Consider the following 56335-nt stretch of genomic DNA (forward strand, 5'->3'; position numbering starts at 1 on the left):
ACCCTCGCGCCGCGGCGGGGGGGGGTTGTTTGTGTTCTCTTTTCCGGGGCTTTGTGTTGTGGGTGGGCCGGCGGGCGCCCCCCCACTTCTGCCGCCCGCCGCAAAAAATGTCGGAACCGCCCTTCGCCATGCGTCCTTGAGAGGCAAGGCGCGTTGCCGGAACCTTGGCGCGCGTGGTCAAAATCCTAAGAGATGGAGATGACGATGATCAGCTTTCCCAACGAATCCGCTGAATACCGCACCGCCCGCGACACCCTTTTGCAGAAGGAAATCGAGCTGCGCCGCGCCATGGAGGATGTAGCCGTCGCCCGCCGCGCGTTGCCCAAGGGCGGGCTGGTGCCGCAGGATTATGTGTTCGACGGGCTTGGCGCCGACGGCAAGCCGGCCAAGGTCAAGCTGTCGGAGCTGTTTGCGCCCGGCAAAGACACGCTGCTCATCTATAACATGATGTTTCCGCGCCATCCGAATGAGACACGCGACGTCGCGACCAGCGGCGGCACGGCGAAGCTTGCGCGGCAGGATCAGCCGTGCCCGTCCTGCACGGCGCTGCTCGATCAGTTCGACGGCGCCATCGGCCATCTCGAAGCCGCCGGATTCAATTTCGCCGTGGTCGGCAAGATGGCGCTGGAAAATCTGCTGACGCTCGGCCGCGACCGTGGCTGGACAAACATGCGGCTGGTCTCCTCGGCCGGCAACAATTTCAAGCGCGATTATCACGCCGAGGACGAAGCCGGCGCTCAACTCCCCGTCCTGTCGGTGTTCCACCGCGATGCCGACGGTATCAGGCATTTCTGGAGCTCCGAGCTGGGTTTCACGCTGCCGGAACCCGGCCAGGACCCGCGCGCCATCGGTACCTGCGAGATCTTGTGGAACCTGATGGATTTCGCGCCGGAGGGCCGGCCGGACTGGGACGAGCAGCTGCAGTATGATTGCTGCCACTGACCTTGGCATTCCCTGTCGGCGTATCGGGAAATCCTGCCGGTGCCGGGCTCTTGTCCCGATGTGATTTGACGCTGCGGCGCGCTGACCTACCCTCTAGTGCCGGAACCGGGGAGACGAGCGATGCAGTCACCTTTCAACCGGAGCGTCACGCTGGCAGCGGCGGTGATCCTTGCTGCCGTCACCGCAGCCTATGCCCATCACGGCTGGTCGTGGACGCAGGACGGGTTTTTCGAACTCAAGGGCAGGATCACGGCCATCTATATCGGCAACCCGCACGCCACGCTGGACGTCGATGCCGAGGGCGAGGCCTGGCGGGTGGAGATGGCGCCGCCGTCCCGCACGATCGCCGCCGGCTTCACCGAGGAGGTCGCCAAGGTCGGCGACGAGGTGACCGCGATCGGCCATCGCTCGCGCGACGAGAGCGAAAAACGCATGAAGGCAGTCCGCGTCATCGTCGGCGGCAAGACCTATGATGTCTATCCCGACCGCGTGCCGCCGGCTTGAATGGACGGGTTTTTCGCCGGCATTGAGCAACTCGCTTTGGTGCGGGGGCTGAAGGCCTCCTTCGTCGCCTACCCAATCGTCAACGCGCTCCACATCATGTCGATCGGCGCGCTGCTGACCAGCGTCTGGCTCATTGACCTCAGGATCCTGGGCGCCTTCCGCTCGCTGCCGCAGGCGGCGTTCGTGGCGCTGCTGCGCCGCACCGCGTTGGGCGCGTTTGGCGGCGCGCTGGTCACGGGGTCGCTGCTCTTTTCAGTCAGGGCGAGCGAGTATGCGGCGATGCCGATCTTCCTCGCCAAGATGACACTCATCCTCCTCGCCGGCGCCAATTTCCTTGTCTTTATGCGCCTCTGCCGCGCAAGAGGCGGTGACGAGCCGGCTGGCGGGACCGTCACAATTCTGGCGGTGCTCTCGCTGGTGCTGTGGACGTCGGTGCTTTTCGCCGGACGGTTTATTGGGTTTCTCGGCTAGGCTGAGCGTCGGCAATGGCCTTCCCCAGGCGAGAGATAAGCTCCCTGCAAATGCAGCCAGAGGGAGTTTGCTATAAATCATTGAGTTGCCGGTGATGTCGGCCAAGGTGCGGGCGCACGGCCTACCGTGTTCAACAGCGGTCCGGGCCAACGGTTATTCATCTCGGCGACGCCGCCGGTGGACATCGTGACGGGCGAGATGGTGCGTGGTGACATCGGGACACAGACCGAGGCATCGCTGATCCCTTGCATTCATTGGAGATAGAAAACTACTTTGGTCCTTCTAGAAGCCTGAACCAATCCTTTACAGTCAATTTCAAACGGTCAATTTCGTCTTCGGCAAGCAAGCCGCAGTGGGCGATAGGCCCCCGAAGGGTATTTAAGGAAAACATTACTCTGCCTAGCGCTTTCTGATTGCTAAGGATCCCACCGAACAGAATCCAATTCGATCGAATTATTTCGCCCAATTGACCGAACGAAACATAATCAAGCTCATTCTCCGAGCGGCTAGTAACAGCCGCTTCTCGCTCTCGTTGCTGGTTAAATTTACACTCTTCTTTTGCGCTACCGGGTGAATATTGATCCCACCAGTTAAGACCGTAAGCTTCAGATAAAGTTTCATCGATTAATTTTCTAATGTCATTTTCGAGCATAAAGAATAACTTGTAGTACCGGGACATAAGGTCGGCATTTGCGCGCACATCACTAGAAAACTGATTGATTGATGCGAAAATTTCCGGTTCTTTTTCAATCGTCCGAGCGCCGACGTCTGCAGGAGAGTTGCCATCGACAGACATCTTTAGAGAGGCGCACTTAAGTATAAATAGCTCTATCTTTTCGGCTTGTCTCATTTCATCAAATTCTCTTTTATGCTCTTAAATATCGCATTAAGAACATTCAGGTCTGATGTTTCTGGTAATACAATATTTATATTGTAAAGCAATCCGATTTCTCGCGACGGGCCATCGCGCACTTCAGGTCGTAAAGGCGCTTTGTTCTCCAAGGGTTCCGTCGCTTCATTGATTTCAGCGGTGGGGGCGTTTAGATCGAGATTTGACGGGACGTAGGATTTGATAACGTTGAATGTGCCGCGGATAGCCATTGCGACAGGATCGTTGGATTTTAGGCCTGTTATTTCGACGATTATGTCTTTGAGTTTCGATTCTTCCGCCGAATGTGCATATTCGCTCCGGCGAAAAATCTCTTGAAACGCGCTTCGCAGACCTTGCCAAGCTGCCATTCCCCGACCGCTATCTGTTCTAAATTTTGCGTACAGCTCGGTCGGCGTACCGTCGCTGCCAAGGAAGTTCATTTTCTTTAGTACTGGTATCGTAGCTCTCGCAGCTCCGCCCGAGAGCTTGAGTACATTCTCAAGAAAATCAACGCTGAATCTTTCTGGGCGTTGGGCTTCGATCAGGCGGTCTAGCGCTTTTTTTAGAGTTCCGCTGGCAGTCAAGTAAGGTAGATTGCCGGGTATTTTTCGTTGCACCGCAGTTTGTTTGTCTCCGCCATTTGCCGCCGGGTCTGGCATTTCAGAAGGTTCTTTGTTCTCATTATCCTCAATTTTCTTCGCCATTTTCTACCCCATTATTTGAAGCGAGCCTGACAGATAAATTGATGCTTATCAATTGTAAGCGTTGTCCTTTTCACGGTGATCCCGTGTTGAGGCACTCCTCCGGCGGAAAGACTCTCGATCTTGTGGGCGAGATGGATCGGCACTTTTCTGCCACGACGGATGGAGGCTTCTGGCTGGCTTGCAACGTTGGCGGGACAGCGCCCCCCTCTGGCCTGCCGGCCATCTCCCCCACAAGGAGGGAGATTGGCTAATTGTCAGGCAAAATATTCCTGCAACGGCCTGACCTCGAGGCTCCCCGCCTTCAGCGCAGCAATCGCCTCCGCCACCGCAGCCGCGCCCGAGAGCGTCGTGTAATACGGCACTTTCTGCATCAGCGTCGCCCTGCGCAGCGATTTGGAGTCCGACACCGCCTTCTGGCCGTCCGTGGTGTTGAAGACGATCTGCACCTGGCGGTTGCGGATGGCGTCCTCGATGTGGGGGCGGCCTTCCAGCACCTTGTTTATTTTCTCGGCGACGACGCCGTTCTCGGCGAGGAAGCGGGCGGTGCCGGAGGTGGCGAGTACTTTAAAGCCCTGGCCGGCGAGACGCTTGACCGCCGGCAATATGCCTTTCTTGTCCTCGTCGCGCACCGAGACAAACAGCGTGCCCGCGCGGGGGAGATCAACACCCGCCCCCAACTGGCTCTTGGCGAAGGCGAGCGCGAAGTCGCGGTCGAGGCCCATGACCTCGCCGGTCGAGCGCATTTCCGGGCCGAGCAATATGTCGACGCCGGGGAACCGGGCGAAGGGGAATACCGCTTCCTTGACGGCGATGTGGCCGGGGTTGCGCGGGTCGGGCATGGCGCCGTAGTGGGCGAAGGCGTCTTCCAAGCTTTCGCCGGCCATGATGCGGGCAGCAATTTTCGCAATCGGCCGCCCGATCGTCTTGGCGACGAAGGGCACGGTGCGCGACGCGCGCGGGTTGACCTCCAGCACATAGACGGTGCCGTCCTTGATCGCATATTGCACGTTCATCAGGCCGCCGACATTGAGCGCGCGGGCAAGCGCTGCCGTCTGGCGCTCCAGCTCATCGACGAGTTCCGAGGAGAGGGAATGCACCGGCAGCGAGCAGGCACTGTCGCCGGAATGGATGCCGGCCTCCTCGATATGCTCCAATATGCCGGAGACGTAAGTCGACCTGCCGTCGCAGAGGCAATCGACGTCGACCTCGATGGCGCCCGACAGATAGGTGTCGAACAAAAGCGGGTTCTTGCCGAGCAGCGTGTTGATCTGGCCGGTCTTGTCGTTGGGGTATTTCTGCTTGATGTCCTCCGGCACCAGGCCGGGCACGGTGTCGAGCAGATAGGATTGCAGCATGCTCTCATCGTGGATGATCTGCATGGCACGGCCGCCGAGCACATAGGACGGGCGCACCACCAGCGGGAAGCCGAGCTCGCCGGCGACGAGGCGGGCCTGCTCGACCGAATAGGCGATGCCGTTCTTCGGCTGGCTGAGGCCAAGCTTGTGCAGCAGCTTCTGGAAGCGGTCGCGGTCCTCGGCCAGATCGATCATGTCGGGCGAGGTGCCGAGGATCGGGATGCCGGCCTTCTCCAGCGCATCCGCCAGCTTCAGCGGCGTCTGGCCGCCGAACTGGACGATGACGCCGACCAGCTCGCCTGATGCCTGTTCGGCGCGCAATATCTCCAGCACATCCTCCGGGGTCAGCGGCTCGAAATAGAGCCGGTCGGAGGTGTCGTAGTCGGTCGACACGGTCTCGGGATTGCAGTTGATCATGATCGCCTCGAAGCCGGCGTCGCGCAGCGCAAAGGCGGCATGGCAGCAGCAGTAGTCGAACTCGATGCCCTGGCCGATGCGGTTGGGGCCGCCGCCGAGAATGACGACCTTTTTCCGCGATGAGACCTGCGCTTCATTAGCGAGCGCGCCGGCAAACGGCACCTCATAGGTCGAATACATGTAGGCGGTGGGCGAAGCAAACTCGGCGGCGCAAGTGTCGATGCGCTTGTAAACCGGATGAACGTCGAGTTTTTCGCGAATCTTCTGGATCTCTTCGACGTCCTTCCTGACCAGGGATGCGAGGCGGGCATCGGAGAAACCCATCGCCTTCAGCATGCGCAGATTGGCGGCGTCCTCGGGGATGCTGTGCTCGCGAATGCGCGCTTCCATGTCGAGAATGCCGGCGATCTGCTCGAGGAACCACGGGTCGATCTTGCACATTGCGTGCACGTCTTCCAGCGAGGTGCCCATGCGGATCGCCTGCGCCACCATGCGCAGCCGGTCCGGCGTCGGCGTGCCCAAGGCGGCGCGGATGGCGTTGCGGTCATCGACATGGCTGGCCGGCGCGTTCCCGTGGCCGATGCCGGGGATCTCGATTTCGTCCAGACCGGTCAGGCCGGTCTCCAGTCCACGCAAGGCCTTCTGCAGCGATTCCTGGAAGGTGCGGCCGATGGCCATGACCTCGCCGACCGACTTCATCGAGGTGGTCAGCACCGGCTCGGCGCCGGGGAATTTCTCGAAGGCAAAGCGCGGGATCTTGGTCACGACATAGTCGATGCTCGGCTCGAACGAGGCCGGCGTCGCGCCGCCGGTGATGTCATTCTCGAGCTCGTCCAGCGTGTAGCCGACGGCGAGTTTTGCCGCGATCTTGGCGATCGGGAAACCGGTCGCCTTGGAAGCCAGCGCCGACGAGCGCGACACACGCGGGTTCATCTCGATCACCACCAGGCGGCCGTCTGCCGGGTTGACGGCGAACTGCACGTTGGAGCCGCCGGTCTCGACGCCGATCTCGCGCAGCACCGCGATCGAGGCGTTGCGCATCATCTGGTATTCTTTGTCGGTGAGCGTCAGGGCAGGGGCGACGGTGATCGAATCGCCGGTATGCACGCCCATCGGGTCGATGTTCTCGATCGAGCAGATGATGATGCAGTTGTCGGCCTTGTCGCGGACAACCTCCATCTCATACTCCTTCCAGCCGAGCACGCTCTCCTCGATCAGCACTTCGGTGGTCGGCGAGGCGTCGAGGCCGGACTGGACGATCTCGAAGAATTCGGCGCGGTTGTAGGCGATGCCGCCGCCGGTGCCGCCCATGGTGAAGGACGGTCGGATGATGGCGGGCAGGCCGACATGGTCGAGCGCCTGCGCGGCGATCGCCATGCCGTGGCTGATGTAGCGCTGCTTGCGGTCGCCCTCACCGAGGTTCCAGCGCGTTTCCAGAGCATCGAGCGCGGCGTCGAGATTTTCGGGCTTTTCCGCCTTCAGCGCGGCGCGCTCGGCCTCGTGCGTCTTGCGGTCGGCATTCTTGACGTCGGTGGCGTTGGCCAGCATCGACTTCGGCGTTTCCAGGCCGATCTTGTTCATCGCCTCGCGAAACAGCGCGCGGTCCTCGGCCTTGTCTATTGCGGTCGCGTCGGCGCCGATCATCTCGACATTGTAGCGGTCGAGAACGCCCATGCGGCGCAGCGACAGAGCGGTGTTGAGCGCGGTCTGGCCGCCCATGGTCGGCAGCAGCGCGTCGGGCCGCTCCTTGGCGATGATCTTGGCCACCACTTCGGGCGTGATCGGCTCGATGTACGTGGCGTCGGCCAGCTCCGGATCGGTCATGATGGTGGCCGGATTGGAGTTGACCAGGATGACGCGAAAACCCTCTTCCTTCAGCGCCTTGCAGGCCTGGGTGCCGGAATAGTCGAACTCGCAGGCCTGGCCGATGACAATGGGGCCGGCCCCGATGATCAGGATCGACTTGATGTCGGTGCGTCTTGGCATGTCGAGGGTCCGTTCGGCGGGCGGCTTGCACAAAAAGCCGGACGGGATGACCCGGCCGGTTGTGCGCGCGATTCTGGTATCAGGCTAGGAGGGCCTTATAGGGAAGAGTTTTGCCGGATGTAAGCCCCTAAAATGCGGGTAGGGCAGTAGGGCAGTAGGGCAGTAGGGCAGTAGGGCAGTAGGGCAGTAGGGCAGTAGGGCAGTAGGGCAGAGGTTCGAGCGCCCTTAAGCATATTGCCCTACTGCCCTACTGCCTTATTCCCCTTACCACTATCCCCCAGCGCAAACTGGTCCGTGATCTCGAAGCGTTCGGAAACGCCGATGCGGACGATGTTGAGGCTGCCCTCGCGGGTGAAGCGGAATTCGCCGGGCCTATTCGAGCCGGCCGGCTTGCCGGCCTGGAAGCTGATGATGCGCGTGCTGCCATCGGGCCATGTCACGGTCACGTCGATCTTGTCGCCGGTGCGCATGACGTCTGCCTTGCAGCTGGTCATCGGCTGGCCGAGATAGCGCGCGCAGGGGATGGCGTTGCCGGCACCGGGTACCGGTGTCCCCGGCGGCTGAAGCCGCGCAACGGTCTGTGCGTCGGCCGGGGGCGCCGCGTTGGCCGCGCCGAAATTCCGGACGGGGTCCGCAGCCACGGGCGGCGATCCATCAACCTGTCCAGTCGAGGGGTTTCCAGCGGCCAGGGCCAAGCGGTAAGCATCCTCGATCGCCACCTTGCCGATTGCGTCAGCGGAGTTCAGCGCCGTTTCGGGAGCGGTCGCGCCGAGGCGCGTTGTCAGATCGGGCAGCGGTTGAGAGGCAGGGCTCTCCGTATCGGCCGCCGCCTGGGGTGTCACTTGCCGGGGATTGATAGGATCGAGGTAGCGTGCGGGAGCCCATCCGCTCAGCTTCGGGTCGTCAATGTCTTGGACTTTGCACCACTTGTAGCCGCTGACGTCGCCGCAGCCGAGATTTTTCACGCTCGAACCACTCGGCAGCCGTGCCTCGACCTTGCCCATGGCCGACGCCGTGGCGCGCACGTTCAGGAGATCATCCGGAGCAAGACCCGTCACAATCGAGATGATGGGCTCCGGCTCCTCGCCGTTGGCCGGCAACTCCGCCAGCATCAGCGGAGCGGCAACCATCGCAAGCAGCGTCGTCGGGAGTGTTACTGTGCGCCTAATCATCTGCCATGGGCGGTAGGTTCAATTGCCGAAGGCGCGGCCAGGCACGAAAGCGCCATCGCACGCCAGCCGGTTTTTATAGGCGACGAGACGGCGCTGTGTAAGCCCGAAAAGGTGCCGCGTGTTGAATCGCGACCAGGCCACTTCCGTGAACTAACAGCCGGCAAAATATTGCACATTTCATGTAAATATGCACTCTCTCAAGTAAGGTTGAGGAGGGCAATATGGTCGACCTTGAAATATTCGCGCAGGTGGAAAACATAGTTCGCCAGCGTATCAAGAAAACGCGCGCCGAGATTGAGGCTTCACTTGGTCACATCGCCAACGGCAATCCGCTGGCCGCCGAACAGACCCTCTCCAGGCGCCTCGACAGGTTGCAGGTAAAGGCGTCGCTCAGCCGCACCGAAGCGGAGATGATATCGGCAGCGATCGACATGAGGTCTGCCGGGGAAAGAAAGGCCGCCGCCAAGCAGCCAGGGCCGGAGGCAATTCTCGGCCCAACGCTCGATTTCATCGGGGTCGCATTCCTCGAGCGTGGGCGCCGTGCTGCCGATGCGGTTGGCCGCGTTGCCTTTCTCAACGGCAATCCACAAGGATCGGGTTTTCTGGTCGGGCCAAGGCTGTTCCTCACAAACAACCATGTGATTTCGTCGCCGGCGGATTCCCGGCGCTTCCAGGTCCAGTTCGATTATGAACAGGACGGTGCGAATGCCGTGCGCACGCCGACGACGTTCCTGTTCGATCCTGAATCCTGTTTCGTGAGCGATAGCATAGAGGGTCTGGACTATACGCTGATCGGGGTCGGCGAGCGGCGTTCCGGCCCAAAGGAACTGGGGGAGTTCGGTTTTATCTCGCTGTCGGATGCGCGCGACAAGCATATGCTCGGCGAAATCGCCAACATCGTTCAGCATCCCGATGGCCGCTTCAAGGAACTGGTGTTGCGTGAAAACCGGCTGGTGGCCCGCGACGAAACGGTGCAAGTGCTGCACTATGTCGCCGATACCGAACAGGGTTCGTCCGGCTCCCCGGTCTTCAACAATGAATGGGAACCTATCGCCCTGCACCATTGGGCCGGCCCGTTCCACGAGGTGACGGGCATAGGTGGCTATGCGCTCGCGCGCGAGATCAACGAAGGCATACGGATCAGCGCCATCGTTGACCATCTGGGTGCTAGAAAGTCCAAGCTGCCGGGCTCCTCGGCATCGGCGGTTTCGCAAGCTCTGGCGATTTGGGCCGGCATGCCGCGCATGATGGACGAGACAGTTCGGCTGAACGCCGATATTCGCGAAGATGTGCCGGACAAGCCGGTGCAGCGGCCGGAACCGGATCGCAATCCGCCGGCGACGAGACACAGTGCCGATGGCTCGGTCACCTGGACTTTTCCCGTCGAGATAAATGTCCGGGCGCCGCTGATCGACCGCGACGGAGGCGATGCGAGACGAAACGACGGCAAAGGCCCGGCAAGCGAACCCGGGAAGGTGGCCATCGCCGAGGCCGCGGGTTGGAAAACAGAGGATTTCGATGATCGTGGAGGGTATGAGCCCGGCTTCATACCGGGCTTTGTCCTGGCAATGCCGACGGTTGCCAATTCACCCTACCGGTTGGCCAAAAACCTTCTTGCCAAACCGGGAGAGGACCCACACGAATTGCGCTACCATCATTTTTCGATCTTGATGAACGCCGATCGCAGGCTTGCCTTCGTCACCGCCTGCAATATCGATGGATCCCGCACCAAGGCGGTCAATCGTGAGGACAAGACGGTCATCGACAACCCGTCGCTTGTCGAATTGGGGGTGGAGTCGATTTCCGGTTCGGAAGCCAGCGATGCTTTCCGGCCCGATCGCCGCATCGACCTTGGCGAGCAGATGAACCAGGAATTCTATTTGAGCCAGAATGTGCCTGGATTTCCCGTCGCAAAATCCAAGGAACGAATCGCTCGAATGTTCCAGAAGGGCCATATTACACTTCGCGGCGACCCCGCATGGGGCGTCGATCAGGAGGCGGTCGCGGCAGAACGCGACACGTTCTTTTATACCAATGCTGCGCCGCAAGTCGGCTTCTTCAATCAAGGAAGCTCGCTTAACCATCCCGGCTCCAAAGGGAAGTTGAGATGGCGCGCGGTAGAAACCTATGTGCTGCGCAACGCCTATACGACGCGGGGCCGTGTCACGGTGTTTGCCGGGCCAGTGTTCGGCGAGGACGATCCTCCCTACCGCTTCGACAGCCATGTTCCGCTGAAGTTCTGGAAGATCGCGCTGTGGTCCGATCAAGCTGGCCTGCGCGCCATCGCGCTGCTGGCGGACCAGAAGCCGGTTTTGGAAGTGATGCCCGAAGCGTTCGGCGAGCGTGCCGAGGCATTCGATGACCCGCTTGAAATTGCCAGGGTATCGGAGTTCCTTTCGACGGTGGCCGAGATTGAAGAGCTGACCGGCCTGAACTTTGGCCAGCAGGTGCGCGACGCCGACATTCGGGCCGGTTCCGAATCCGCCCCAGCACAGACTTTCAACCCAACGCAACTAGCGCCCAAGACGTCACGGCCAAAGCCTTCGGCGACCAAGACTTCGACGTCCAAGACTTCGACGTCCAAGACTTCGGCGGCCAGCGCCCGACGTCCTGCCAAGCGATCGAAGCGATCGGCGTCTGACGACTGAAGATTGGACCGGTCGCGACTTCTGCCGCTCGAAGGCGGTCATCCGTTCAGCTAGGCATGAGCAAGCTCAGCCTGGGATGAGCAAGCTCAACCTGGGATGAGCAAGCTCAGCCCGGCATGAAGCCGGTGCGCAGCGCGTGAGCCCATTCGGGCCGTCCCGCCTGCTCGGCCTGATACGCCGCCGCCTCACGGTCATAGTCGACGGCGATGGATTCGAAACGATCGGGATGCAAGTCGACGATGCCGTAGCGGGCGTGCGGCGAACCCTGTTCGGAGACATGCGCCGGCGGGGTCGAATCGTCATAGGCGGGGCAGCCGATGCTGCCCGGGTTGAAGATGACCGGACCGCCGGGAATGCGGACCAGCTCGCTGCGATGGCTGTGGCCGCAAAGCATGATGCGGCAGGCGGGATCGATCGCGCCGAGGCGCCGCTCGATTGCGACCAGCGGCGCGCGCACCAGCCAGCCGTCGACGATCGCGTCAGTCAGGTATTTTTCGTCGTGGTCGGGCCGGGCATGGAAGGCGATCACGCCGGGCGCGACTTCCAGCGTGAGGGGCAGCGCAAATAGCGCCTCGCGTTGGCCTGCGGTCAGCCGTTCCTGCGCGTAGCGGTCGGACGGCCACATGGTCTCGTCGGCGGTGTCGCGGGCAACGCGGCGGTCGTGGTTGCCGCGCACCGTCGGCAGGTCGAGCGTCTCGAGCCGCTCCATGGTCTCGCGCGGCCAGAGCGGGCCGGAAACGCAATCGCCGAGATTGACGATGAGGTCGGCGCCGCCGCGCTGCCGCAGATCAGTGAGCACGGCGTCGAGCGCCAGGACATTGCCGTGGATGTCGGCGAGGACGGCAATGCGCATGGCAGGCTCCGTTAATTGGAATGGCTGGAGGGCGGGTGAAGCTACTTTGCTCGCCTCGCGAGGCGGGCGAGAGCGGAACCCAGCTTCGGGTCGTTCAGGCGCGGACTTCGATCTCGTGGCCGCCGACCGCCGGCAACGATGCGTCGCCGGCCGCGGCAATAACACTGTCGAGCAGGCCCGGGAAGCGGCGGTCGAGATCGTCACGGCGCAGCGTGATCAGCCGGCTGGTTCCAACCGCCTCGGTGCGGGTGACGCCGGCCTCACGCAGCTTGGCCAAATGGTAGCTCAGATTGGTCTTCGAGCAGAGATCGAGGAACCGGCTGCAATTCAGCGGCACGCCCTCTTTGCTGGCGAGATAGCGCACGATGGCCAGTCGCGTCGGGTCGCCGAGCACGGCAAGCACGTTCGGCAGGCTGATCTGGTCGGCGGTGGGATGGGGCAAGGTCATGCCCAGGAATTAAGCACATTCGGAGCCGATTTCAACGCATCTCCTCTCGTGGCTAATGGACACATAGTTTCGTCCCGTCGCCCCGTCCTGACACCGGGCTGTCAGGATGGTTCGGCTATTTTGCAGCGGCTTTGTTGACATCATGCCCTGTTATGTCCAATTGTTCAATAACCTTTGAACTAAGGAAATTGCCATGGATAAGCGCCTCATCTGGCTTGCGCTCGGATCGTTCACGATTTCGACCGAAGGTTTCGTCATCTCCAGCCTTTTGCCCGACATTGCAAAGGATGCCGCCATCTCCGTTCCGCTCGCCGGCACGCTGATCACCGCGTTTGCGCTCGCCTATGCGATCGGCACGCCGATCCTGGCAACGCTGACCGGCGAATGGGACCGGCGCCGCGTCATCCTGTGGACGCTGGTGTTCTTCGTGTTGGGCAACGTCGCCGCGGCGCTAAGCTCCTCCTTCGAATTGCTGTTGATCGCGCGCATCGTCATGGCGCTGTCGTCAGGCTTGTTCGCGGCGACCGCACAGGGAACGGCCGTTGCGCTTGTCGACGATCATCACCGCGCCCGCGCCATTGCCGTGGTCGTCGGCGGCACTACGGTTGCGGTCGCGGTCGGAGCACCGCTCGGCGCGCTCGTTGCGACGGTTGCCGGCTGGCGCGGCACCTTCTTTGCCATTGCCGGCCTTGGTGCGCTCGCCGGCGCGATCCTGTGGTATCGGCTGCCGCGCGGCATCGTCGGCACCAGGCTGCCGCTCCGGATGCGGCTGGCAGCGGCACTTCGCCCCGGCGTCATGCCTATCCTGGTGACGACCATCCTGGCTCTGATCGGCGCCTTCACCGTCTTTGCCTTTGTCGCGCCGCTGGCGATCGAAGGCGGCGGACTGAACCCGATCGCGCTTCCCGGAATGCTGCTCGCTTTCGGCGTTGGCGCGGTCATCGGCAATATCGGCGGCGGTCAGGCCGCCGACCGTTTCGGCGCGACGCGCACCGTCTGCTGGTCGCTGGCGCTGAGTGCCGCGATGCTGGTCACGTTTTCGCTGATCCCGATGTTCCTGCCGCGCGAGATCGCCGGGCCGGCATTGATGGCCATGATGGTGCCGTGGGGCATCGTCGGCTGGGCATTCCCGCCGGCGCAGGCCAGCCGCATCATCAAGCTGGCGCCCGATGCCGCGCCAATCGTGCTGTCGCTGAACGCTTCGGCGCTCTATCTCGGCGTGGCACTGGGCGCCGTGGTCGGCGCCGCGGTGCTGCGCTATGGCGCACCGGCCGACCTCGGCGTGGTCGCGGCGGCATTCCCGATCGTCGGTCTGGGCGTCGTGCTGGCGGGCCACCTGGCGGCGCGACCGGTGGCGATGCCGGCCGAATAAGGCTGTCAGTGGAGCTTGGCTGCCGGCCGCCGATAGTTCAAGTCGCGGCCGGCGGTGCGTCAAAATCCAGCGCGGCGATTTCGTCCAGCGCCGCTCGCAGGCTTGCCGCCTGCTCTTTGCCAAACATCTCCTCGAAGCGCTGCTGAGCGACTTGCCACAGCTTCAGGGCTTCTTCGAGCTTGGTCCGGCCCTGCGGTGTCAGCCTGACGCGCCTGATGCGGCGGTCGGCAGGGTCGGCGAAGGTCTCGACATAACCGTCGCGGATCAGCGGCTTCAGCGTATGACCGAGGGCCGACAGGTCCATGACGAGGGCCGCGGCAATGGCACCCATCGTCGGTTCGTTGCCGACGTGGATTTGATAAAGCAGGCCCTGCTGCGTGGCCTTCAGACCCGATGGGGCCAGCACATCGTCATAGAACTGGCCGAGTTTCCGCGTCGCGCGGCGCAGCATGGCGTTATTGCAAAGCGCCAGGCCGGGCAGGGTGGTTTGGGACATTGGCGGATTTCCGATGAGGGACCGGAAGGGACCCCTCGATGCAAACCAGAAATAGTCCTTGCTCCCCGGATTGACAAGATGGTGGCATATGCCTACGTTCAAATAGTGGCATATGCCAATAATTCGTGTGCCAGTCGAAGCAGGGTGTGTTGCCGTGCGGCACTGGCATTTGGAATCGAACCAGAAGGAGCAAGACAATGAGCAATCAGGACAAAGGTACAGCGGTCGTCACCGGCGCCTCGTCCGGCATCGGCGCGGTCTATGCCGACCGGCTCGCCGGCCTAGGTTATGATCTGGTGCTGGTGGCGCGGCGCGCCGATCGGTTGGAGGAATTGGCGGAGAGGCTCCGCTACGCGTATGGCATCAAGGTCGGCGTCATCAGCGCCGACCTGGCCGACGACGGCGATCTGCGACGGGTCGAGCAGGCGATATCAACCGACGACAGCGTGACGCTGCTGGTCAACAATGCCGGCCTTGGCGGCGCGCAGATGGTGGCAACGGCCGACGCTGATGTGGCCGAGCGCATGATCAAGGTCAATGTCGTGGCTTTGACTCGTTTGACCCGCGCGGTCCTGCCGGAGCTGCTGGCGCGCAACCGCGGTGCCATCGTTAACATCGCGTCGGTGCTGGCCTTCGACACCTCGTTCGGCGGCATCTACAGCGGCACAAAGGCTTATGTCGTCAACTTCACCGAGGCCTTGCAGCGGGAAGTCGCCGACAGCAAGGTCGCCATACAGGTCGTGCTGCCGGGGGCTACGCGGACCGAGTTCTGGGAAGTTGCCGGAAGCGATATTGCCGACCTGCCGGCAGAGATCGTTATGACTGCCGACGATCTGGTCGATGCAGCGCTTGTCGGCCTGGCCAAGGGCGAAACCGTCACCGCGCCCGGGCTCTCCGATCCGGCTGGGTTGGAATCCTATCTTGGTGCGCGGCAAGGTTTCTTCGGCAGCCTGCTGGCCGGCAAGCCGGCGGCACGCTACGCTGCCTGAAATAACTGATCTTACGCTGTCCGCCACATCGGGATGATCGAGGCGGCCAGCAGCAGGCCAAGCATGATGTTGAGCATGCGCCACTGCCGCTCGGTTCGCAGCAACCGGGCGAGCAGCGTGCCCGCCACGCACCACGCCGCCAGCGATAGGGCCGCTGCAAGGCCGAAGACCGTGCCGAGCAGCAAGGCGAGTTGCAGCGGCCCGTTGGCGAGCGCGGCAAAGGATGCCGCCGCTCCCAGCCCCATGGCCCAGCCCTTTGGGTTCATCCATTGCAGGCCGGCGCCGCCCAAAAAGCTGTTCGGCTTTGCCATGGCCACGTCGAGATTGGGCGGACCACTGCGGCCGATTTTGAGGGCAAGCCACGTCAGATAGAGGGTACCGGCCATTTTCATTGCCAGTTGCAGCGAAGGAGCGGCGGCCAGCAGACCGGCGAGCCCGGCAGCACCTGCCGCAGCCACCGTGGCCAGGCCGGCCGCACTCCCGGCCATCAGCGGGATAGAGCGGCGAAAGCCGAACTGCGCGCCGGACGCCGTCGATAAGGTCGTGGCCATGCCGGGCGTTGAGGTTGAGACCAGCGCGAACAGGACGAGGGGAAGGACGGTTTCAAACATGCTGCTTCCTTTGAAGCCTGCACGGTAGGCTGTTTGGCTCATCAGTAAATGCAATGTTTGCTATGATCTGTATTAGCAAATATAATAGCCGAATGCTCCGCAATCTCGATACTGCCCTGATCCGAACCTTCGTCACCGTTGCCGATAAGGCCAGCATGACGGCGGCGGCCAACGCGCTGCATTTGACGCAAGGTGCCGTCAGCCAGCAGATCAAGCGTTTGGAAGAGGTTCTCGGCTGCAGCCTGTTCGATCGCGATCGGCGCGGATTGCGATTGACCCGCTCCGGCGAGCGATTGTTCGGCAAGGGCAAGCGCCTGCTTTCCCTCAATGACGAGATCCTGGCGGAGATGGCGGGCGATGCGGTTGCCGGTCAGGTGCGGCTCGGGGTGCCGTACGACCTTGTCGGCACCTTGCTTGCGCCGGTGCTGAAGGCCTATGCCGAGGCCTATCCGCAGGTCGAGATCTCGCTTGTCTGTGCTTCGTCGCCAGAGTTGGCCGCAGCCTTGGCGACCGGCACGATAGAGCTCGCGGTGATCGAGGAGCCGATCGGTCGGTCGGCCGGCGAATGCCTTGTTGTCGACCGGCTGGTCTGGGTCGGCGCCAAAGGCGGCGCCGCCCGCGGCAAGCGGCCCTTGCCGGTTTCGATGGTCGCCGAGACCTGTGCGTTCCGCCCGGTGGTGCTGGAGGCGCTTAACGAGCATGGGCTGGAATGGCGCACCGTATTCGAAAACGGCAGCATCGACGCGACGACGGCGACGGTGCGTTCGGACTTGGCCGTCACCACCTGGTTGGCGTCGACCGTGCCTGTCGACCTCGACATTTTGGCCAACGATCCGGAGCTGCCGTCATTGCCGAATTTTTCGATCAATCTGCATTTGCCGAAGCACGACGTCGCGCCGGCTGCACTGGCATTCGCGGGCCACCTCCGCGATGGGTTGGCAGGGCGACGAGAGGCGGCTTAAAAACAGCAAAAAGGACGGCCAGTGTTCAGCCGTCCTTGATCGCCCCGCGGCATCTACTTCCAGTTCTTGCGCCGCTCGATCTCGGCTTCGGACGGCTGCTCCGTGGCAAATGACCCGGTCTTGATCTCGCCGGAGCGTTCATAGCTCGCCATGAGGACGCCGGTGGTCGATGCCTGCGAACGGGTCAGCTTGAAGGCGGCAGGTATCGTGCCGCTGCCGAACAGTTTTTTGCCCTTGCCCAGCACCAGCGGGAAGATCAGCAAGCTGATCTCGTCGATCAGGTCATTGGCGAGCAAGGTCTGGATCAGCTCGCTCGATCCCTGAATGAGCAGGTCGGGGCCGTCCTCCTGCTTCATCCGGCGCAACGTCGCCACGACATCGCTGCCGAGCGGCTGGCTGTTTTGCCAGGACAGCGAATCCGGCCTGTGCGTCGCCACATATTTGGTGACGGCGTTGAAGCTGTCGGCGATCGGATCATTCTTCTGATAAGGCCAGTGGGCGGCGAAGATGTCGTAAGTCTTGCGGCCGAGAAGCAGCGCGAACGGTTTTGAAAACGTCTCGCCCATCGCGGCGCCCATCACATCGTCCCAGTAGTGAAACGTCCAGCCGCCGAATTTGAAGCCGCCGACAGGGTCCTCTTGCGGGCCGCCGGGCGCCTGCATGACGCCGTCGAGGCTGACGAATGTTGCGGCGATGATCTTCCTCATTGGAGCTCCCTTTCCCTGATCCGTGCCGTCATGGCCGGAGTTCGAGCCAAGGACGGGCGAACGGACATTTATCCGACAGCGGCCGGCAAATTTCCAGGGTTGGAAGGGCGGATGACTGCCGACCTGGTTGCGTCGGCTTGGAGAAGAGAAACGCTCAGCCCAGACCGACGACCGTATCGTAGAGCAGCTTGAAGTTGAGCACCAGGATGAGCCCGGCGACCACCCAGGCCAGCACGGCAACAGCGCGGGAAATGGCGAAATTGCCCATCTTGCGCTTGTCCGAGACGAACTGCACCAGCGGTACGACAGCGAAGGGGAGCTGCATCGACAGGATTACCTGGCTGAAGACCAGCAACTGGCCGGTTCCCTTCTCGCCATAGAGCGCGGTGACCACCACCACCGGGATGATGGCGATGCCGCGCGTCAGCAGGCGGCGCGCCCATTGCGGGATGCGCAGCCGCAAGAACCCTTCCATCACGATCTGGCCGGCGAGCGTCGCCGTCACCGTCGAGTTCAGGCCGGAGGCGAGCAGCGCTACGGCAAACAGGATGGAAGCGATGCCGAGGCCAAGCAGCGGCGACAGAAGCTCGAAGGCCTGGCCGATCTCGGCAACGTCATGATGACCGGTGCCGTGGAACGCCACCACCGACACGATCAGGATGGAAGCATTGACGAACAACGCCAGTATCAGCGCGATGGTCGAGTCGGTCGTCGCCCATTTGATGGCGTCGCGCTTACCGCGATCGGTGCGCTCATAGGCGCGGGTCTGCACGATCGAGGAATGCAGATAGAGATTGTGCGGCATCACCGTGGCGCCGATGATGCCGATGGCGATGTAGAGCATGGCCGGATTGGTGACGATCTCGGACGACGGCACGAACATCGCGTGCAGGATGGAGCCGACCGGCGGGGCGGCGGCAAAGATCTGAATGGCGAAGCAGCCGAAGATGATAATCAAAAGCGCTATGATGAAGGCCTCGAGAAAACGGAAGCCCTTGTTCATCAGCAGCAGCAGCAGGAAGGCATCGAGCGCGGTGATAATGGCGCCGCCGATCAGCGGAATCCCGAACAGCAGTTGCAAGGCGATCGCCGTGCCAATGACCTCGGCCAGGTCGCAGGCGATGATGGCCAATTCGCAAGCGACCCAAAGCATGAAATTGACCGGTCGCGGATAATAGGCGCGGCACGCCTGCGCAAGGTCGCGGCCGGTGGCGATGCCGAGCCGGGCGGCGAGTGCCTGCAGCAGGATCGCCATCAGGTTCGACAACATGATGATGAAAAGCAGCGTGTAGCCGAATTGGGCCCCGCCAGCGAGGTCGGTCGCCCAATTGCCCGGATCCATATAGCCGACCGAAACCATGTAGCCCGGCCCCATGAAGGCGAACAGCCGGCGAAGCCAGATCCCCGAGTGCGGCACCGCGATCGTTGCGTTGACTTCGCGAAGGCTGGGCTGCTCGTCGTCCTCCGGGCGGGCAAATCGCCACATGGACCGGGGGGCTGAGGTGGCTTCGGCTTCCGACATGAAATGGCTTTCCACTGGAACGATCGATGTTGTCTCCTTATCTATGCCAAGGCTGAACATTATGCAATATGCTATATTTCATTGTCTGAGCTTTTTCTTGTGGCCGCTTGGCCGTGCGGCCGGAACGGCAGTGAACGCCGGTTGCGCCGGCCACCGAATGGAAATAAACGGCCAGAACCAATAGGGTTCCGTGTTATGACCGCAATGTCGATTCAAACTGCCGGGAGGAGCGCGTATTGGCGCTGAAGAAAAGACCGGTTCCTCGCGAAAAGCCGCTGCCTGACGCAGAAATCCACTCGGAAGGCTTCAGGCAGACGCGTGAAGCGCGCCGCAGCGCGCTGGTCGAGGATTATGTCGAGCTCATCGCCGACCTGATCGAGGATGGCAACGAGGCGCGCCAGGTCGATATCGCGGCACGGCTCGGCGTCGCTCAGCCGACGGTGGCGAAAATGCTGACGCGGCTGTGCGCCGACGGGCTGGTCTCCCGGAAGCCTTATCGCGGCGTGTTCCTGACCGATGCCGGCCGCAAGGTTGCGGAACAGAGCCGCATTCGCCACCAGACGGTCGAGGCCTTCCTGCGCTCGCTCGGGGTCAGCGCCGAGACGGCGCGCATCGACGCCGAGGGCATCGAGCATCATGTCAGCGCCGAGACGCTCGAAGCCTTTCGCAAGGCAATAATCGCCGCCCGCTGAAAAGCACGGCCAGCGTATCTCTTCGCGCGACTCGCTTCCCACGAGCAGGGTGAACGGCACAGACCTTGCGATGTCTCGGCCAGAGCAGGCAAGCGTCAGCAAGCATTGCTTGTTCGCACGAAAAATACTGTGACTTGGCGTAACCGTTGAGATAATTGTTGTCGTGTCCGATCGAACCGGGACACGGCCCGATCGGCCGGAAAATTGCATCACGGGGGTTGCCATGCTCTGGAAGGGCCGTCGTCAGAGTGACAATGTCGAGGACGAGCGCGGCCAGAGCGGCGGGCTTGGCGGCGGGCCGGGGCAGTTTCGCATCCCGATCGGCGGTCGCGCCGGCGGCGGCGGCATGTCGGGCATTATCATCGTAGGATTGATTTTCCTGGCAGGGTGGTATTTCGGCTTCGACCCGAGTCAGATCCTCGATAACAGCGGCTTGCAGCCCGGCGGCGGCCAGATCACCGACAATAGCGGCGAGCAAGGCGGCGGCACCGGTGCGCCGGCATCCGACGAGATGAAGCAGTTCGTGTCGACCGTGCTGGCCGAGACCGAGGATACCTGGACTGGTATTTTCCAGTCCGAGGGCCTGACCTATCAAGATCCAAAACTGGTCCTGTTCAGCGGCCAGATTCGCTCCGCCTGCGGTTCTGCCTCGTCAGCGGCCGGACCATTCTACTGTCCCAACGATCGCAAGGTCTATCTCGATACCACCTTCTTCCAGCAGCTCGATCAGCAGTTCGGTGCCTCGGGCGATTTCGCACAGGCCTATGTGATCGCGCATGAGGTCGGCCATCACGTGCAGAACCTGGTCGGCATCCTGCCCAAATTCAACCAGATGCGGCAGAGCATGGGCGAAGCGGACGCCAACCACATGTCGGTGCAGGTCGAGCTCCAGGCCGACTGCTTTGCCGGCATTTGGGCACATTTCACCGGCCAGAAGGGCATTTTGGAGCAGGGCGACATGGCGGAGGCACTGAACGCCGCCAAGCAGATCGGCGACGACACGCTGCAGAAGAAGATGCAGGGCTACGTCGTGCCGGAAAGCTTCAACCACGGCACGTCGCAGCAGCGGCAGACCTGGCTGGCGCGAGGCTTCCAGAACGGCAAGCTTTCGGACTGCGACACGTTCAACAACCCGATCTGAGCCGCCGGTTTTCTCGTAATCCGAGAGACTGGATCGCAGTCAGGGGATGTCAGGATGAAAGCACTCTGCCCGTTCCCTCATTGTTCCCAGCGATGTGCTCGCCTATAAGGTGTGTTCCCGTTCGCTCGGGCGGCCCGAGGAGATACCATCATGATAGACCCCAAAACCGCCAGGCGGGGCCTTGCGCTTGTTTTCACCACCCTGCTGCTCGACATCATCGGCTTCGGCATCATCATGCCGGTGCTGCCGGCCTATCTCAGGGAATTGACCGGCGTCGGCATCAGTGAGGCGGCTATCGAGGGCGGCTGGCTGTTCTTCGTCTATGCGGCGATGCAGTTCGTTTTCGCACCAGTGATGGGTGGGTTGAGCGACCGGTTCGGACGGCGGCCTATCCTGCTTGCCTCGGTGCTGACGTTCGCTATCGACAATCTGGTCTGCGCTATCGCCTGGTCCTATCCGATGCTGTTCATCGGCCGCGTGCTGGCCGGCATTTCCGGCGCCAGTTATTCCACGACATCGGCGTTCATTGCCGATATCTCGACCGACGAAAATCGTGCGAAGAATTTCGGGCTGCTCGGCATTGCTTTCGGCGTCGGCTTCGTCATAGGGCCGGTTCTGGGCGGGTTGCTCGGCACGTTCGGGCCGCGTGTGCCGTTCTATTTCGCTGCCGGGCTTGCTTTCGCAAACTTTCTGATCGCGCTGTTTCTGTTGCCGGAAACACTTGATAACAAGCACCGTCGCCGCTTCGAGTGGAAACGCGCGAACCCGGTCGGCACGCTCGTCCAGATGCGCAACTACGAAGGTATCGGCTGGATCGGACTTGTCTTCTTTCTGATGACGCTGGGGCACATGATGTATCCTGCGGTCTGGTCGTTCGTCTCCAGTTATCGCTATGGCTGGAGCGAACAACAGATCGGCTTCTCGCTCGGCGCCTTCGGCCTGTGCGGGGCGATCGTCATGGCGACAGTCCTGCCGCGCGTGATCCCTAAGCTTGGCGAGTGGAAGACGGCGGTAATCGGTCTGGCATTTACCGCACTCAGCGCCTTCGGCTACGCCTTCGCGTCACAAGGCTGGATGATCTATGCAGTGATCGTCGTCGGATGTCTCGAGGCGTTGGCCGACCCGCCGCTCAGAAGCCTTGCGGCCGCCAAGGTGCCACCTTCCGCCCAGGGCGAACTCCAGGGCGCAATGACCTCGATCTTCTCGATCACCTCGATCATCACACCGCTGCTTTATACGGCGATCTTTTCCTGGTTCACGGGGCCGAGCGCGCCCGTAGCTTTCGGCGGTGCCCCGTATCTGCTCGGCGCGATTTTCCTCACGCTGGCGCTCGTCGTCTTCGTCACCAGGGTGGCCAAGCCGACGCCGAAGGAAGTCAAACGCATGCACGCGCAGGAAGCGGTGACGGACGGGGCTTGATCGGCGCCGGGAGCCCGGCCGGCGCCGTCAATCAAATCCGTTTTTGCGCATGCGCTAAACACGCTCGGCCAGTGCCGGCTCGCCGCGCTTTTCGCGGATGAGATTGACGAAGCGGCGAAACAGATAGTGCGAATCCTGCGGGCCGGGCGAGGCTTCGGGATGATGCTGGACCGAGAAGACCGGCCTGCCGGTGAGCGCAATGCCGCAATTCGAACCGTCGAACAGCGAGACATGCGTTTCCTCGACGCCGCTCGGCAATGAGTCGGCGTCGACGGCAAAGCCATGGTTCATCGAGACGATCTCGACCTTGCCGGTGGTGTGGTCCTTGACAGGATGATTGGCGCCGTGGTGGCCCTGATGCATTTTTGCGGTCTTGCCGCCCAGCGCCAGCGCCAGCATCTGGTGGCCGAGGCAGATGCCGAAAAGCGGGATTTCGGTCTTCAACAGATCCTGGATGACCGGAACGGCGTAGTCGCCGGTGGCTTCCGGATCGCCGGGGCCGTTGGATAGAAAAATGCCGTCGGGCCGCATCGCCAGGATCTCCTCGGCGCCGGTTTTTGCCGGCACCACAGTGACCTTGGCGCCGAGGCCGGCCAGCAGGCGCAATATGTTGCGCTTGACGCCGTAGTCGACGGCAACGACGTGCATCGACGGATCAGCCTGTTCGCCAAAGCCCTCGTTCCAGACCCAGGGCGTCTCGCGCCAGACCGATGACTGGCCGGAGGTCACCTCCTTGGCGAGATCAAGCCCGATAAGCCCTGACCATGCGGCGGCGCGGCGCTTGAGGTCATCGACGTCGAAGATACCGTCGGGCGCGTGCGCGATGACGGCATTGGGCATGCCCTTTTCGCGGATCAGCGCGGTCAGCGCCCGCGTGTCGATGCCCGAAAGTGCGACGATGCCGCGCTTCTTCAGCCACTGGTCGAGACCGGTTCCGGCGCGGTAATTCGACGGGTTGGTGACATCGGCCTTGAACACGGCGCCGACGGCGCCGGCGCGGGCCAGCGGGTTGAGGTCCTCGATGTCTTCGTCATTGGTGCCGATATTGCCGATATGCGGAAAGGTGAAAGTGACGATCTGGCCGGCATAGGATGGGTCGGTGAGTATCTCCTGGTAGCCGGTCAGCGCGGTGTTGAAGCAGACCTCGGCGACGGCGGAGCCGGTGGCGCCCAGACCGCGGCCCTCTATGACAGTGCCGTCGGCCAGCACCAGCAGGGCTGTCGGTCTCTCGCTGGCCCAAGGGGGGGGCGACGCGGCTGTCATCGTTGCCATGGCGGCACTCCTAAAGGTTGCGCCCTCAGTCGGCGCAACAAAAGGCGCGAAGCGGCGATCTCACAGCCTCGGCGCGCCAAGTTTTCATTTGTGCCTGTCGTTGCCCAAAACCGCTACGCATTTTTGGGCGACGTGCACTAGAATTCAATTCATGCAAGGCCCAGTACATAGGGGAAGGCGCCAAGGCGGTCAATGATGCCGCGCCGTGCGTGCCTGGATTTATTTCGTCGAATAATATCAGCGGTTTGCAGGACGCTATCGAGTTTGCCTTGAGCTATCGGCACGACTATTGTCCGCGGCATTCGAAGGAGAAAGCACCATGCGAGGCAAAATCGCCGAATCCCTGAAGAGTGCGATGAAGGCGCAGGACAAGCGCCGGCTGCCGACATTGCGGCTGATCCAGGCGGCCATTCATGATCGCGACATCGCCAATCGCGGCGCCGGCAAGGAGCCGGCCAGCGACGACGAAATCCTGCAGATCCTGGCCAAGATGGTGAAGCAGCGCGAAGAATCGGCCAAGGCGTTCGATGACGGCAAGCGGCCGGAGCTTGCAGCGCAGGAGCGCGACGAGATGGCCATCATCCGCGACTTCCTGCCGACGCAACTGGGTCAGGCCGAGACGGAAAGCGCCGTCCGTTCCGCCATCGCCGAGACCGGCGCTAGCGGCGTCAAGGATATGGGCAAGGTGATGGCGGCGCTCAAGGAGAAATACGCCGGTCAGATGGATTTTTCCAAGGCGAGCGGCATCGTCAAGAGCCTGCTTCAGTAAGCTGCCGAAGGCCCTTGCCGTCGCGCCCGCAATCCGGCAGCCAAAAGCTCGCGCCCGTGATCGAACTCGTCAAACCGGCGCTTGAACACCTGCCGTCCTACAAGGCGGCCCTCGAGCGCGGCTGGTCGCCGGACAATGTGCGGCTGCTCGACGCGACGCGCGAGCAGCTTGCGGCTATCGAAAAGGATCCAGCGACTTTCCTTGGCGATCTCGACGATTCCGACGGCAAGGGACCGCCGATCACCTTGCCCGACGGTTCGACGGTGCCGCGGCTGCCCGGATTCCGGCGCTGGATCTGGGACGGGGAAGTCGCAGGCTCAATCGGCCTGCGCTGGCAGCACGGCACCGCGGCGCTGCCGTCGCATGTACTCGGCCACATCGGCTATGCGGTGGTGCCGTGGAAACGGGGACGCGGCTATGCGACCGAGGCGCTGCGGCTGATGCTGGTGGAGGCGAGGGCGGTTGGCCTGCCCTTCGTCGAAATCACCTGCAAGCCTCACAATGTGCCCTCGCAGAAGGTCGTTCTGGCCAATGGCGGCCGGCTCGTCGGGCGTTTCTTCGAGGACGCCGCCTATGGCGGCGCGGAAAGCCTGCGCTACCGGATCGATCTGTAGCCCTATTCGGCGGCAGCCGGCAGCGGCGGCGCAGCCCGGCTTCGCCATTCCCAGACATGCGAGGCAAGCGCAACCGCGACCGCGACCAGCATGGCGATCGCGCCAACCACCGGCAGGCTGCGATAGCCATAGCCGGCATTGAGCATCGCCGCGCCGAGCGATGCGGCGAGCGCGATGCCGACATTGAAGCCCGACGGGATGAGCGACGAGGCAAGGTTGGAGGCGTCCGCGGTCCAGGTCAGGATGCGGGTCTGGATCGGCGTGCCGATGGCAAAGTTGAGGCCGCCCCAGACGAAGATCGCTATCACCATCGGCAGCGGGTAAGGGCTGACAGCGTAGATCAAGGCGAGCATTGCCGCCTGTACGAAAAGCATGGCGATGAGCGACGGCATCAGCTTCCAGTCGGCGAGCCGCCCGCCGACGAAGACGCCGATCGTTGCGCCGACCCCATTAAGCAAGAGCACCCAAGGTATCCATTTCTCGTCGAGGCCTGTGACCTCAAGCAGCGTCGGCGTGATGTAGGTGAACAGGCCGAACTGGCCGATCATCAGCATCAGCATAATAATGAGCGAGGTCCAGACCTGCTGGCGTGCGAGCACGCGGACCTCGCTTCCAAGGCTCGCCGACGGGCTCGACGATCCCGTCTTGCGCGGCAGCAGGGCGCCGATTGCCGTGAAGGCCACCACACCGAGCGCGCACATCACCCAGAATGTCGCACGCCATCCCCAGATGTTGCCGATTGCCGTGCCGGCCGGAACGCCGATTACGTTCGATACGGTGAGGCCGGACAGGATCAGCGCCACCGCCATGCCGCGCTGGTCTTCGCGCACGAGGCCGACGGCCACCACCATGGCAACGCCGAAATAGGCGCCATGCGCCACGGCCACCGCTATCCGCAACAGCAGCATCGAGGCGAAGTCGGGCGCCAGCGCGCAGGCGGCCTGGCCGATGGTGAAGGCTGCAGTCAGTCCAAGCAGCAGGGCCTTGCGGGAGAACCTTTTGGTGGCGAGCGCCAGCAGCGGGCCGCCGACTGCAATGCCGCCGGCATAGCCGGAAACGAGATAGCCGGCGGTCGGGATCGCGACGCCAAGGCCCTCCGCCACCTGCGGCAGCACGCCGGCGATGACGAATTCGGTGGTGCCGAAGGCGAAGGCGGCAATGAACAGGGCAATGAGGGGGAGCATGGCGGAAAGGCGATCCTCGGATAAGGTGGCCTCAAACCACGGATCAGGGCAGCGGGCAATCCAGAAATTGTCGACGCCGCTTTAGCTTTTCTTGATCGCCGGTCGGGCGCCCGCCGCGGAGGCAAGAGCTAGGCGGCTGCCTTCCTTCCATAAGGAATTTTCAGCCACGCTCGCTCGTGAAGATAGTAGAGCAGCGACTTGGTGACGACCTCGGTCAGGCCGATGGCCGCGGCGAGCTTGATGCTTCCGGTCACGACGAGCGAAATGATCATCGTGTCGATGGTGCCGGTGACGCGCCAGGAAAGCGCTTTGGCGAAGCTGCGGGAATGGGTGTCCATCGACTTTCCTTCCGGTAGATGCGGCGATCTTTAGCCGACAGACAGGAGGTGGCGCAAAGATAATTTTTGCGCATTGGCCCACAGCAATTTTCATAGGCGATGTTCTGAAGCTACCCGGCCTGTGGACGCAATCTATCCAGCCTTCAGCCGCGAACCGGTGAGCAGGCCGCGCTCCTCAAGCACGGGATAGGCCATCGAGGCGAGCAGCGAGTTGATCTGCTTGAGGTCCCGAATGGTGTCTAGATGAATGGAGCTGGTCTCGACGCTCTTGGTGGTGCCGTCGCGCAGCCGCACGAAATGGCTCTGGCTGGTTTCCTTCTCGCGGTCGCGCAGCCGGTCCTTTTCCAGCACCAACTGGCGAGCGGTCTCCGGATCGCGGGACACCAGCACGTTGAAGGCAAGCCTGGCATTGGCAAGCACCAAGGCATGGAAGGCGCAAAGCTCACGCCATCCTTCCGGCGTGAACTCCAGCCCGCGCTCGAATTTCTTCTTCACGTGGACCAGCATGTTGCGCACGATGATGTCGCCGACCTGCTCCAGCTTGACGCAGGCGCCGATCAGCTCCTGGCAACGCAGCGCCTCGTCCTCGCTCAACGGGTTCTTGGTGACCTTGGCCAGATAGAGCTTGATCGCAGCGTGCTTCCTGTCGACACGGTCGTCGAGTGCGGCCAACGCGCCGATCTTGTCGGCATCGGCGCTCTCATAGAGCTCGATGATCCGTTTCAGCATGATCTCGACCGTTTCGCAGACCCGCACCACCTCGCGGGTGGCGTTGGCCAATGCCTGGCTCGGCACATCGAGCGCACTTTCGTTGAGCGCCGAAAGCTCGACGACGTCGAGCGCGTTGGCGGCCTGGGGCTTGGTGCCCAACGCCACGATCCTTTCCGAGGCGCGATAGACCAGGCTCGCCAGCGGTAGGCCGGCGATCAGGATCAGGATGTTGAAGACGATGTGGGCATTGACGATCTGCTCGGGCACCGTGCTGCCCAAGAAGGCGACCAGCGGCTTGAACGTCAGGAACAGGATCAGCATGATCAGCGAACCCATGCCGCGCATCAGGAGATTGCCGATCGGCACGATACGAACGCCGGGTTCTGCGTTGCGGGTTAGAAGCGGCGCGATGATCGAAGAGCCGAGATTGACACCGAGCACCAGCACGATGCCGAGTTCGGGCGGGATGAAGCCGCGGCCGGCCAGCGTCACCATCAGCAGCACCGCGGCGATCGAGGAATGGAACAGCCAGGTGACCAACGCCGCCAGAAGATAGGCGGTGACCGGATCGCCGGAGAAGTAATCGACGATGAGCGGCATCAGCGTACTCTGGCGCAGTGGCTCCGACGCCTGGCCGATCATCTCCAGCGACAGAAGCAGCAGGCCGACGCCGACCAGGATGCGGCCGAACTGGCGCCAGTCGCGCCGCTCGGTGGCCATGAACATGACGGTGCCGGCGACCAGGCAGATCGGCACCAGCAGCGACAGATCGAAGGTGAGCAGCTTGACCACCAGTGCCGAGCCGATCTCGGCGCCGCGCACCGCAAGCTGGCCCGACATGCCGCTGACAATACCGGAGCCGGCGAATGAGCCGACCAGCAAGGTGACGGCGGTCGAGCTTTGCAGCGCGACAGCCAGGCCGCAGCCGGCCAGAACCGCCATGAACGGATTGCGCATTGTGGCGCGCAGTTTGTGGCGCAGCACATCGCCATAGGCGCGCTCGACGCCGGTCTTCACCAAACGGGTGGCAAACAGCATCAATGCGACCGCACCGGCAAGGTGCAGCAAAACGACAGAGCCACTCATGCCCGACCCCGCAACCCAACAGATGCCAGCGACGCGGGCGCCGTGACGTCAAGGGTGAAAAAGTGGGCGCGAATCGTGGACATTGCAGAGGTTGACATTACTCCGATTTATTTTAGCCGAATAATAAATTTTGCCCGGTTCCGACGCCTGTTGGCACGCGACGGAGCGTGTCGGAAATGGATGGCTGACAAAATGGTTGCATAGACTGCGGAGTTGCGGCGGGTCATGCGTCCATTCTCGGACGGCCGCTTTAAAGGTAGCGCTGAATTAATCGTTCTAAATGTAAGAAATCATTACGAAAGCGTAATCTCTGTGTTCAGTTTCGGTTCATCCTTCCGGCTCTATTCCGTAGGCATCGACAACCAAGGAGTACCCGCCATGAAACGCATCGTTCTTTCCGCCATTGCCTTCTCGATGCTGGCTGCAACCGCCTTGCAGGGCCAGGCTGCACCTCTGAACACACCAAACGCGCCGCAGTCGAACTACAGCCAGGTCGACTGGCAAAGGCCCGGCAGGCATGTCGACGTGAACAAGCATATCGACGTAAACAAGCGTGTCGTAGTGAAGAAGAAGATCGTCGTGAAGCGCAGCCATTGGCGCAACGGCCAGAGATATTCCAGCTGGAAGCGTCACCAGCCGATCCGCGATTATCGCCACTATGGCCTGCGCCGTCCGGGTCCCGGCCAGGAGTGGATCCGGGTCGGCAATGACTATCTGCTGGTCAGCGTTCTCTCCGGCCTGATCTTCGGCGCCATCGCCGCGCAGTGAGCCCGGAACGGCTGACCGCGCTGCGTCGGTTTAGATCGAGAAGGCGGCCCGCGGGCCGCCTTCTCTTTTTGGCCTGTGAAAACCGGGTATGATCGCCATTAGGAGTCGTCGGGCTTCGCCCGTGTGATTATATGGAGGCCAAACGAGCTGTCCCCCATGCGCTTTCCGCCTGCTTTCCTCGACGAGATCCGCGACCGCGTGCCGATTTCTTCGGTGATCGGCCAGCGCGTCGCGTGGGACAGGAAGAAGACTAACGCGCCGCGCGGCGACTATTGGGCGTGCTGTCCCTTCCATGGCGAGAAGAGCCCGTCCTTCCACTGCGAGGACAAGAAGGGCCGCTACCATTGCTTCGGCTGCTCGGTTTCGGGTGACCATTTCAAGTTCCTGACCGAACTTGACGGGATGAGCTTTCCTGAAGCGGTCGAGAAGATCGCCGACATGGCCGGCGTGCCGATGCCGGTTCGCGATGCCCAGGAGGAGCGGCGCGAAAAGGAACGTGCCAGCCTGACTGACGTCATGGAGATGGCGACGGCGTTCTTCCAGGAACGGCTGCAGGGACCGGAAGGGGCAAAGGCCCGCGCCTATCTGCGCGACCGGGGGCTGACACCGGCGACGCAGCAGTCTTTCCGCCTCGGCTATGCCCCCGACAGCCGCAATGCGCTGAAGGAGCATCTTGCCGCCAAGGGTGTCCCCAAGGCCGACATCGAGGCGTGCGGGCTGGTGCGCCATGGCGACGACGTCCCGGTTTCCTACGATTGGTTCCGCGACCGCATCATGTTCCCGATCCCGGATTCCAGGGGCAAGATCATCGCCTTCGGAGGGCGGGCACTGGCGCCGGATGCGCTGGCCAAATATATGAACTCGCCCGATACGGAGCTCTTCCACAAAGGCAACGTGCTCTACAATTTCGCCCGTGCGCGGCAAGCACTGGGAAAGGGGGCGCTGGCCAAGGGCGGCACGGTTATTGCCGTAGAGGGCTACATGGATGTGATCGCGCTGGCGCAGGCCGGCTTCGAAAACGTGGTGGCGCCGCTCGGCACCGCGTTGACTGAAAACCAGCTCGAACTTCTATGGCGCATGGCTGGCGAGCCGGTGCTGTGCTTCGACGGCGACCAGGCCGGGTTGAAGGCAGCGTGGCGCGCCGCCGACATGGCGCTGCCGGCGGTCCAGGCAGGCCGCTCCGTGCGCTTCGCCCTGCTGCCGGAGGGCAAGGATCCCGACGATCTGGTCAAGGGTGACGGGCCGGATGCGTTCCGCGCCGTGCTTTCCGAGGCACGGCCGCTGGCCGACCTCTTGTGGATGCGCGAGACCGCCGGCGGCATCTTCGACACGCCGGAACGGCGGGCGGAGCTCGAAAAGACGCTACGCGAACTGACCAGCCGCATCCGCGACGAGAGCCTTCGTTACCACTACCAGCAGGAAATGCGCGAGCGCGTGCAGAGCTTCTTCGGGACCCAGCCCGGACGCCAGGGACGTCAGGACGGACGGCCCGGTGAGCGCTTCCCGGGCAGGGTCTCAGCACCCGGCGGACAGTTTGCACGTGGCGGCAATGCCGGTGGGCGCACCGCGATCACCGAAAGCCTCGGCCGCTCGGCGCTGGTCAAACGCGGCGGCGAGGGCATGTCGGTGCGCGAGGCGACGATCATTGCGGCCCTCGTCAACCATCCCGTGCTGATCGACGAGAATTTCGCCCACGTCGAGTTCCTCGATCTCGCCAATTCCGATCTGAAGCGGCTGCATGCGGCCATCCTCGACGCCATGGCGCACGATATGGCCAACAACCGCGAGGCTGTAATCGCGACGATCGAGCGGGCCGGCTGCGGTGAGATCTGGCAGCGCGCGGTGGCGCTGATCAAACGTGCGCGGCAATGGCCGGCGCTGGAAACGGCAGCACTCGACGATGCTCGCGACGCGTTCAGCCAAGCTCTCCACTTGCAGCGCAGCGCGCGCACCTTACATAAGGAGCTGAAGCAGGCGGAAGCAGCGCTCGCCAGCGATCCCACGGACGAAAATTACCGGCACCTGGTCGAAATCCAGGCGCAATTTCGTGATGTGCAGGCAACGGAAGCGCTAATCGAAGGGTTTGGCGTATCGTCGGGCAGAGCTGGGCGCGTTTAGATCGAAGCCTCCAGAAGACTGAAATGTAAGGACGTGCTTGCGCGTTGAATCAAGCGTGCGGTGCTCTAAGTCGGGTAATTGATTCGCTTTTTTCATGCGAATCATGCGAGAGGCGCTTGACCTTCCGGCAGAATGGCGGAATCAGGTCGATTCGAAACGTTAACCCGCCCCGGCATCGACGGGAATGCAGCGATGTAAGGTACTGATCACTGGACAGGCAGTCAGCTTGCCACAGATATCAGGGTTAATCTGGACTTAACGAGAGATGCAGTTACTGGCCCGGTAAAGCGCGTTCTGGAAGGAGCGCATCCAATTTGACCGGACCGGCAGCTTACGCGGCTTTGATACTCAGCCGCTTGGAGAAGATAAAGACTATGGCGACAAAAGAAAAGGAAGAAGTCGAGACCGAACGCGAGGCCGCGACCGATGGCCCTCTGCTCGACCTTTCCGACGATGCTGTCAAGAAGATGATCAAGGCCGCCAAGAAGCGCGGTTATGTCACCATGGACGAGCTGAATTCGGTGCTGCCCTCGGAGGAAGTGACCTCCGAGCAGATCGAGGACACGATGGCCATGCTTTCCGACATGGGCATCAACGTGGTCGAGGACGACGAGCAGGGCGAGGAGCCCGAAGCCGCCGACACCGCCGCTGATGCCGAGGAAGACGCCAACGAGCTCGCCGAGCAGACCGGCACCGCCGTCGCCGCCACCACGACCAAGAAAGAGCCGACCGACCGAACCGACGATCCGGTCCGCATGTATCTGCGCGAGATGGGCTCAGTCGAGCTTCTGTCGCGCGAGGGCGAAATCGCGATCGCCAAGCGCATCGAGGCCGGCCGCGAGACGATGATCGCGGGCCTGTGCGAAAGCCCGCTGACTTTCCAGGCCATCATCATCTGGCGTGACGAGCTCAACGAATCGAAGATCCTGCTGCGCGAGATCATCGACCTCGAGGCGACCTATGCCGGGCCGGAGGCCAAGCAGGCGCCGGTTGTCGAGCGTATCGAGGAAGCCAAGACCGAGGAAAAGTCGCGCCGTTCGCGCGAGGACGAGGACGACATCACCAATGTCGGCGGCGACACCCGTGGCCTGGTGGACGACGACGAGGAAGACGATGACGAGGCGAGCCTGTCGCTGGCGGCGATGGAAGCGGAACTGCGCCCGCAGGTGATGGAGACGCTCGACGTCATTGCCGACACCTACAAGAAACTGCGCAAGCTGCAGGACCAGCAGGTCGAGAACCGGCTGGCCGCCGCGGGCACGCTGTCGCCCAGCCAGGACCGCCGGCTGAAGGAATTGAAGGACCAACTGATCAAGGCGGTGAAGTCGCTGTCCTTGAACACGGCGCGCATCGAGGCGCTGGTCGAGCAGCTCTACGACATCAACAAGCGCCTGGTGCAGAACGAAGGCAAGCTGTTGCGGCTGGCCGAAAGCTATGGTGTGCGCCGCGAGGAATTCCTCAAGGAATATCAGGGCTCGGAGCTCGATCCGAACTGGACCCGCTCGATCGGCAATTTGACTTCGCGCGGCTGGAAGGAATTCACCAAGAACGAGAAGGACGCCATCCGCGACCTGCGCGCCGAGATCCAGAACCTCGCCACCGAGACGGCGATTTCGATCCAGGAATTCCGCAAGATCGTCAACCAGGTGCAGAAGGGCGAGCGCGAAGCCGCGATCGCCAAGAAGGAAATGGTCGAGGCCAATCTGCGCCTCGTCATCTCCATCGCCAAGAAATACACCAATCGCGGCCTGCAGTTCCTCGACCTGATCCAGGAAGGCAATATCGGCCTGATGAAGGCGGTCGACAAATTCGAATACCGCCGCGGCTACAAGTTCTCGACCTACGCGACGTGGTGGATCCGGCAGGCGATCACCCGTTCGATCGCCGACCAGGCGCGCACCATCCGCATTCCGGTGCACATGATCGAAACGATCAACAAGATCGTGCGCACCTCGCGCCAGATGCTGCATGAGATCGGCCGTGAGCCAACGCCGGAAGAACTGGCGGAAAAGCTCGCCATGCCGCTGGAAAAAGTGCGCAAGGTGCTGAAGATCGCCAAGGAGCCGATCTCGCTCGAAACGCCGGTCGGCGACGAGGAGGATTCGCATCTCGGCGACTTCATCGAGGACAAGATGGCGATCCTGCCGATCGACGCAGCGATCCAGGCCAATTTGCGCGAGACGACGACGCGCGTATTGGCCTCGCTGACGCCGCGCGAAGAGCGCGTGCTCAGAATGCGCTTCGGCATCGGCATGAACACCGACCACACGCTTGAAGAGGTCGGCCAGCAATTCTCGGTCACCCGCGAGCGCATCCGCCAGATCGAAGCCAAGGCGCTGCGCAAGCTCAAGCACCCGAGCCGGTCGCGCAAGCTCAGAAGCTTCCTCGACAGCTGAGGCCGACAAGGGTTAGGGATTCAAAGGGCGCCGTCGGCGCCCTTTTTCGTTTGTGCATAGGCGATCGGCTATTCGACGCTATCGCTCTTGCGGCCTGCGGCTTGCGGGAGGATAATTTCGTATCGGATGCATTTCTGGGCGACAAACCCGGATGCCCGCCCCGGCGGTTGACGCCGTGCTCCGTGGCCCCGGAGGGAGGTGTGCCATGACAACTTACATCGTGCTGATCAACTGGACGGAACAAGGCGCCAAAAACGTGCGCGAGTCGCCGAAGCGGCTCGATGCCGCCAAGAAGATGCTGGGAGACATGGGCGGATCATTCAAGGCATTTTATCTCACCATGGGGGATTGCGACATGGTGGCGGTGCTCGAAGCGCCCGACGATGCCGTCTTGGCTCGTTTCTCGTTAATGCTGGCGACGGCTGGCAACGTCAGGACTCGGACGCTCAAGGCTTTCCCGGAGGATGCCTATCGCGAGATCATCACCTCGCTCGGGTGAGCCGCTGCTCCTGAAGCGCGTCGCGCTGAACGGCCCTTGCGACGCGCTTTAAGCTCTTCTTTTTATGCATGTCGTTATCGTAAAACCGCTGCGTACCCTTTGGGCGACCTGGATCAGCGAAACCGGCCATTCCGCCGGTATCGTGTCACGTTGCGGCGCAACGGCATTTCTCGGATAATCCGTGCGTGTCCTCTGGTGCCGTTTCGAAACATGGCCAAGCCTCTGCTGACTGTCTGGTACAATACGCGCTGTCCGGTCTGCGATGCCGGTATCAGCCGGCAGAAGCGGCGACTGATCGAGGCGGTCAAGGCCGGGCGGATCGAATTTCGCGACATCAATGCCGAACCGGCGGCGCTGGCCGGATACGGCATCGGGCTGGAGGACATCCGGCGCCGGCTGTATGCGATCGACGCCGACGGCAAATTGCTGGCCGGCGCCGATGTTGCCATTGCTGTATGGCGGACGACGCCCGGCGAAGGCTGGCTCGCAACGCTGTTCGGCAATCCCGGCGCACTGCCGTTGACGCGCTATGGCTATGATCGCTTTGCCGATCTGCTCTATGCCTGGAACCGGCGCAAAGGCCGCTGGTAACGGGTATTATTCGCTCCGCACCGAAAGGTCCGGAGATTGTTTCCAGGCCTTTCGCGTGCCCTGCTATCGAGCCACGGGCTCGCAAAGCCAGCCAACGATACGGCGCACCGCCGGCAGCACCAGCAGCAGCGTCGGAAAGGCCACCAGCCAGGACAGGCCCCAAGCCGTCAGCCAAGTGGCCAGCATGTCGGGCTGGAAGCCAAGGCTTTTCAGTGTCGAGATGAACGACACGATGAACGTCATCAGCAACGACAGCACCAGCGGGCCGAGCACGGCGGCATAGCGCGCAGGCAGCTTGCTGCGCGGGGTTTTCATGGTCATTTGGATTTCCCTGAAGCATCCGGTTCGTCGCCTTGCATCCATTCGCCGGTATTGTCGGCGTAACTGCCCGGAACGACCGGGGTGGATGCGTTGCTTCACGTCAGACGCTTACGGAGCGGCCTTCGGCCCTCATGCACCCTCTAGCTGCCCTCGCTGGCGAAATCAATCCTGCTGGTGCCATTTTCAGATACATCGTAAGATATATCTTGACTCGACCGTGGCGGGCACTTAGTTGAGATATATCGTAAGACATAACTCAAGGAGCAGACAATGCACAAAGACAATCATTTCAGCCATCATCGTTTCGGCGAACGCGCCGAGCGCGTCTTCATGCATATGGCCGGCAAGTTCGGCGGACGCGGCGGCGGCTTTGGCCCGTTCGGGCATGGCATGAGAGGCGGCGGACGCGGCGGGCCGGGCGACATGTTCCGCGCCGGCCGTATGCTGGCCGACGGCGATCTCAAGCTGATCACGCTTTCGCTGCTGGCCGAGGCGCCGCGGCACGGTTACGACATCATCAAGGCACTGGAGGAGCGCACCAGCGGCGTCTACAGCCCGAGCCCCGGCGTGGTCTATCCGACGCTGACCTTCCTGGAGGAGGCCGGCTACGCCGTTTCTGCGCCGGAAGGCAACAAGAAGGTGTTTTCGATCACCGAGGCGGGGCAGGCGCATCTCAACGAAAATCGCGAGATGATCGACCACGTGCTCGACCACCTCGAGCGCTTCGGCCGCAAGATGGCGAAGGCGCGCGACTGGTTCGGCTGGAACGATGAAGGCGAGGACGGCGGCCGGCGCGGTCGCGGCCGCTCGGAAAAGCGCGACGAGTTTCGTGCGGTGCGCCACCGGCTGCGCGCCGCGCTCGGCGAGATCGTCGATGCGCCTGAAGCAAAGCAGGCCGAGGCAATCAGCATATTGGAAGCTGCCGCAGAGGCCTTGGAAGCGTTGTCGCGCCACTGATCTCTGGCTGCCAAGCAAGCTGCGGCCCTTGCCCGCTCGGCCAAGGACCGGTACTGAAAATCATCCTGCACCGCGCTATGTGGTGCAGGATGATTGCCGTTGGAGGATACCCCATGTCTTTTCTGAAGCGTCTTTTCGGCGGAGGCAACGAAGCCGCCGAGCCAAAGACAGCGGCGCCGGCAAAGCAGATCGAGCACAAGGGATTTTTGATCAGCGCCACGCCCTACAAGGCGGAGGGCCAGTACCAGACCTGCGGCGTGGTTTCGAAGGAGATCGACGGCGTGATGAAGGAGCACAAATTCATCCGCGCCGACCGCTTTGCCGGGCTTGATGACGCTGTCGACATCTCGATCAAAAAGGGCATCCAGCTGGTCGACGAGCAAGGCGAGAAGATATTCGGATAGATCGGCTACTACAGCCTTGGGTCGATTGGCTCGCTTTCCAACGCCAGCACGGCGAAGACACACTCGTGAACCCGGCGCAGCGGCTGCTTGGCGACAAATCGCGTTAGCGCTTCGTGGCCAAGCGCGAACTCTCTGAGCGCCAGGCTGCGCTTGCCGGCCAGGCCGCGTTCTCGGAGGCGGACGAGATTGTCGGGCGCGTCATATTCGGGACCATAGATGATGCGCAAATATTCCGGGCCGCGGACCTTCAGCGCCGGCTGGATGAGCCCCTTCTTGCCACGGCTGACGAAGTCGCGTGGTTTGACCACCATGCCTTCGCCGCCTGAGCCAGTCAGCGCTTCCCACCAGGCGACGGCCTCGGCACACGCGCTGCCGTCGGCCAGATCAACCATACGCCATCGAGTCGGCGTGACCACGCCGCCACGGGCAGCCAGACGGTCCGCGAGCGACATGTGCCAGACATGGTCCTGGTCAAACCAAACACGTCCTTCGCTGGCCAGCAGGTGGAAAGGCGCGGCCTTAAGGTCCTCGACGCCCGAAACTGGCCATACGTAGGGCGCCCAGGCGGTGGCGTATTTGGCTGCGCGGACGGCCCGGTCTTCAAGGCGTGCGTTCAGGCCGGCTGCATCGACGCCGCGCGCCATCGCACGGGCCAGCGCCTCGCTGCTGGCCTTGAGACCGGCGGCAGAGGATGTGGCCACAGGCGCATACTGGCTTTCGATCAGACTGCCGGCCTTGGCCGACCAAGGCATTATCTCGGAGTCCAGCAGCAGCCAGTCGCTGTTCAATTCCTTCCACAGATCCGCCGCGTCGACCTCGGTGCGAAGACGGGCGAGCAGGTCCTCCGTCATGGCACTGTCATTGAAAAAGGGACCGTCCGGTGCGGGTCCAGATTGCGCCGGTTTCGTCGCCAGGGACCCCGAAGCGGCTGCGTGCCGCCTGCGCGTTCCGGCAGAGCGCGATCACTGCCCGCGAACCCATGTGCTTCTCCTCGCACACGATCTGCGCAACGCCGCGCTCGCGGAAGTAAGCGAAGGCATCCTCCGGACGTTCCAGCCAGCCGTCCTGGCTGCTGGTCTCGGACGGCGACATGGTCGGCGGCAGATAGATCAGCCATTGCGGCGAGAGCGCGAAGCGGCTCATCACCTCCAGTGCTGCCGACGCGTTCTCCTCGGCCACGACAATCCGGCCCCTCAGTCCGGTCTCGATCCAACGGCGACCGGAGACATCCTGATAATCGAGCACGCCGTCGGCGTCGGCCTGTGCCGATTTACCGGGACCGGACCCGCCCAGCGGACGTATCGGCTCCGACCAGGTCTGGATTGCCGGCACCTCGACCAGTTCGCGTTCCGGCCAGCGCAAGGCCGTCAGCTTGCCGCCGAATACGCATCCGGTGTCGATGCACAGGGTGTTGTTGACCCATTCGGCCGATAGCGTGGGCGTATGTCCATAGATAATGGCCGTCTTGCCACGATAGGCCGCGGCCCAGTCGGCGCGGACGGGCAGCCCGAACTCGTCGGTCTCGCCTGTGGTCTCGCCGTACAGAGCGAACTCGCGCACAGCGCCGGAACCGCGTCCGATCATCTCTTCCTTGAGGCCGGCATGGGCGACGGCGAGGCCTCCGCCATCGAGCCAGACATGGCTGCGCAGGCCGTCGAGAAAGGCCGGCAGCGCCTCGCGCAGGCCTCGGTCCTGTGCATTTAGCTGATCGACAGTCTGCTGGAGGCCGTGAGCGACCGTGACCTTGCGGCCTTCTAGCCAGCGGCTGAGTTTGCGTTCATGGTTGCCCTGGACACAGTATGCGGTTCCAGCCGCGACCATGCTCATGGCAATGCGCAGCACGTCGGGCGAGTTGGGGCCGCGATCGACGAGGTCGCCGACAAAGACGATCTTGCGGCCCTCTGGTGGGACCACGGTGACCGTTCGGTCGCCCTGATGCTCAGACCAGACGATGCTGTAGCCCAATCGAGCGAGCAGGATATGAAGCTCATCCGAACAGCCGTGGATGTCGCCAATGATATCGAACGGGCCATGGTCGTCGCGCTTATCGGTCCACAGCGGCTGTCGCGACACCTCGGCCGCGTCGATGCTGGCCTCGCTGGTAAGCTTCCAGACTTGGCGGAAGCCCTCGCGTTGCAGGGCGCCAAGACCCTTGCGGATCTCGGTTGTCATGCGCTGGGCGACCCCGGCGCCGAACTGCCGGTCGGCTCGCACCGCATTGCGTGCGACGCACACCTCGACGCCTGGATCGAGGACCACGGCGACGGGCAAAGCGTGCCACTTGCGCGCCAGCTCAATCCAGGCCTTGCGGTCGGCGGCTCGCACATTGGTGGCGTCGATGACGGCCAGCCTGCGGTGTTTAAGCCGTTTGCCGGCTATTTCGCGAACCAGATCGAAGGCATCCGCAGAGACGTCCTGGTCGGTTTCGTCGTCGGAGATCAGCGCCCGGCACTGGTCCGAGGAGATAATCTCGGTCGTCAGGAAATGCTTGGCGGCGAAAGTCGACTTGCCCGATCCGGTCGAGCCGATCAGCACGACGAGGGCGAAGTCAGGAATGGTGAGGTTGGTCTTATCGGGTTCTCTCATCGGGTGAACACCGCCATCTGTGTGGGGGCGCCGAGGGTCGGGTCCTCGGCTCCGATACCGCTGAAGGTGGCTGCATAGCCATAGATCTCGCCGATTTTGGCCGCCCAGGCTTGGAACTGAGCCCGGCTCCATTCGAAACGGTGATCGGGATGGCGAAATGCGCCAGAGACCAGTCTTGGAAACAGAGCGTTGTAGTCCGCATTCGGAGTGGTCACGATGACGGATTTGGGCGCCGTCTCACCGAAAACGATGCGTTCGACCAGGGGCAGCCTGTCCTCGTCGAGATGCTCGATGACCTCGACCAGAACGGCGATGTCGGCTGCGGCCCAACGGCTGTCCCGGTAGGTCAGCGATCCATGCAGCAGCGTGACCCGGCCCTCGGGCGGCCCGCCTAATTCGTTCAGCTTGAGACGCTTTGCGGCCCATTCCAGTTCGCGCGCCGCCGGATCCAGACCGAACAGCTTGTGGATCCATCGCTCGCGCACCAGCCTGTCGAGCAGCTTGCCTTCACCGCATCCCAGGTCCGCAACCGTGGTTCCTCCCGTCGCCCGAATGGCGTGGACAACTGCGTCCATGCGCAGATCGTTGAGCCGGATAGGCGTCTCAAGCGCTTCCTCGGGCGTGACGCGCAACTCGGCAGGTTGTGCCTCGCCAGCCGTCTCGGGAGCCAGTCGCTCCAGGGCGATGCGGGTCAAGGCCCTGCGATTGCCAAGATAGCGGCGCACGATCAGGTCTTTGGCCGGATGGTTTTCCAGCCAGCCTTCGCCTTTGGACAGCAGCTTGTCGATCTCTGCTTCGCCGACCCAATAATGCTTGGCATCGTCCATCACCGGGATCAGCACATAGAGGTGGTTCAACAAGGCGCTGAGTCGGCCCGTGCCAGTCAGCTTCAGATGGCCATATCGGGGCTCGCCTGCAGCACCCCCGTTTCCTTCGATTGGCGTCAGATCGACTGTCCAGCCCATGGGTTCGAACAAACTTCGAACCAGAACCTCACCGCCGCGCATTGGCAATGGAGTAACCACGGCTTCCAGCGGCAGTTCGCTGTCGGCCAGTTCCTGGCGCTCCTTCGATATACCGGTCATCGCCGTCCGCAGCATTTTGTTCAGCGCCACCGACAGGAAGGATGATGCTGCGTAAGGCCGGTCGTTCACATATTGGTCGAGCAGGCCTTCTGGCTGGCCCTTGCCCCGCACCAGTCCCACAGGATCGACATCGAGCAGGAGTGCAGCCTCGCAACGGTCTTCGGTTGCCTCGGGATAGAACAGCCACGCCTTGCCGAAAGACAGGTCGGTCTCGTGCAGGCGATCCGGATGCTTGTGCAGCAAGAAACCGAGATCGGTGGCCGGACGGTGCGTTGTGGCAACGGAAAGGAACATCCGCGACCGATAGCGCAGACAAGCGGAATAACCAATGGCGGTTGTGTGGCCCACCACAATAGGTTGTCGCCAACGACAACAAGGGCAGGCGCCGGCGCCTGCCCTTGTACAATTCAGACGATGCTGACGCTTTATGCCGCGGTGGCCACGCGCTCGGCATTTCCGGTCGCAGCCACAATGGCGTCGACCTTGGTCGAGGCCTTGGCCAGCGCTGCTGCCACCGCATCGGCGCCCATGCCGACCCCTTCGATGCGGATGACCTCGACATCGGTCATGCCGAGGAAGCCAAGCACGCTGCGCAGGTAGGGAATGGCGTGATCGAACTGCACGGCCGCACCTTCGGAATAGATGCCGCCCGAAGCCAGTACGATGTAGACCTTCTTGCCGGTGACGAGCCCCTTGGGGCCGTTCTCGCCATAGGCAAAGCTCTTGCCGGAACGGGCAATGTGATCGACCCAGGACTTCAGCGTCGAGGAGATGTTGAAGTTGATGAAGCCGGTGGCGAGAATCACCGTATCGGCCGCGAATAGTTCATCCAGCACGACATCGGAGACGCCAACGACTTCAGCCTGGCGTGAGGTGCGCGCTTCGGCCGGCGTGTAGATGCCGGTCGCATAATCGGCATCGATGTGCGGCAACGGATTGGCGACGAGGTCGCGCACGACAAGCGTGTTCGACGGATCGGCGGCAACAAGCTTTTCAGCGAATTCAGTAGCAATTCGGGTCGAGTGCGAGGCAGCGCCGCGCGGGCTCGATGTGACAAGAAGGATGGACATAATAGGGTCTCCAGGGTTGGATCAAAATCTCCCGGCAGATATGTGTGCGCAGACTCATTAGAAAAACTGGTATATTTTGTATATTATCCATCTAAATTGTGGATTGAACGATGCAGCCGAACCCGACGCTTGACCAACTTCAGATCCTGGTTGCGGTGGCCGAGACCGGCAGCTTCTCGGCCGCCGGGCGCAAATTGAATCGCGCGCAATCGGTGATCAGCTACGCCATCGCCAACCTCGAAGCGCAGCTTGGGCTGAAGCTGTTCGAGCGCGAGGGCACGCGTGAACCGCAACTGACCGATGTCGGCAAGGCGACGCTGGAAGATGCGCGGCGCATGGTCGGCGTGCTGCAACGCATCCGCTCGCGTGTCGACGGATACCGGCAGGGATTGGAGGCGGAAGTTACGCTGTCGGTCGACGTGACGCTACCGTCGCCGGTGCTGGTTCGGGTGCTAAAGGCATTCGAGGCGCAGTTCCCGGCCGTGACGCTGCGTCTGCATATCGGCTCGCTTGGCCTTATCCTCGATCATGTTGTCGGCGGACAGGCCGATCTCGGCATCGGGGGGCTTCTGGGTGAGACGGACGTGAATCTGCTTCGCATCGGCTTCTTCTCCCTGGTGCCAGCCGCAGCGCCTGATCACCCCCTGGCGCTGCTGCCGAGACCAGTGGCGCTAGAGGATGTCCGCGAACACATCCAACTGGTCGTCTCGGACCAGTCCGAGCGTACGCGCGGGCGTGACTATGGCGTCTTCGCCTACCGCACCTGGCGGCTGACGGATGTGCGCACCAAGCACGTGCTGATGCGCGAGGGGCTGGGCTGGGGCGGGCTGCCGCGATGGCTGATTGCCGATGATCTGGCGACCGGCCGGCTCGTCGAACTCGATCTCGAGCCTTACAGCGAAGTCCGCTCGCCGCTCTATGCCATGCACCGCGCCGATCGCAGCCCAAAACCGGCGGCCGCCTGGCTGATCGACCAGCTCAAGCGCCAGCTAGGCTGTTTCAACGAGTTCGAACCGGGTGAGGTGCCTGAGGAGGAGCCGGAGACAGGCCGTCGATCAGCGCTATGAGAACGGCGCGATAGTCCTCGATCGATGCTCCAGTTTCGATGGCGAGCGCTGCGCGGTCGAAGGCGGCAGCGAGCAAAGCGGTCAGTGCTTCCACAGGCAGTCTCGTCGTGGAGTGCGAGCGCATCGCGGCAACAAGGCCTTCGCGCAGCGAACGGTTGCCATGGCGATTGTCGATCGCATCCATGGCGGCGCGGCCGAGCACGGCCGGGCCATCAAGCAGCAAGAGCCGCGTACGGCCGGGCGCACGCATGGCAGCCAGATAGGCATCCGAGCCGGCAATCAGCGCATCGCGGGCAAATAGCGAAGGCGGCGACGCGCGTTCGATCTCTTCCGAGACGGCTTGCGCCTCCTGTTCGACCACAGCGGCAAACAACGCCTGCTTGTCGGCAAAGTGATGATAGAGCGCGCCGCGCGTGACGCCGGCAGCGGCGGCGATCTCGGGTGTGCCGGTCTCGGCATAGGACTTTTCGGTGAACAGTTTGCGAGCCGCGGCGATGAGCTCGGCGCGTGTCGCGGCGGTGCGATCACGGTTGGAGCGACGAGCGGATCCTTGTTGCATACATGCAGCCTGTATGTTATTTCCATTTACATGCAGACTGTATGTTATTTGCCGGGAGAAGGAAAGATGAGGACGACGAGCTATTATCCGGTGCTGATGACGAGCGACGTTGCCGGCACGGCAGCCTTTTATGTTGCGCATTTCGGCTTCAAGCCGCTGTTTGAGGCCGACTGGTACGTGCATCTGCGCTCGGCCGAAGACCGTCGCGTCAACCTCGGCATCGTCCAGGGCGATCATGAGACGATCCCGGAGGAAGGGCGGGGCCGCACATCTGGCCTGCTGATCAATTTCGAGGTCAGGGATCCGGATGCCATCTATAAGCGGATCACCGCCGCTGGCCTGCCGATCCTGCGAACGCTACGCGACGAACCCTTCGGCCAGCGCCATTTCATCACCAGGGATCCCAACGGCGTGCTGATCGACGTGATCAGGCCGATCCCGCCGAGCCCAGAATTTATGGCGCAATATGCGCAGGGTGTTGCGGCGCGCTAACTCGCCCGCGCCAACGGCATCACGGTGACCTGAGTAATGCCGGAGCGGCGCACCACCGTGCACAGTGTCTCGCGGCCGATTCGCTCGGCGTCGAGCATGCGCACCAGATCGTCGACGCCGGTGACCGGACGGCCGTCGATGGCGGCAATAATGTCGCCTTCCCTGAGGCCGGCTTTGGCCGCCGGGCTGTTCTTTTCGACGGTGCGCAGGCGCACCGCCGTGCTGCTCGATACTTGCGACAAAAGGGCTGCGCGGCGCGGCAGGTTGGTGGTGTCGGCGGAAACGCCGATGAAGGCACGGCGCACACGGCCGAAGCGGATGATTTCCGAGATGACGAAATTGGCGGTGTTGGAGGCAACCGCGAAGGCGATGCCTTGCGCACCGTGGATCATCGCGGTGTTAACGCCGATCACCTCGCCAGCCGAGGACACCAGCGGTCCGCCGGAATTGCCGGGGTTGAGCGCGGCGTCGGTCTGAATGACATCGTCGATCAGCCGGCCGGTGGAGGCACGCATCGAGCGGCCGAGTGCCGAGACGACGCCAGTGGTGACGGTCCATTCGAAGCCGAGCGGATTGCCGATGGCAATGGCGATCTGGCCGCGCCTCAAACGCTTGGAATCGCCAAGCGGCGCAACATCGGCAAAGTTGCCGTCGGCGCGCACCAGCGCAATGTCGGTGTCGGGATCGCGGCCGAGCACGCGGCCTTCCCTAGAGGCGCCGTCCGGCATTGACACGCGCACGCTGCGCGCATCGCCGACGACGTGGAAGTTGGTGACGACCAGCCCGTCCTGCGCGATGACGAAGCCGGAGCCATGGCCACCCGGGCCACCGATGCGCTCGATGCGGCAGACGGCGGGCCCGATGCGGTCGACGGCATCGGCGACCGTCGCCGAATAGGCATCGAGAAGGGCATCGTCATATTGCAATTGCTGGGCGGGCAGGGCCATCCGAGGGCTCCGTTTGGAACAAGATGAACAATGCCTATATGTGCGGAGCGGCCGGACCGGCCGCGACCTGACCAGATGGCCAGTCAAATGCCCAACTAGCCGTCAGGCGAGTATCCGCCAACGCCCTGCCGGGCGATATCTGGGTCACGAAGAACCCAGGAGATAAATCATGAGCGATTTCAATCTGAGCACGTTTTCCGACGCCATTGCCGACATCGCGGCAGCCGCGGCACCAGCGACGGCCAGCTTCGCGACGCACCACCGGACGTCAACTGCTTTCCACTGGCGGGACGGCTATTTCGTCACTGCCGAGGAGGCGGTCGAGGCCGGCGAGGAGATCGAGCTGACGTTTTCTTCGGGCGAAGCCGTCAAGGCGGAACTGGTCGGCCGCGACCCGTCCACCGGCACGGCCGTTTTGAAACCGGCCGGCGCGCCGGGCGCCCCGTCACTGGTAAAGGCGGATGCGGTGCGGCCGGGCAACCTGGCGGTCGTGGCGGGCAATAGCGACGGCACCTCGCTCGCTACCTTCGGCACGGTCGGCGAGGTCGGCCCGGCCTGGCGTTCAATGCGCGGCGGCACGATCGACCGGCGCATCAACCTTGCCGTCAATGCCGGCGGCCGTTTCGAGGGTGGCCCTGTGCTCGACGCCAAGGGTGGACTGATCGGCATGCTGCTGTTCGGGCCACGCCGGCGGGCGCTGGTCATGCCTTACGAAACGATCGAGCGGGCAGTCACGACGCTGCGCGAGAAGGGTCATGTGGCGCGCGGCTATCTTGGCGCCGGCCTGCATCCGGTCCGCAATGGTGATACACAGGGCGCCATGGTGATGAGCCTCGACGATAACGGGCCGGCGAAATCAGCCGGTCTCAGTCTCGGCGACATCATCGTGTCGTGGAACGCAGAGACGGTGCATGGCCCGCGCGAGCTGATCCGCAAGCTCGGGCCGGACAGCGCCGGTGCCTTGGTGACACTCGGCGTGGTGCGCGGCGGCGAGAATCGTGAGGTTTCCCTGACCATCGGTGAAAAACCACTGAGCTGAGGGATAGATGGTAAGCGGTGAGGTCGCTGGCAGACGGCTGACGGTGCTGATCGCGCTCGGTGACGCCGAGCGCGCACGAAGTCTGTCCGTCGTTCTCGCCGCGACCGATGATCTGCGGCCGGTTCTGGCCGGCGAAGTCGACGGGCGTGAGGCGGCGGATGTCGCCATCGTCGATGATCATGGGCTACAAGGCGGGCTCGTCGACGCGGCTATGCCTCGCGTGCTGCTATCGTCGCGAGCGGCCCGCGAACGGCCGGCCGATACAGTGTTTGCCGTGCTGCCCGTGCAAGCGGACGAGTTGCTGATCGCCGCCGCCGCGCGGCTCGCGGCTGCGGGCTACCGGATTTCGCGCGACAGCCATGCTCTATCCGATCGGCATCACGATTTGACCTTCCATGACAGCGACCGGTTCGAAGAGGAACCGACTGACGAGCATATCGTCCGGCCGACGCTTTCGCCGCGGGAAGGCGAGGTGCTGGCGCTGCTGGCCGAGGGCGCCCCCAACAAGGTCATCGCGCGGCGGCTGAACATCTCCGTGCATACGGCGAAGTTCCATGTCGCAGCGATCCTGACGAAGCTCGGTGCCGCCAACCGCACCGATGCGATTGCCATCGCCATGCGGCAGGGCCTGGTGCTGGTCTAGTTCAGATTGTCTCAAGGCCGACGCAGCGTAACCCGCATCCGGTGTGTTGGGCCTTGCGCGGCGGTTCTCGGCCGCGCAAGGATCGTGCCTTTCATGTTGCAGGAAGGCGCAAGGATGTCGCTCAAGGGAAAGACGCTTTTCATCTCCGGCGGGTCGCGCGGCATCGGGCTGGCGATTGCGCTGCGCGCCGCGCGCGATGGCGCCAATGTGACGATCGCGGCCAAGACCGCCGAGCCGCATCCGAAGCTGCCCGGGACGATCTACACAGCGGCGCACGAGATCGAGCAGGCCGGCGGCAAGGCGCTGCCGGTGCTATGCGACATTCGGGATGAAGAACAGGTCGCCGAAGCGGTCGCCAAGACCGTGGAGAGGTTCGGCGGCATCGATATCTGCGTCAACAACGCCAGTGCCATCCAACTCACCGGCACGCTGGAGACCGATATGAAGCGCTACGATCTGATGCACCAGATCAACACGCGCGGCACTTTTCTCGTCTCCAAAATGTGCATTCCGCACTTGAGGTTGGCGGAAAATCCTCACATCTTGAATCTGGCGCCGCCGCTCGACATGAAGGCCAAGTGGTTCAAGAACCATGTCGCCTACACGATGGCAAAGTTCGGCATGTCGATGTGCACGCTGGGCATGAGCGCCGAGTTCGCCAGGGACGGCATTGCGGTCAATTCGCTATGGCCGATCTCGACCATCGACACGGCGGCGGTGCGTAACCTCCTGGGCGGGGCGACGGTGGCGGCGATGAGCCGTTCGCCCGACATCATGGCCGATGCGGCATACGCCATCCTGGTCAGGCCGTCGCGTGAGGCGACCGGCAATTTCTACATTGACGAAGAAGTGCTGCGCGCTGAGGGCGTCAGCGATTTCTCGGCCTATGCGCCGGGTGCGACAGGCCCGCTCGCCGGCGACTTTTTTGTGCCGGACGAGGTGTTCGGCCGGACGGATACCAAAATCAAAGGTATCTACTGACGGACAGTATCTAGCTGACAGGCATATCTCTTAAAGACCGGCACAGACGCGTGCTCAGTCTTCGGCTTTCTTGGCTTTGCCAAGACCCATCAGCCGGTCGATATAGGCAAGCATCAGTGCCGACAGAACGAAGGCCAGATGAATGATGGTCAGCCACATCAGCTGGTCGGTCGTGTAGGAGACCGAGTTCAGGAACACCTGCAAGAGGTGGATCGAGGAGATCGCTACGATTGTCGAGGCGACCTTGACCTTCAGCGAGCCGACATCGATCGTGCCCAGCCAATGCACCTTGCCGTCATTTTCATCGAAGCGGCTGACGAAGTTTTCGTAACCCGAGATGATCACCATCACCACCAGTGAGGCGACCAGCGCGGCATCGATGAGGCCGAGTATTTTCAGGATGGTGTCGGTGTCATCGAGCGTGAAGGCGACGGAGACGAACTCGAACAGCTTCTTGCCGAAGGACACGGCATAGATGGCAAGTGCCGCACCCAGTCCGAGATAGAAGGCGACCAGCAGCCAGCGCGAGGCGAGAATGATCGATTCGATGGCGAGTTCGAGGCGCTTCATGCGGCGATTCGGGCTCCGTTGTCGGAGCGCCGTATTTCGGGCAGGCTGCGGCGGTTTGCAAGGTTTCAAAAAAACGAAACCCCGCCGGGGAGGGGAACCGGCGGGGCTCGTGTGTCCCGCTGGAGTCGGGACAGGGCAGGGAACGCCCTTTGCAGAATCTGGGATGGGTAACCGCGCGTTTCAAGATTGATGACCGCGCGATTCAATGGTTGATCAAATCGCGCGGTTCACATTGCGGTTTATTGGGCGCTGGCCACCGGCGCCACCAGGGGGGTAATCCGGCGGATGGCGACGCGGCGGTTCTCGCGGTTGGGTCCCGACGTGTTGACCTTGAGATACTCCTCGCCATAGCCCTGCGTCGTCAGGTTCTCCGGCGGGATGCCAAAGGCGTTGGTCAAGGCTTCGGCGACCGCCTCGGCGCGGCGGTCGGACAGAGCAAGGTTCGCTTCCGGTGTGCCGACAGCGTCGGTATGGCCCTCGATCAGGAAGCTCTCGGCCGGGTTTTTCTTCAGCAGCTTGTCCATGGCGTTGGCAACACCCTCCAGCTTCTGGACCTCGGTGTCGGAAATCGAGGCCGAACCGAATTCGAAGTTGAGCGTGTCGAGGTCGATGCGGCGGGCGATGTCGCGCACGCGGGCCGAGCGCTTGACCTCGTCGATCGAATAGAGGCGCTGGACCCTCTCGACCGGCGGCCGTTCGAGGAAGGTGTAGTAGTCGTCCGGATCCTCGACCTCTTCGGAATCCAGAATGTATTCCTCTTGCGGGATGGTAAGGCGCATCGGCGGCAGGTCGTCGCCCGGGTCGCGCCAGTCTGCATCATCGTCATAGTTCCGCTCGTCGACATAGCTCAGCACATATTCACGGCCGTCGGGCGCGATGCGTGAGCGCTGGATGACGTCGCCGTAGCGGTTGCGGATGGTGACGATCCGGACACCATTGTCGCGCTCGACGATTTCCCGGGTGCGATCGCCCGACAGGTCCTCATAATAGACATTCCTGGCGCCACGATGCATGCGCGGGGCATCGCTGCTTTCGACGAACGTCTGGTTGTTGAACTGTAGGATGACGCGGTCGCCGAATTCCCTGACGACGTTGGTGCCCTGGGGGCGCGGACGGCGGCGAACATCCTCGATGTCCGGCGCACGCTCGACACGCTTGCCCTTTTCCTCCGTCACCGGAACGATCTTTTCAGGCTTGATCGCCTGCTGGGCCGCCTTGTCGTCGGTAGGTGGCGGTCCCTCCTCGACCGGAGCCGGCTTCGGGGCTTCCACCTGGTTCTCGCCCTGCTGGGCGGGCTGGTTGCCCTGCTGCTTACCGGCATTTTGGCCGCGCTCCTTGCCACCCTTGCGCTTGCGCAAGACATCCTTCTGGCTGTCCAGAACAGGTGCCTCGTTCGGATTGGCCTGGGCTTCACCCTGGACCGGATTTTCACCCTGGACAGGCGCGGCCTGGCCAGTCGAAGGCTGTTCGCCGGTCGAGGGCTGTTGCTCTCCTGTCACCGGCTGTTCGCCGACAGGCCTCTTGCCACGTTTCTTGATCTTGTCCTGGGGCTGTTCGCCCTGGACGGGAGCGGCCGGCTGCTCGGTCGGAGCCGGTTGGGCCTGTGGGGTCGCTTCCTTATTGGTCGGCGCCGGCTGGCCTTCCGCCTCCGTGGCGGGTCCGGTCAATTCAGCAGGCTTCTTGCGCTTGCCCGGCTTTTGTCCGGGCTCGACAGTCGGAGCCTGTTCTGCCGGGGCAGCCTCGATCTGCTGGTTCTGTTTTTGCTTCTTCTTGCGCGGATTGACGTTGGGCTGGTTGTCGTTTGCCGGCGCTGCCTGCTCGGCCGGTTGTTCCGATGGGGCCGCTTCGATCTGCTGCCGATTGCGCCGCTTCTTGCGGGGTTGCTCGGTCTCGGCCGGAGCGATCTGCTCGGCCGGAGCGGATTCTGTTTGCTGCTGCTGATTGCGCCGCTTCTTGCGGGGTTGCTCGGACTCGGCTGGAGCGATCTGCTCGGCCGGAGCGGATTCTGTTTGCTGCTGCTGATTGCGCCGCTTCTTGCGGGGTTGCTCGGACTCGGCTGGAGCCGCCTGCTCGGCCGGAGCGGATTCCGTTTGCTGCTGCTGGTCGCGCTTCTTCTTTCTGGGCTGCTCTGCCTGCTGGCTTTGCGCGCAGGCCTCCGCCGACTCGCCCTCGGCGCAACTCGATTGCACTGGGATGAGCGGCGCTGCGGTACGTTGCACGGGGCTGAATGCGGCATTGCCTTGCAGCGGGAACGCGCCTAGCGGCGCGGACGCCATCAACAGGCCAAGCGCTGTGCCTGCCAGAATCCGTGGTTGGCGTTTCATCATAAACACTCCTTGTGGCGTCCCATCCCTGCCCAAACTTTCAGCAACCATGTTTGGTTCCTGTTTGTAGGTTCTAGCGGTGGCACAGGGCGATTGACCGGCGTTTTGAAGGCGACTTCATGTCATTCGTATGGTCCTGGCGTATGTTCCGGCGTATGGTCCCGGCGTATGGTTCGGACGAGGGTGCACGGTTGCCGTGCTTGACCTTGACGCGTCCGAGGGCCACATGCCGACGATGGAAAAGCCGTTCTGGAAGACCAAGACGCTCGAGGCGATGACCCGGGCCGAGTGGGAATCACTCTGCGACGGTTGTGGCAAATGCTGCCTGTCCAAACTCGAAGACGAGGACACCGGAGAGATCTACTGGACCAGCGTCGGCTGCCGGCTATTCGACGCTGGAAGCTGCCGCTGCTCCGACTATGCCAACCGGCTGGCGCGTGTTCCGGATTGCGTCGGGCTGACGCCGCAGAATGTGCGCACCATCAGCTGGCTGCCCAAGACCTGCGCTTACCGGCTGGTCGCCGAGGGCCGCGACCTCTATTGGTGGCACAGGCTGGTGTCTGGAAGCGACGAGACCGTGCACGAGGCCGGCATCTCGATGCGCGGCCGGGTCAGCGCCAGCGAGACCGATCTTGCCGAGCCGGACGACTATTTCGACCATATGCTCGCGGACGAGCCTTAGGATTCCTGCGGTAACGAAGACCGGGAACCATGGCAAAAGGGTACGTTCCCCATCTGCCCTGCATAGAACGGTTCCAGAAACGGAGAGACTAACGGCTGGCCCATTCTTGCCGCATGAACGGGGGATGAATGGCCGGTTCGCAAAAAATTCAGACAGGCGGGTGCATTCTCCTCCCATAGGTTCGACGAAAACGGGTGGAAACCCTCAACAAGGAGAGAAGACAATGTTCAACACCATCAAGACGGCGGCTCTTTCGGCTCTTGTCGGCCTTGGCACGCTTGCTGCCATCCCCGCTCATGCTGACAGCATCTATCTCGGCTTCGGCAACAACCACGATCCACGCGTCGGCGTCTATACCGGCGACGAAGATGATGGTTACTATCGCGAACACCGCCGTCATGGCGGCTGGCGCCGGTCCTGTTCGCCGGAGCGTGCCATCGACAAGGCCGAACGCATGGGCCTGCACCGCGCCCGCATCATCGACATCAACCGCCGCACGGTCAAGGTTGCCGGCCGCCAGTATGGCGACCGCGTCGTAATCGTATTCGCCAACGAGCGCGGTTGTCCGATCATCTATCGCTAAGCCCGTCGGAGCTTTGCGGCCGGCGATTTTTCAGCCGGTAGAGTAGCGGAGTCCCTTTCCGCCAGGACGGAAAGCGCGGCTCAAAAAAACCCCGGAGGATCGATCCTCCGGGGTTTTTCATTCTGCAAGCGATGGTCATTTCAATTCGAAAGTCACCGTCACCTGTGCGGTATAGGAATTTTCGCCGGCTTGCACCGGGACCGACGCGCCGGCGGCATCGAATGCCTTGGCGTTGATCGGCATCGGCGGTGGTGCGAAATTCTGGTCGGTGATTTCCAGGACCCGGCCGATGCCGACGCCGGCCGCTTCGGCCAGCGTCTTGGCCTTGGCCGTGGCATTGGCGACGGCCTTCTTGCGCGCCTCGGTGACGGCTGCCGCCGGATCGTCGTTGGAGAAGGAGATGCCGCCGCCCTGGTTGACGCCGAGCGACACCGCCTTATCGAGAATGTCGCCGGTCTTGTCGATGTCGCGGATGCGCACCGAAAGCGTGTTGGTCACCTGGTAGGCGACAAGCTCGGCCTCCTGGCTGCCGTCGGGCTTATTGGTGTAATTATAGCGCGGATTGATCTGGATGCCCGCGGTCTGCAGGTCGCGCTCCTTGATGCCGGACGATTTCATGGCAGCGATCACTGCGGCCATGGCGTCGTTATTGGCATCGAGCGCTGCACGTGCCGTCTTGGCTTCGCGCATGACGCTGAGCGTCAGCAGAGCCAGATCGGGTGCTATCGCCGCCTCGCCTTCACCGGTGACGACGATACGCGGCGGCGGTGGCGAATCGGCGGCGGCCGCGATCGCCGGAAACGCGATTGCGGCGGCAATCGCCAGGGGCAAAATACGTCTGGTCATGAAATCTCCTCGATCTGGGATCCCAAGACAGCCGAGTGTTGGCCGGCGTCCAATGGGCGACGTGCAATAGGTTATCAATATGGGCTGATTTGGGCGATCTCTGCCAGCCCCCTTGGAACGCCTGCTCGGAAAGCCCTCGGAAAGCCTTGTGCGGTTCAGGGAAAAACACTAATCCAGCGCCGTGGGGCCTGTAGCTCAATGGTTAGAGCCGGCGGCTCATAACCGCTTGGTTGGGGGTTCGAGTCCCTCCGGGCCCACCATCGGCTTTTGTGGCCGTTGATTTAATTGGATTTTTTGGCCATTTTTGTCCCACCTCTTTCAACCCCCTCAGAAAGTGGGACAATTTTGTTCTCTTTTCGATCGATAACCAGCAGGTATTTCGCCGCTCTCGCTACCTTCCGGCGACGCGCTTTCTTGATGTAGTGGTCGGGCTGCTGGTACGTAGTCCACCCATATATCGCCTTCAGCTGCTCGTGCGTCGCGCCGTTCTCAGCGGCGATCGTCGCGCCGGCCTTGCGAATTCCATGAGCACTGCAGTGCGGCAGCTCAGCTTGATCACACCACTGGCGCATCTTGTTGCCCAGACCGTTCTCCGAGAACGGGCGACCATACTCATTGACCAGGAAGGTCATCTGGTCGGAGGGCGTGTGCTCAAGTTCCGCCTCTAGTTCGGGCAGAAGCGGGAGCTCCACCAACACCGCATCCTTGTTACGACTGGTCTTCCCAGGCTTAATTCTGATCCACTTCTCCCACTGCTCGGTCTCCTCGTTGTAGACGAGCGTGATGTGCTGTCGACCGAAGATCGCGACGTCGGACAACCGCAGGCCAGTAAACATGAAGATCGAGAGCGCACGTCTGGCTGCGGTACCCAGCGGATGCCGCTTCTCATATTGAACGATCTCCGACACGTCCCATGGGTGCCAGCCGTCGCCGCTCTTTAGCCGTCTGATGCCGCGGGCGGGATTGGAGTCGACGCCCGGAATCTCTGTGTCCTTTGCCCACTCAAACATCGCGCTGATGGCTTTTACGATATTGTTTGCCGCGCCAAGGGCGTCGAGCCTGGTGTCCCTGATCTCCTTAACATGAGACCGTTTCATACCGGCGAATGGCAGAGATCCCTTGGTGGGATACTGAGGATCCGGGTCACCTTCGAGGGGATGAGGTAATTCGCATACGCGCTCCAGAATTGCTCGTCGGCGCGCCATAGTGTCTTGGGTGATTTCCGTGCCGCCCCGACGGTAATACTCCTGGCAAAGCCACAGCAACGTGCCTTTCTTCGCTGGCTCGGAAGGCTTGGGGAGGCGCCGGCAAATCTCGGGAAGAGTGCCGGGCCGAACATAAGTGACCTCGGCGCGCGCGCACCGCAGTTCCTCGAGGAACTCGTCGCTGCCGGTCGGTTCACGGAGCCGGACCTTCTTCCGACCCGGTGCGCGAAAATAGTACCGATCATTGCCGTGGCGATCAGTGTCCTTCACTACGCCCTTAAGATCGATTTTCACGGGCTCATCCGTCATGTTCGTGGTTTTCGATCCCAAGGATTGTCTAGTGGCGGCGAATCTTCGTCAAGCTTTGGTGCTCCTCCGATTTGGCGGTGAGGGAGCTTTCGAAAGGCCAATACAAGTTCCTCGACGTCCCAAACAATGCGCCCCTTGCTCGGCATTCGTGGCTGGGGCATCCGGCCGTCCTGGACCATTTCATCAAAGGTCGTTGAGCTTACGCCGATGAACGTCGCAGCCTGCTCGCGATTGATTCCTACCGGCGGGAGCGAGGGCGGCAAGACGCTCGGGGTGCGTAGCATCGGTTTAGCGCGTTGAAAGCGCGTTTTTGACGCCTGCCTGTCTTCCTATGTACCCGTCCGAATATTGCAGACGCTCAATCATGTCCTAGCCCTGTGCTTGCAGGCTCACCCTAGGTCTCCAGACCTCAGGATCGCTCAAGACACCGGACTCTTTTCCAGCCTTTGTGTACGATGATGGGTATCTTAATGCGCTCGAGGCCAAGAACTGAATGGTCGGCGACTTGGAAGGGCAAAATGACCGTGGAACCACGAATCTGAGTCAGAGGCGGAATCCAACTGAGGAAAGTATGGCTGTGTTTTCAGACGGTTATGACTCTCATGCATGCGTAACAACCAACAAGAATACCAACAAAATGTTTCTGTGGTTACTTTCATTCCTCATGGAATGCGCGACTGATTTGGTCCGACAGCGGCTTCACAAAATAAGAAAGCGCCGTACGCTCGCCCGTCTGGATCATCGCTTCGGCCGGCATGCCGGGCACGAGCGTCAGGTCCTTGAGCTTCGTCAGTTCCGCATGCGGAACCGACAGACGCACCAGGTAATACGAAACGCCGTTTTTTTCGTCCGTCGCCAGATCGGCTGCGATCCGGCTGACATATCCGTTCAATACCGGCGTGGTCCTCAGATTGAAGGCTGACATCCGCAGCACGGCCTTGTGACCAAGCTGGATTTGGTCGATGTCCTTCGGGGTGATTCGTGCTTCAAGCGCAAGATCGTCGCCTTCCGGCACGATTAGCATAATCGGATCGGCGGGCGTGATCACTCCTCCGACCGTATGAACTGCGAGTTGTTGAATGGCGCCTGACTGCGGCGCGACAATATCGATCCGTCGCAGTTCCTGTTCAGCCGCCACCTTGCGCTCAACATACTCCCCAACCTGCGCCTGAACCTCTCTGAGCTCCTGGCCGACTTCCGTCTTGAAATCCGGATCGATCTGCAGGATCTGCAGGCGCGTTTCGGCTATGCGGGCTGCCGTCTGTGCCTGATGTGCAATCTTCTCACCGCGTTCGCCGCCGAAAGTGGCAACCTGCGTCTTCAGACTGTTCAAGCGTTGGTCCGAGACAATGCCTTGGTCGCGCAGCCCACTCAGGGCAGCAATTTCCTTTTGGAGGATCTCGGTGCTTTTCTCAGAAGCGATTGCCTGCGCCTTGAGCCCCTCGATCTCGTGCTCATATTGAGTGATGCGTTCCGCTAGCTGCGCCTGCCTTCCGTCGCGGGATTGTCTGCGGAATTCGAACAGCCGCGTCTCGCCATGTACTGCCGAAGCTACGTCCGGAACATCTCTGCGGGCGAGCAGCCAGTCCGGGAAGGCGATCTCCGCCAGATCGTCACGCTCAGCTTCGAGTCGTGCCAGGTTGGCGGCCAGCTCATCGAGCCGCTTGGTGACTACAGCGAGAGTGGCGCGCGTCTGGGTGGCGTCGAGCCGCATGAGGATGTCGCCGGCTTTTACTTTATCACCTTCGCTCACCAGGATTTCTCCCACCACCCCGCCGGTCGGGTGCTGCACCTTCTTCACATAGGAATCGACGACAAAGTGTCCGGACGCGACAACCGCGCCGGAGAGATTCGTGAAGGCCGCCCAGGCTCCGGCTCCTCCCACAAAGATCACGCTCGCCAGCAGGCCCGCCACCAGGTGCCGGCGAATGGACCTGGAAACGTCATTGTTCTGATGAATGCCGGACACCGGGATCCTCCATGTCAGCGCGCTCGTTATCCTGTGTAGACTCGATGGCCTTGACCCCAGCGCCTGATGCCATCGCTGCCCCCTTAAGGACTTTGGAAAGCGCCTCATCACGCGCACCGAATGCTCGCTGCCGTCCACCTTCCATCACCAACACCAAATCCACGGCGCGGATGGCGCTCGGCCGATGGGCAACGACAACCGCAATGCCCTTGCGCTCGCGCACGGAGGCGATCGCCTTGACAACCGCAGCCTCGCCTTCCGCATCGAGATTGGCATTGGGTTCATCCAGCACAACAAGGAAAGGGTCTCGATAAAGAGCACGGGCAAGACCGATACGCTGGCGCTGCCCGGCGGAAAGTGCCGATCCGGCCTCACCAATCGGAGTTTCGTAGCCGTGCTCAAATCGGAGGATCAGTTCGTGCGTGCCCGCTGCTTTCGCCGCGGTGACAATAGCCTCAGGGTCAGGATTATCTTCAAAACGAGCGATGTTTTCGGCAATGGTGCCGTCGAATAGTTCAACACCTTGCGGCAAATAGCCGATATGACGGCCTAGCGCTTCCCGGTCCCATTGATCGAGGCTTGCGCTGTCGATGCGAACCTTTCCGGCGACCGGCGCCCATGCGCCGACGATGGCGCGCGAGAGTGTCGACTTGCCCGAACCCGATGCACCGATGATCCCGAGTGCGCTTCCCGCCTGAACGGCAAACGCAAGGCCGGTCACGGTCGGCTTCCTTTCGCCGGGCGGAACGATTGTCACGCCTTCGAGGCGGAGTTCGCGTTCAGGTGCAGGCATTGGCATAACAGGAGCGGTTTCAGGAACCTTTCCCAAGAGGTCCTCCAGCCGCGCCCAACCATGGCGCGCCATGAGGAAGGGTTTCCAGCTTGAAATGGCCAGATCGACCGGAGCCAGCGCACGCCCCATCGTGATCGAACTGGCAATCATGACCCCGGCCGTAGTCTCCTGCCTGATGACAAGGTACGCGCCGACGGCAAGAATGGCCGATTGCAGCAGCACGCGCAGCGACTTTGAAATGCCACCCAGCCCACCTGCCACGTCCCCGACTTTCC

53 protein-coding genes and 1 tRNA gene (1 of these 54 cut by a window edge) are annotated in these 56335 nt (G+C 62.3%); 27 read left to right on the plus strand and 27 right to left on the minus strand.

Annotated elements, in window-relative coordinates:
• Positions 1-204: 204 nt before the first annotated feature.
• From NKJ91_RS23970 to NKJ91_RS23980, 3 genes are all read left to right on the plus strand, one after another.
• Positions 205-942, plus strand: coding sequence for a DUF899 family protein (locus NKJ91_RS23970; protein WP_352457556.1), 738 nt, complete (start codon positions 205-207; stop codon positions 940-942).
• 120 nt (positions 943-1062) lie between these two features.
• Positions 1063-1446, plus strand: coding sequence for a DUF6152 family protein (locus tag NKJ91_RS23975; RefSeq protein ID WP_352457518.1), 384 nt, complete (start codon positions 1063-1065; stop codon positions 1444-1446).
• Complete coding sequence (locus tag NKJ91_RS23980; RefSeq protein ID WP_352457519.1) at positions 1447-1917, plus strand: DUF6644 family protein; 471 nt, start codon at positions 1447-1449, stop codon at positions 1915-1917.
• Positions 1918-2185: 268 nt separating this feature from the next.
• Here NKJ91_RS23980 and NKJ91_RS23985 read toward each other — a convergent pair whose 3' ends face one another.
• The 4 genes from NKJ91_RS23985 to NKJ91_RS24000 all read right to left on the minus strand — a co-directional run bounded on the left by NKJ91_RS23985 (position 2186) and on the right by NKJ91_RS24000 (position 8380).
• Positions 2186-2767, minus strand: coding sequence for a Swt1 family HEPN domain-containing protein (locus NKJ91_RS23985; protein WP_352457520.1), 582 nt, complete (start codon positions 2765-2767; stop codon positions 2186-2188).
• Positions 2764-3492, minus strand: a complete 729-nt coding sequence (locus NKJ91_RS23990) for a DUF5343 domain-containing protein (RefSeq protein WP_352457521.1) — start codon at positions 3490-3492, stop codon at positions 2764-2766. Before NKJ91_RS23990 ends, NKJ91_RS23985 begins: the two co-directional genes overlap by 4 nt.
• 254 nt (positions 3493-3746) lie before the next feature.
• Entirely contained in the window at positions 3747-7250 is a 3504-nt protein-coding gene (gene carB, locus NKJ91_RS23995) for a carbamoyl-phosphate synthase large subunit (RefSeq protein WP_352457522.1), read from the minus strand.
• A 239-nt stretch (positions 7251-7489) separates the two neighbouring features.
• Positions 7490-8380: an SH3 domain-containing protein gene (locus NKJ91_RS24000; protein WP_352457523.1), complete on the minus strand. Its 891-nt coding sequence runs from the start codon at positions 8378-8380 to the stop codon at positions 7490-7492.
• A 263-nt stretch (positions 8381-8643) separates the two neighbouring features.
• On the opposite strand from NKJ91_RS24000, the gene NKJ91_RS24005 reads away from it, so the two are divergent.
• On the plus strand, positions 8644-11070 hold the full coding sequence (locus tag NKJ91_RS24005) for a DNA/RNA non-specific endonuclease (protein ID WP_352457524.1): 2427 nt from the start codon (positions 8644-8646) through the stop codon (positions 11068-11070).
• A 106-nt stretch (positions 11071-11176) separates the two neighbouring features.
• Here the strand turns inward: NKJ91_RS24005 and NKJ91_RS24010 are convergent, their stop codons facing one another.
• Both NKJ91_RS24010 and NKJ91_RS24015 read right to left on the minus strand, forming a co-directional pair.
• Complete coding sequence (locus NKJ91_RS24010; protein WP_352457525.1) at positions 11177-11923, minus strand: metallophosphoesterase family protein; 747 nt, start codon at positions 11921-11923, stop codon at positions 11177-11179.
• Positions 11924-12017: 94 nt separating this feature from the next.
• Entirely contained in the window at positions 12018-12371 is a 354-nt protein-coding gene (locus NKJ91_RS24015) for an ArsR/SmtB family transcription factor (RefSeq protein WP_352457526.1), read from the minus strand.
• 193 nt (positions 12372-12564) lie between these two features.
• Between NKJ91_RS24015 and NKJ91_RS24020 the strand changes: the two genes are divergently transcribed.
• Entirely contained in the window at positions 12565-13743 is a 1179-nt protein-coding gene (locus NKJ91_RS24020) for an MFS transporter (RefSeq protein ID WP_352457527.1), read from the plus strand.
• 37 nt (positions 13744-13780) lie between these two features.
• Here the strand turns inward: NKJ91_RS24020 and NKJ91_RS24025 are convergent, their stop codons facing one another.
• Positions 13781-14239 carry a MarR family winged helix-turn-helix transcriptional regulator gene (locus NKJ91_RS24025; protein ID WP_352457528.1) on the minus strand — a complete coding sequence of 153 codons (459 nt, stop codon included), beginning with the start codon at positions 14237-14239 and terminating at the stop codon, positions 13781-13783.
• 197 nt (positions 14240-14436) lie between these two features.
• Between NKJ91_RS24025 and NKJ91_RS24030 the strand changes: the two genes are divergently transcribed.
• Positions 14437-15228 carry an SDR family NAD(P)-dependent oxidoreductase gene (locus NKJ91_RS24030; protein ID WP_023678313.1) on the plus strand — a complete coding sequence of 264 codons (792 nt, stop codon included), beginning with the start codon at positions 14437-14439 and terminating at the stop codon, positions 15226-15228.
• An 11-nt stretch (positions 15229-15239) separates the two neighbouring features.
• Here NKJ91_RS24030 and NKJ91_RS24035 read toward each other — a convergent pair whose 3' ends face one another.
• Positions 15240-15839 carry a LysE family translocator gene (locus tag NKJ91_RS24035; protein WP_352457529.1) on the minus strand — a complete coding sequence of 200 codons (600 nt, stop codon included), beginning with the start codon at positions 15837-15839 and terminating at the stop codon, positions 15240-15242.
• 92 nt (positions 15840-15931) lie between these two features.
• Between NKJ91_RS24035 and NKJ91_RS24040 the strand changes: the two genes are divergently transcribed.
• Positions 15932-16801: a LysR family transcriptional regulator gene (locus tag NKJ91_RS24040; protein WP_352457530.1), complete on the plus strand. Its 870-nt coding sequence runs from the start codon at positions 15932-15934 to the stop codon at positions 16799-16801.
• Between the two features lie 53 nt (positions 16802-16854).
• Here the strand turns inward: NKJ91_RS24040 and NKJ91_RS24045 are convergent, their stop codons facing one another.
• Entirely contained in the window at positions 16855-17508 is a 654-nt protein-coding gene (locus tag NKJ91_RS24045; protein ID WP_023678310.1) for a dihydrofolate reductase family protein, read from the minus strand.
• Positions 17509-17662: 154 nt separating this feature from the next.
• Positions 17663-19030, minus strand: a complete 1368-nt coding sequence (locus NKJ91_RS24050; protein WP_352457531.1) for an Nramp family divalent metal transporter — start codon at positions 19028-19030, stop codon at positions 17663-17665.
• A 236-nt stretch (positions 19031-19266) separates the two neighbouring features.
• Between NKJ91_RS24050 and mntR the strand changes: the two genes are divergently transcribed.
• The 3 genes from mntR (at position 19267) to NKJ91_RS24065 (ending at position 22282) form a co-directional block, all read left to right on the plus strand.
• Positions 19267-19722: a manganese-binding transcriptional regulator MntR gene (gene mntR / locus NKJ91_RS24055; RefSeq protein WP_352457532.1), complete on the plus strand. Its 456-nt coding sequence runs from the start codon at positions 19267-19269 to the stop codon at positions 19720-19722.
• Positions 19723-19945: 223 nt separating this feature from the next.
• Positions 19946-20863, plus strand: a complete 918-nt coding sequence (gene ypfJ, locus NKJ91_RS24060; protein ID WP_352450712.1) for a KPN_02809 family neutral zinc metallopeptidase — start codon at positions 19946-19948, stop codon at positions 20861-20863.
• A gap of 150 nt (positions 20864-21013) precedes the next feature.
• Positions 21014-22282, plus strand: a complete 1269-nt coding sequence (locus NKJ91_RS24065) for a TCR/Tet family MFS transporter (RefSeq protein ID WP_352457533.1) — start codon at positions 21014-21016, stop codon at positions 22280-22282.
• A 54-nt stretch (positions 22283-22336) separates the two neighbouring features.
• Here the strand turns inward: NKJ91_RS24065 and carA are convergent, their stop codons facing one another.
• Positions 22337-23554, minus strand: a complete 1218-nt coding sequence (carA, locus tag NKJ91_RS24070; RefSeq protein ID WP_352457534.1) for a glutamine-hydrolyzing carbamoyl-phosphate synthase small subunit — start codon at positions 23552-23554, stop codon at positions 22337-22339.
• 319 nt (positions 23555-23873) lie between these two features.
• Between carA and NKJ91_RS24075 the strand changes: the two genes are divergently transcribed.
• Both NKJ91_RS24075 and NKJ91_RS24080 read left to right on the plus strand, forming a co-directional pair.
• Positions 23874-24323, plus strand: coding sequence for a GatB/YqeY domain-containing protein (locus NKJ91_RS24075; RefSeq protein ID WP_023678304.1), 450 nt, complete (start codon positions 23874-23876; stop codon positions 24321-24323).
• A 56-nt stretch (positions 24324-24379) separates the two neighbouring features.
• Positions 24380-24937: a GNAT family N-acetyltransferase gene (locus tag NKJ91_RS24080; protein ID WP_352457535.1), complete on the plus strand. Its 558-nt coding sequence runs from the start codon at positions 24380-24382 to the stop codon at positions 24935-24937.
• Between the two features lie 2 nt (positions 24938-24939).
• Here the strand turns inward: NKJ91_RS24080 and NKJ91_RS24085 are convergent, their stop codons facing one another.
• From NKJ91_RS24085 to NKJ91_RS24095, 3 genes are all read right to left on the minus strand, one after another.
• Positions 24940-26121 (minus strand): MFS transporter, encoded by a 1182-nt coding sequence (locus tag NKJ91_RS24085; protein ID WP_352457536.1) that lies wholly within the window; start codon positions 26119-26121, stop codon positions 24940-24942.
• Between the two features lie 128 nt (positions 26122-26249).
• A complete protein-coding gene (locus tag NKJ91_RS24090) occupies positions 26250-26459 on the minus strand; it encodes a DUF2061 domain-containing protein (RefSeq protein ID WP_023678301.1) in 210 nt (69 codons plus the stop codon).
• A gap of 132 nt (positions 26460-26591) precedes the next feature.
• Positions 26592-28256 (minus strand): Na/Pi cotransporter family protein, encoded by a 1665-nt coding sequence (locus tag NKJ91_RS24095; RefSeq protein ID WP_352457537.1) that lies wholly within the window; start codon positions 28254-28256, stop codon positions 26592-26594.
• Positions 28257-28634: 378 nt separating this feature from the next.
• Between NKJ91_RS24095 and NKJ91_RS24100 the strand changes: the two genes are divergently transcribed.
• The 5 genes from NKJ91_RS24100 (at position 28635) to NKJ91_RS24120 (ending at position 34628) form a co-directional block, all read left to right on the plus strand.
• The gene (locus NKJ91_RS24100) at positions 28635-29024 is read left to right on the plus strand and encodes an RcnB family protein (RefSeq protein ID WP_352457538.1); all 390 of its coding nucleotides are present in this window, start codon (positions 28635-28637) and stop codon (positions 29022-29024) included.
• Between the two features lie 156 nt (positions 29025-29180).
• Positions 29181-31142, plus strand: coding sequence for a DNA primase (gene dnaG, locus NKJ91_RS24105; RefSeq protein ID WP_352457539.1), 1962 nt, complete (start codon positions 29181-29183; stop codon positions 31140-31142).
• A gap of 374 nt (positions 31143-31516) precedes the next feature.
• A complete protein-coding gene (rpoD, locus tag NKJ91_RS24110; protein ID WP_023678297.1) occupies positions 31517-33538 on the plus strand; it encodes an RNA polymerase sigma factor RpoD in 2022 nt (673 codons plus the stop codon).
• Between the two features lie 205 nt (positions 33539-33743).
• Entirely contained in the window at positions 33744-34037 is a 294-nt protein-coding gene (locus tag NKJ91_RS24115) for a GYD domain-containing protein (RefSeq protein WP_023678296.1), read from the plus strand.
• 210 nt (positions 34038-34247) lie between these two features.
• Positions 34248-34628, plus strand: a complete 381-nt coding sequence (locus tag NKJ91_RS24120) for a thiol-disulfide oxidoreductase DCC family protein (protein ID WP_352457540.1) — start codon at positions 34248-34250, stop codon at positions 34626-34628.
• 63 nt (positions 34629-34691) lie between these two features.
• On the opposite strand, the gene NKJ91_RS24125 is transcribed toward NKJ91_RS24120, so the two are convergent.
• Entirely contained in the window at positions 34692-34949 is a 258-nt protein-coding gene (locus NKJ91_RS24125) for a DUF2798 domain-containing protein (protein ID WP_031212108.1), read from the minus strand.
• 270 nt (positions 34950-35219) lie between these two features.
• Here NKJ91_RS24125 and NKJ91_RS24130 point away from each other — a divergent pair, with 270 nt between their 5' ends.
• The gene (locus NKJ91_RS24130; RefSeq protein ID WP_352457541.1) at positions 35220-35906 is read left to right on the plus strand and encodes a PadR family transcriptional regulator; all 687 of its coding nucleotides are present in this window, start codon (positions 35220-35222) and stop codon (positions 35904-35906) included.
• A 113-nt stretch (positions 35907-36019) separates the two neighbouring features.
• Positions 36020-36310 (plus strand): HlyU family transcriptional regulator, encoded by a 291-nt coding sequence (locus NKJ91_RS24135; protein ID WP_023678291.1) that lies wholly within the window; start codon positions 36020-36022, stop codon positions 36308-36310.
• An 8-nt stretch (positions 36311-36318) separates the two neighbouring features.
• Here NKJ91_RS24135 and NKJ91_RS24140 read toward each other — a convergent pair whose 3' ends face one another.
• From NKJ91_RS24140 to NKJ91_RS24155, 4 genes are all read right to left on the minus strand, one after another.
• Positions 36319-37161 carry a hypothetical protein gene (locus tag NKJ91_RS24140; RefSeq protein ID WP_352457542.1) on the minus strand — a complete coding sequence of 281 codons (843 nt, stop codon included), beginning with the start codon at positions 37159-37161 and terminating at the stop codon, positions 36319-36321.
• A 7-nt stretch (positions 37162-37168) separates the two neighbouring features.
• On the minus strand, positions 37169-38896 hold the full coding sequence (locus NKJ91_RS24145; protein ID WP_352457543.1) for a polynucleotide kinase-phosphatase: 1728 nt from the start codon (positions 38894-38896) through the stop codon (positions 37169-37171).
• On the minus strand, positions 38893-40275 hold the full coding sequence (locus NKJ91_RS24150; RefSeq protein WP_352457544.1) for a 3' terminal RNA ribose 2'-O-methyltransferase Hen1: 1383 nt from the start codon (positions 40273-40275) through the stop codon (positions 38893-38895). The genes NKJ91_RS24145 and NKJ91_RS24150 overlap by 4 nt, the downstream gene beginning before the upstream one ends.
• A gap of 131 nt (positions 40276-40406) precedes the next feature.
• Complete coding sequence (locus NKJ91_RS24155; protein WP_023678288.1) at positions 40407-41051, minus strand: FMN-dependent NADH-azoreductase; 645 nt, start codon at positions 41049-41051, stop codon at positions 40407-40409.
• A gap of 110 nt (positions 41052-41161) precedes the next feature.
• Between NKJ91_RS24155 and NKJ91_RS24160 the strand changes: the two genes are divergently transcribed.
• Positions 41162-42118 carry a LysR family transcriptional regulator gene (locus tag NKJ91_RS24160; RefSeq protein WP_352457545.1) on the plus strand — a complete coding sequence of 319 codons (957 nt, stop codon included), beginning with the start codon at positions 41162-41164 and terminating at the stop codon, positions 42116-42118.
• On the opposite strand, the gene NKJ91_RS24165 is transcribed toward NKJ91_RS24160, so the two are convergent.
• Complete coding sequence (locus NKJ91_RS24165; protein WP_352457546.1) at positions 42051-42677, minus strand: TetR/AcrR family transcriptional regulator; 627 nt, start codon at positions 42675-42677, stop codon at positions 42051-42053. The genes NKJ91_RS24160 and NKJ91_RS24165 overlap by 68 nt on opposite strands.
• 66 nt (positions 42678-42743) lie before the next feature.
• On the opposite strand from NKJ91_RS24165, the gene NKJ91_RS24170 reads away from it, so the two are divergent.
• Entirely contained in the window at positions 42744-43169 is a 426-nt protein-coding gene (locus tag NKJ91_RS24170; RefSeq protein ID WP_352457547.1) for a VOC family protein, read from the plus strand.
• Here NKJ91_RS24170 and NKJ91_RS24175 read toward each other — a convergent pair.
• Positions 43166-44116, minus strand: a complete 951-nt coding sequence (locus NKJ91_RS24175; protein ID WP_023678284.1) for a S1C family serine protease — start codon at positions 44114-44116, stop codon at positions 43166-43168. The genes NKJ91_RS24170 and NKJ91_RS24175 overlap by 4 nt on opposite strands.
• A 169-nt stretch (positions 44117-44285) precedes the next feature.
• Between NKJ91_RS24175 and NKJ91_RS24180 the strand changes: the two genes are divergently transcribed.
• The 3 genes from NKJ91_RS24180 (at position 44286) to NKJ91_RS24190 (ending at position 46779) form a co-directional block, all read left to right on the plus strand.
• Positions 44286-45155: a S1C family serine protease gene (locus tag NKJ91_RS24180; protein WP_023678283.1), complete on the plus strand. Its 870-nt coding sequence runs from the start codon at positions 44286-44288 to the stop codon at positions 45153-45155.
• 7 nt (positions 45156-45162) lie between these two features.
• Complete coding sequence (locus NKJ91_RS24185) at positions 45163-45798, plus strand: helix-turn-helix transcriptional regulator (protein ID WP_352457548.1); 636 nt, start codon at positions 45163-45165, stop codon at positions 45796-45798.
• A gap of 114 nt (positions 45799-45912) precedes the next feature.
• Positions 45913-46779 (plus strand): SDR family oxidoreductase, encoded by an 867-nt coding sequence (locus NKJ91_RS24190; RefSeq protein WP_352457549.1) that lies wholly within the window; start codon positions 45913-45915, stop codon positions 46777-46779.
• A 54-nt stretch (positions 46780-46833) separates the two neighbouring features.
• Here the strand turns inward: NKJ91_RS24190 and NKJ91_RS24195 are convergent, their stop codons facing one another.
• Both NKJ91_RS24195 and NKJ91_RS24200 read right to left on the minus strand, forming a co-directional pair.
• On the minus strand, positions 46834-47349 hold the full coding sequence (locus NKJ91_RS24195) for a TIGR00645 family protein (RefSeq protein WP_352457550.1): 516 nt from the start codon (positions 47347-47349) through the stop codon (positions 46834-46836).
• 239 nt (positions 47350-47588) lie between these two features.
• Complete coding sequence (locus tag NKJ91_RS24200) at positions 47589-49673, minus strand: OmpA family protein (protein ID WP_502903630.1); 2085 nt, start codon at positions 49671-49673, stop codon at positions 47589-47591.
• Between the two features lie 235 nt (positions 49674-49908).
• Between NKJ91_RS24200 and NKJ91_RS24210 the strand changes: the two genes are divergently transcribed.
• A complete protein-coding gene (locus NKJ91_RS24210; RefSeq protein ID WP_352457557.1) occupies positions 49909-50355 on the plus strand; it encodes a YcgN family cysteine cluster protein in 447 nt (148 codons plus the stop codon).
• Positions 50356-50578: 223 nt separating this feature from the next.
• Positions 50579-50938, plus strand: coding sequence for a hypothetical protein (locus tag NKJ91_RS24215; RefSeq protein ID WP_352457553.1), 360 nt, complete (start codon positions 50579-50581; stop codon positions 50936-50938).
• A gap of 135 nt (positions 50939-51073) precedes the next feature.
• On the opposite strand, the gene NKJ91_RS24220 is transcribed toward NKJ91_RS24215, so the two are convergent.
• Positions 51074-51784: an SIMPL domain-containing protein gene (locus tag NKJ91_RS24220; protein ID WP_352457554.1), complete on the minus strand. Its 711-nt coding sequence runs from the start codon at positions 51782-51784 to the stop codon at positions 51074-51076.
• A 184-nt stretch (positions 51785-51968) separates the two neighbouring features.
• Here NKJ91_RS24220 and NKJ91_RS24225 point away from each other — a divergent pair.
• A tRNA-Ile gene (locus NKJ91_RS24225) sits at positions 51969-52044 on the plus strand.
• Positions 52045-52065: 21 nt separating this feature from the next.
• Here NKJ91_RS24225 and NKJ91_RS24230 read toward each other — a convergent pair.
• The 3 genes from NKJ91_RS24230 to NKJ91_RS24240 form a co-directional block, all read right to left on the minus strand.
• Positions 52066-53283, minus strand: a complete 1218-nt coding sequence (locus NKJ91_RS24230) for a tyrosine-type recombinase/integrase (protein WP_352457555.1) — start codon at positions 53281-53283, stop codon at positions 52066-52068.
• A gap of 670 nt (positions 53284-53953) precedes the next feature.
• Positions 53954-55267 carry an HlyD family type I secretion periplasmic adaptor subunit gene (locus NKJ91_RS24235; RefSeq protein WP_352450735.1) on the minus strand — a complete coding sequence of 438 codons (1314 nt, stop codon included), beginning with the start codon at positions 55265-55267 and terminating at the stop codon, positions 53954-53956.
• Positions 55242-56335, minus strand: the 3' portion of a protein-coding gene (locus tag NKJ91_RS24240; RefSeq protein WP_352457558.1) for a type I secretion system permease/ATPase. It continues 676 nt past the right edge of the window; 1094 of the gene's 1770 nt are visible here — the last part of the coding sequence; its start codon lies beyond the right edge, outside the window — the gene reads right to left on this strand; its stop codon occupies positions 55242-55244. Before NKJ91_RS24240 ends, NKJ91_RS24235 begins: the two co-directional genes overlap by 26 nt.

It is taken from the genome of Mesorhizobium sp. M0040 (assembly GCF_040323505.1).
Lineage (GTDB): Bacteria > Pseudomonadota > Alphaproteobacteria > Rhizobiales > Rhizobiaceae > Mesorhizobium.

Coding starts and splice junctions, on each gene's coding strand:
- NKJ91_RS24190 (WP_352457549.1), top strand. CDS start 45,913: ATGTCGCTCAAGGGAAAGACGCTTTTCATCTCCGGCGGGTCGCGCGGC.
- NKJ91_RS24000 (WP_352457523.1), bottom strand. CDS start 8,380: ATGGTTGCCGCTCCGCTGATGCTGGCGGAGTTGCCGGCCAACGGCGAG.
- NKJ91_RS24040 (WP_352457530.1), top strand. CDS start 15,932: ATGCTCCGCAATCTCGATACTGCCCTGATCCGAACCTTCGTCACCGTT.
- NKJ91_RS24100 (WP_352457538.1), top strand. CDS start 28,635: ATGAAACGCATCGTTCTTTCCGCCATTGCCTTCTCGATGCTGGCTGCA.
- NKJ91_RS24045 (WP_023678310.1), bottom strand. CDS start 17,508: ATGAGGAAGATCATCGCCGCAACATTCGTCAGCCTCGACGGCGTCATG.
- NKJ91_RS24065 (WP_352457533.1), top strand. CDS start 21,014: ATGATAGACCCCAAAACCGCCAGGCGGGGCCTTGCGCTTGTTTTCACC.
- NKJ91_RS24185 (WP_352457548.1), top strand. CDS start 45,163: ATGGTAAGCGGTGAGGTCGCTGGCAGACGGCTGACGGTGCTGATCGCG.
- NKJ91_RS24005 (WP_352457524.1), top strand. CDS start 8,644: ATGGTCGACCTTGAAATATTCGCGCAGGTGGAAAACATAGTTCGCCAG.
- NKJ91_RS24050 (WP_352457531.1), bottom strand. CDS start 19,030: ATGTCGGAAGCCGAAGCCACCTCAGCCCCCCGGTCCATGTGGCGATTT.
- NKJ91_RS23990 (WP_352457521.1), bottom strand. CDS start 3,492: ATGGCGAAGAAAATTGAGGATAATGAGAACAAAGAACCTTCTGAAATG.
- rpoD (WP_023678297.1), top strand. CDS start 31,517: ATGGCGACAAAAGAAAAGGAAGAAGTCGAGACCGAACGCGAGGCCGCG.
- carA (WP_352457534.1), bottom strand. CDS start 23,554: ATGGCAACGATGACAGCCGCGTCGCCCCCCCCTTGGGCCAGCGAGAGA.
- NKJ91_RS24015 (WP_352457526.1), bottom strand. CDS start 12,371: ATGACCTTGCCCCATCCCACCGCCGACCAGATCAGCCTGCCGAACGTG.
- NKJ91_RS24220 (WP_352457554.1), bottom strand. CDS start 51,784: ATGACCAGACGTATTTTGCCCCTGGCGATTGCCGCCGCAATCGCGTTT.
- NKJ91_RS24170 (WP_352457547.1), top strand. CDS start 42,744: ATGAGGACGACGAGCTATTATCCGGTGCTGATGACGAGCGACGTTGCC.
- NKJ91_RS24180 (WP_023678283.1), top strand. CDS start 44,286: ATGAGCGATTTCAATCTGAGCACGTTTTCCGACGCCATTGCCGACATC.
- NKJ91_RS24210 (WP_352457557.1), top strand. CDS start 49,909: ATGGAAAAGCCGTTCTGGAAGACCAAGACGCTCGAGGCGATGACCCGG.
- NKJ91_RS24200 (WP_502903630.1), bottom strand. CDS start 49,673: ATGAAACGCCAACCACGGATTCTGGCAGGCACAGCGCTTGGCCTGTTG.
- NKJ91_RS23975 (WP_352457518.1), top strand. CDS start 1,063: ATGCAGTCACCTTTCAACCGGAGCGTCACGCTGGCAGCGGCGGTGATC.
- NKJ91_RS24130 (WP_352457541.1), top strand. CDS start 35,220: ATGCACAAAGACAATCATTTCAGCCATCATCGTTTCGGCGAACGCGCC.
- NKJ91_RS24035 (WP_352457529.1), bottom strand. CDS start 15,839: ATGTTTGAAACCGTCCTTCCCCTCGTCCTGTTCGCGCTGGTCTCAACC.
- carB (WP_352457522.1), bottom strand. CDS start 7,250: ATGCCAAGACGCACCGACATCAAGTCGATCCTGATCATCGGGGCCGGC.
- NKJ91_RS24030 (WP_023678313.1), top strand. CDS start 14,437: ATGAGCAATCAGGACAAAGGTACAGCGGTCGTCACCGGCGCCTCGTCC.
- NKJ91_RS24140 (WP_352457542.1), bottom strand. CDS start 37,161: ATGACGGAGGACCTGCTCGCCCGTCTTCGCACCGAGGTCGACGCGGCG.
- NKJ91_RS23970 (WP_352457556.1), top strand. CDS start 205: ATGATCAGCTTTCCCAACGAATCCGCTGAATACCGCACCGCCCGCGAC.
- NKJ91_RS24165 (WP_352457546.1), bottom strand. CDS start 42,677: ATGCAACAAGGATCCGCTCGTCGCTCCAACCGTGATCGCACCGCCGCG.
- NKJ91_RS24085 (WP_352457536.1), bottom strand. CDS start 26,121: ATGCTCCCCCTCATTGCCCTGTTCATTGCCGCCTTCGCCTTCGGCACC.
- NKJ91_RS24145 (WP_352457543.1), bottom strand. CDS start 38,896: ATGAGAGAACCCGATAAGACCAACCTCACCATTCCTGACTTCGCCCTC.
- NKJ91_RS24010 (WP_352457525.1), bottom strand. CDS start 11,923: ATGCGCATTGCCGTCCTCGCCGACATCCACGGCAATGTCCTGGCGCTC.
- NKJ91_RS24155 (WP_023678288.1), bottom strand. CDS start 41,051: ATGTCCATCCTTCTTGTCACATCGAGCCCGCGCGGCGCTGCCTCGCAC.
- NKJ91_RS24195 (WP_352457550.1), bottom strand. CDS start 47,349: ATGAAGCGCCTCGAACTCGCCATCGAATCGATCATTCTCGCCTCGCGC.
- NKJ91_RS24175 (WP_023678284.1), bottom strand. CDS start 44,116: ATGGCCCTGCCCGCCCAGCAATTGCAATATGACGATGCCCTTCTCGAT.
- NKJ91_RS24120 (WP_352457540.1), top strand. CDS start 34,248: ATGGCCAAGCCTCTGCTGACTGTCTGGTACAATACGCGCTGTCCGGTC.
- NKJ91_RS24160 (WP_352457545.1), top strand. CDS start 41,162: ATGCAGCCGAACCCGACGCTTGACCAACTTCAGATCCTGGTTGCGGTG.
- NKJ91_RS24075 (WP_023678304.1), top strand. CDS start 23,874: ATGCGAGGCAAAATCGCCGAATCCCTGAAGAGTGCGATGAAGGCGCAG.
- NKJ91_RS23980 (WP_352457519.1), top strand. CDS start 1,447: ATGGACGGGTTTTTCGCCGGCATTGAGCAACTCGCTTTGGTGCGGGGG.
- NKJ91_RS24125 (WP_031212108.1), bottom strand. CDS start 34,949: ATGACCATGAAAACCCCGCGCAGCAAGCTGCCTGCGCGCTATGCCGCC.
- NKJ91_RS24115 (WP_023678296.1), top strand. CDS start 33,744: ATGACAACTTACATCGTGCTGATCAACTGGACGGAACAAGGCGCCAAA.
- NKJ91_RS24135 (WP_023678291.1), top strand. CDS start 36,020: ATGTCTTTTCTGAAGCGTCTTTTCGGCGGAGGCAACGAAGCCGCCGAG.
- NKJ91_RS23985 (WP_352457520.1), bottom strand. CDS start 2,767: ATGAGACAAGCCGAAAAGATAGAGCTATTTATACTTAAGTGCGCCTCT.
- NKJ91_RS24150 (WP_352457544.1), bottom strand. CDS start 40,275: ATGTTCCTTTCCGTTGCCACAACGCACCGTCCGGCCACCGATCTCGGT.
- NKJ91_RS24020 (WP_352457527.1), top strand. CDS start 12,565: ATGGATAAGCGCCTCATCTGGCTTGCGCTCGGATCGTTCACGATTTCG.
- ypfJ (WP_352450712.1), top strand. CDS start 19,946: ATGCTCTGGAAGGGCCGTCGTCAGAGTGACAATGTCGAGGACGAGCGC.
- NKJ91_RS24090 (WP_023678301.1), bottom strand. CDS start 26,459: ATGGACACCCATTCCCGCAGCTTCGCCAAAGCGCTTTCCTGGCGCGTC.
- NKJ91_RS24025 (WP_352457528.1), bottom strand. CDS start 14,239: ATGTCCCAAACCACCCTGCCCGGCCTGGCGCTTTGCAATAACGCCATG.
- NKJ91_RS24095 (WP_352457537.1), bottom strand. CDS start 28,256: ATGAGTGGCTCTGTCGTTTTGCTGCACCTTGCCGGTGCGGTCGCATTG.
- dnaG (WP_352457539.1), top strand. CDS start 29,181: ATGCGCTTTCCGCCTGCTTTCCTCGACGAGATCCGCGACCGCGTGCCG.
- NKJ91_RS24215 (WP_352457553.1), top strand. CDS start 50,579: ATGTTCAACACCATCAAGACGGCGGCTCTTTCGGCTCTTGTCGGCCTT.